General features: G+C 69.2%; 56 protein-coding genes and 2 pseudogenes (2 of these 58 running past the window's edge). 25 read left to right on the top strand and 33 right to left on the bottom strand.

Annotated elements, in window-relative coordinates:
* Positions 1-235, bottom strand: partial view of a TetR/AcrR family transcriptional regulator gene (locus ASD43_RS03295; RefSeq protein ID WP_056413528.1) — the 5' end (the start) only. The gene continues 416 nt to the left of window position 1, outside the view; 235 of the gene's 651 nt are visible here — the first part of the coding sequence; the start codon lies at positions 233-235; its stop codon lies off the left edge, out of view.
* Positions 236-387: 152 nt separating this feature from the next.
* Here ASD43_RS03295 and ASD43_RS03300 point away from each other — a divergent pair, with 152 nt between their 5' ends.
* The gene (locus ASD43_RS03300; RefSeq protein ID WP_162247483.1) at positions 388-1,152 is read left to right on the top strand and encodes a DUF1266 domain-containing protein; all 765 of its coding nucleotides are present in this window, start codon (positions 388-390) and stop codon (positions 1,150-1,152) included.
* A gap of 93 nt (positions 1,153-1,245) precedes the next feature.
* Here ASD43_RS03300 and ASD43_RS03305 read toward each other — a convergent pair whose 3' ends face one another.
* The 5 genes from ASD43_RS03305 to ASD43_RS03325 all read right to left on the bottom strand — a co-directional run bounded on the left by ASD43_RS03305 (position 1,246) and on the right by ASD43_RS03325 (position 7,078).
* Positions 1,246-2,241, bottom strand: coding sequence for a LacI family DNA-binding transcriptional regulator (locus ASD43_RS03305; protein ID WP_056413533.1), 996 nt, complete (start codon positions 2,239-2,241; stop codon positions 1,246-1,248).
* Positions 2,242-2,297: 56 nt separating this feature from the next.
* Positions 2,298-3,737 carry a GH1 family beta-glucosidase gene (locus ASD43_RS03310; protein ID WP_056413535.1) on the bottom strand — a complete coding sequence of 480 codons (1,440 nt, stop codon included), beginning with the start codon at positions 3,735-3,737 and terminating at the stop codon, positions 2,298-2,300.
* Positions 3,734-4,624, bottom strand: coding sequence for a carbohydrate ABC transporter permease (locus ASD43_RS03315; protein WP_056413537.1), 891 nt, complete (start codon positions 4,622-4,624; stop codon positions 3,734-3,736). Before ASD43_RS03315 ends, ASD43_RS03310 begins: the two co-directional genes overlap by 4 nt.
* Entirely contained in the window at positions 4,621-5,661 is a 1,041-nt protein-coding gene (locus ASD43_RS03320; RefSeq protein ID WP_056413540.1) for a carbohydrate ABC transporter permease, read from the bottom strand. Before ASD43_RS03320 ends, ASD43_RS03315 begins: the two co-directional genes overlap by 4 nt.
* A 100-nt stretch (positions 5,662-5,761) precedes the next feature.
* A complete protein-coding gene (locus ASD43_RS03325; protein ID WP_056413543.1) occupies positions 5,762-7,078 on the bottom strand; it encodes an ABC transporter substrate-binding protein in 1,317 nt (438 codons plus the stop codon).
* Between the two features lie 243 nt (positions 7,079-7,321).
* On the opposite strand from ASD43_RS03325, the gene ASD43_RS03330 reads away from it, so the two are divergent.
* The 3 genes from ASD43_RS03330 to purQ all read left to right on the top strand — a co-directional run bounded on the left by ASD43_RS03330 (position 7,322) and on the right by purQ (position 8,885).
* Complete coding sequence (locus tag ASD43_RS03330; protein WP_056413546.1) at positions 7,322-7,852, top strand: adenine phosphoribosyltransferase; 531 nt, start codon at positions 7,322-7,324, stop codon at positions 7,850-7,852.
* A gap of 80 nt (positions 7,853-7,932) precedes the next feature.
* Positions 7,933-8,181 (top strand): phosphoribosylformylglycinamidine synthase subunit PurS, encoded by a 249-nt coding sequence (gene purS, locus ASD43_RS03335; protein WP_056413548.1) that lies wholly within the window; start codon positions 7,933-7,935, stop codon positions 8,179-8,181.
* Entirely contained in the window at positions 8,178-8,885 is a 708-nt protein-coding gene (purQ, locus tag ASD43_RS03340; RefSeq protein ID WP_056413551.1) for a phosphoribosylformylglycinamidine synthase subunit PurQ, read from the top strand. Before purS ends, purQ begins: the two co-directional genes overlap by 4 nt.
* A 416-nt stretch (positions 8,886-9,301) precedes the next feature.
* Here the strand turns inward: purQ and ASD43_RS03345 are convergent, their stop codons facing one another.
* On the bottom strand, positions 9,302-10,567 hold the full coding sequence (locus tag ASD43_RS03345; RefSeq protein WP_056413554.1) for a hypothetical protein: 1,266 nt from the start codon (positions 10,565-10,567) through the stop codon (positions 9,302-9,304).
* Between the two features lie 368 nt (positions 10,568-10,935).
* Here ASD43_RS03345 and ASD43_RS03350 point away from each other — a divergent pair, with 368 nt between their 5' ends.
* On the top strand, positions 10,936-12,597 hold the full coding sequence (locus ASD43_RS03350; protein WP_056413557.1) for a glycoside hydrolase family 13 protein: 1,662 nt from the start codon (positions 10,936-10,938) through the stop codon (positions 12,595-12,597).
* A gap of 89 nt (positions 12,598-12,686) precedes the next feature.
* A complete protein-coding gene (locus tag ASD43_RS03355; RefSeq protein ID WP_056413560.1) occupies positions 12,687-13,694 on the top strand; it encodes a LacI family DNA-binding transcriptional regulator in 1,008 nt (335 codons plus the stop codon).
* Between the two features lie 15 nt (positions 13,695-13,709).
* Here ASD43_RS03355 and nhaA read toward each other — a convergent pair whose 3' ends face one another.
* Together nhaA and ASD43_RS17375 are read right to left on the bottom strand one after the other, a co-directional pair.
* A complete protein-coding gene (gene nhaA / locus ASD43_RS03360) occupies positions 13,710-15,002 on the bottom strand; it encodes a Na+/H+ antiporter NhaA (protein WP_200946557.1) in 1,293 nt (430 codons plus the stop codon).
* A 66-nt stretch (positions 15,003-15,068) separates the two neighbouring features.
* Positions 15,069-15,242, bottom strand: a complete 174-nt coding sequence (locus ASD43_RS17375; RefSeq protein WP_188042437.1) for a hypothetical protein — start codon at positions 15,240-15,242, stop codon at positions 15,069-15,071.
* Positions 15,243-15,328: 86 nt separating this feature from the next.
* On the opposite strand from ASD43_RS17375, the gene ASD43_RS03365 reads away from it, so the two are divergent.
* Positions 15,329-15,736 carry an arsenate reductase ArsC gene (locus tag ASD43_RS03365; protein ID WP_056413563.1) on the top strand — a complete coding sequence of 136 codons (408 nt, stop codon included), beginning with the start codon at positions 15,329-15,331 and terminating at the stop codon, positions 15,734-15,736.
* A gap of 139 nt (positions 15,737-15,875) precedes the next feature.
* On the opposite strand, the gene ASD43_RS03370 is transcribed toward ASD43_RS03365, so the two are convergent.
* The 3 genes from ASD43_RS03370 to fdxA are packed head-to-tail and all read right to left on the bottom strand — an operon-like array spanning position 15,876 to position 17,404.
* Positions 15,876-16,505 carry a superoxide dismutase gene (locus ASD43_RS03370; RefSeq protein ID WP_056413565.1) on the bottom strand — a complete coding sequence of 210 codons (630 nt, stop codon included), beginning with the start codon at positions 16,503-16,505 and terminating at the stop codon, positions 15,876-15,878.
* A gap of 38 nt (positions 16,506-16,543) precedes the next feature.
* Positions 16,544-17,065, bottom strand: a complete 522-nt coding sequence (locus ASD43_RS03375; RefSeq protein ID WP_056413568.1) for a flavin reductase family protein — start codon at positions 17,063-17,065, stop codon at positions 16,544-16,546.
* Between the two features lie 12 nt (positions 17,066-17,077).
* Positions 17,078-17,404, bottom strand: a complete 327-nt coding sequence (gene fdxA / locus ASD43_RS03380; RefSeq protein WP_056413574.1) for a ferredoxin — start codon at positions 17,402-17,404, stop codon at positions 17,078-17,080.
* Positions 17,405-17,480: 76 nt separating this feature from the next.
* Between fdxA and soxR the strand changes: the two genes are divergently transcribed.
* Entirely contained in the window at positions 17,481-17,963 is a 483-nt protein-coding gene (soxR, locus tag ASD43_RS03385; protein WP_056413577.1) for a redox-sensitive transcriptional activator SoxR, read from the top strand.
* Positions 17,964-17,979: 16 nt separating this feature from the next.
* Here soxR and ASD43_RS03390 read toward each other — a convergent pair whose 3' ends face one another.
* The 6 genes from ASD43_RS03390 to ASD43_RS03415 all read right to left on the bottom strand — a co-directional run bounded on the left by ASD43_RS03390 (position 17,980) and on the right by ASD43_RS03415 (position 26,018).
* Complete coding sequence (locus ASD43_RS03390) at positions 17,980-20,226, bottom strand: glycoside hydrolase family 3 N-terminal domain-containing protein (protein ID WP_056413580.1); 2,247 nt, start codon at positions 20,224-20,226, stop codon at positions 17,980-17,982.
* Positions 20,226-21,329, bottom strand: a complete 1,104-nt coding sequence (locus ASD43_RS03395; RefSeq protein WP_056413588.1) for an ABC transporter permease — start codon at positions 21,327-21,329, stop codon at positions 20,226-20,228. Before ASD43_RS03395 ends, ASD43_RS03390 begins: the two co-directional genes overlap by 1 nt.
* Position 21,330: 1 nt before the next feature.
* Complete coding sequence (locus ASD43_RS03400) at positions 21,331-22,419, bottom strand: ABC transporter permease (RefSeq protein WP_056413591.1); 1,089 nt, start codon at positions 22,417-22,419, stop codon at positions 21,331-21,333.
* Complete coding sequence (locus ASD43_RS03405; RefSeq protein ID WP_056413593.1) at positions 22,416-23,222, bottom strand: ABC transporter ATP-binding protein; 807 nt, start codon at positions 23,220-23,222, stop codon at positions 22,416-22,418. Before ASD43_RS03405 ends, ASD43_RS03400 begins: the two co-directional genes overlap by 4 nt.
* On the bottom strand, positions 23,219-24,043 hold the full coding sequence (locus ASD43_RS03410; protein ID WP_056413595.1) for an ABC transporter ATP-binding protein: 825 nt from the start codon (positions 24,041-24,043) through the stop codon (positions 23,219-23,221). Before ASD43_RS03410 ends, ASD43_RS03405 begins: the two co-directional genes overlap by 4 nt.
* A gap of 310 nt (positions 24,044-24,353) precedes the next feature.
* Positions 24,354-26,018: an ABC transporter substrate-binding protein gene (locus ASD43_RS03415; protein ID WP_056413600.1), complete on the bottom strand. Its 1,665-nt coding sequence runs from the start codon at positions 26,016-26,018 to the stop codon at positions 24,354-24,356.
* Between the two features lie 166 nt (positions 26,019-26,184).
* Here ASD43_RS03415 and ASD43_RS03420 point away from each other — a divergent pair, with 166 nt between their 5' ends.
* Positions 26,185-26,832, top strand: a complete 648-nt coding sequence (locus ASD43_RS03420; RefSeq protein ID WP_056413603.1) for a TetR/AcrR family transcriptional regulator — start codon at positions 26,185-26,187, stop codon at positions 26,830-26,832.
* A gap of 10 nt (positions 26,833-26,842) precedes the next feature.
* Positions 26,843-28,057 (top strand): amidohydrolase, encoded by a 1,215-nt coding sequence (locus ASD43_RS03425; protein WP_056413606.1) that lies wholly within the window; start codon positions 26,843-26,845, stop codon positions 28,055-28,057.
* A gap of 152 nt (positions 28,058-28,209) precedes the next feature.
* Here ASD43_RS03425 and moaA read toward each other — a convergent pair whose 3' ends face one another.
* The 5 genes from moaA to ASD43_RS03450 all read right to left on the bottom strand — a co-directional run bounded on the left by moaA (position 28,210) and on the right by ASD43_RS03450 (position 32,521).
* Positions 28,210-29,295, bottom strand: a complete 1,086-nt coding sequence (gene moaA / locus ASD43_RS03430; RefSeq protein WP_056413608.1) for a GTP 3',8-cyclase MoaA — start codon at positions 29,293-29,295, stop codon at positions 28,210-28,212.
* A gap of 204 nt (positions 29,296-29,499) precedes the next feature.
* Positions 29,500-30,561 carry an ABC transporter ATP-binding protein gene (locus tag ASD43_RS03435; RefSeq protein WP_056413611.1) on the bottom strand — a complete coding sequence of 354 codons (1,062 nt, stop codon included), beginning with the start codon at positions 30,559-30,561 and terminating at the stop codon, positions 29,500-29,502.
* The gene (gene modB / locus ASD43_RS03440; protein ID WP_056413617.1) at positions 30,558-31,346 is read right to left on the bottom strand and encodes a molybdate ABC transporter permease subunit; all 789 of its coding nucleotides are present in this window, start codon (positions 31,344-31,346) and stop codon (positions 30,558-30,560) included. The genes ASD43_RS03435 and modB overlap by 4 nt, the downstream gene beginning before the upstream one ends.
* Positions 31,343-32,125 (bottom strand): molybdate ABC transporter substrate-binding protein, encoded by a 783-nt coding sequence (gene modA / locus ASD43_RS03445; protein ID WP_056413619.1) that lies wholly within the window; start codon positions 32,123-32,125, stop codon positions 31,343-31,345. The genes modB and modA overlap by 4 nt, the downstream gene beginning before the upstream one ends.
* A gap of 3 nt (positions 32,126-32,128) precedes the next feature.
* Positions 32,129-32,521 carry a TOBE domain-containing protein gene (locus ASD43_RS03450; RefSeq protein WP_056418998.1) on the bottom strand — a complete coding sequence of 131 codons (393 nt, stop codon included), beginning with the start codon at positions 32,519-32,521 and terminating at the stop codon, positions 32,129-32,131.
* A gap of 220 nt (positions 32,522-32,741) precedes the next feature.
* Between ASD43_RS03450 and ASD43_RS03455 the strand changes: the two genes are divergently transcribed.
* Genes ASD43_RS03455 through ASD43_RS03470 form a run of 4 tightly spaced genes read left to right on the top strand, consistent with a single transcriptional unit; the run spans position 32,742 to position 35,465 of the window.
* Entirely contained in the window at positions 32,742-33,509 is a 768-nt protein-coding gene (locus ASD43_RS03455; protein ID WP_056413622.1) for a HesA/MoeB/ThiF family protein, read from the top strand.
* Positions 33,506-34,753 (top strand): molybdopterin molybdotransferase MoeA, encoded by a 1,248-nt coding sequence (locus ASD43_RS03460; RefSeq protein WP_056413626.1) that lies wholly within the window; start codon positions 33,506-33,508, stop codon positions 34,751-34,753. The genes ASD43_RS03455 and ASD43_RS03460 overlap by 4 nt, the downstream gene beginning before the upstream one ends.
* A complete protein-coding gene (gene moaC, locus ASD43_RS03465; RefSeq protein WP_056413629.1) occupies positions 34,750-35,229 on the top strand; it encodes a cyclic pyranopterin monophosphate synthase MoaC in 480 nt (159 codons plus the stop codon). Before ASD43_RS03460 ends, moaC begins: the two co-directional genes overlap by 4 nt.
* Positions 35,226-35,465 (top strand): MoaD/ThiS family protein, encoded by a 240-nt coding sequence (locus ASD43_RS03470; protein ID WP_056413631.1) that lies wholly within the window; start codon positions 35,226-35,228, stop codon positions 35,463-35,465. The genes moaC and ASD43_RS03470 overlap by 4 nt, the downstream gene beginning before the upstream one ends.
* Before the next feature lie 55 nt (positions 35,466-35,520).
* On the opposite strand, the gene ASD43_RS03475 is transcribed toward ASD43_RS03470, so the two are convergent.
* From ASD43_RS03475 to ASD43_RS03495, 5 genes are all read right to left on the bottom strand, one after another.
* Complete coding sequence (locus tag ASD43_RS03475; RefSeq protein WP_056413634.1) at positions 35,521-35,961, bottom strand: molybdenum cofactor biosynthesis protein MoaE; 441 nt, start codon at positions 35,959-35,961, stop codon at positions 35,521-35,523.
* Positions 35,958-36,446: a MogA/MoaB family molybdenum cofactor biosynthesis protein gene (locus ASD43_RS03480; protein WP_056413637.1), complete on the bottom strand. Its 489-nt coding sequence runs from the start codon at positions 36,444-36,446 to the stop codon at positions 35,958-35,960. The genes ASD43_RS03475 and ASD43_RS03480 overlap by 4 nt, the downstream gene beginning before the upstream one ends.
* A 40-nt stretch (positions 36,447-36,486) precedes the next feature.
* Positions 36,487-38,127, bottom strand: coding sequence for a molybdopterin-dependent oxidoreductase (locus tag ASD43_RS03485; protein ID WP_056413640.1), 1,641 nt, complete (start codon positions 38,125-38,127; stop codon positions 36,487-36,489).
* A 69-nt stretch (positions 38,128-38,196) separates the two neighbouring features.
* Positions 38,197-38,535 (bottom strand): hypothetical protein, encoded by a 339-nt coding sequence (locus tag ASD43_RS03490; protein WP_157550759.1) that lies wholly within the window; start codon positions 38,533-38,535, stop codon positions 38,197-38,199.
* Positions 38,536-38,685: 150 nt separating this feature from the next.
* On the bottom strand, positions 38,686-39,384 hold the full coding sequence (locus ASD43_RS03495) for a GTP pyrophosphokinase (RefSeq protein WP_056413646.1): 699 nt from the start codon (positions 39,382-39,384) through the stop codon (positions 38,686-38,688).
* Positions 39,385-39,490: 106 nt separating this feature from the next.
* On the opposite strand from ASD43_RS03495, the gene ASD43_RS03500 reads away from it, so the two are divergent.
* The 3 genes from ASD43_RS03500 (at position 39,491) to ASD43_RS03510 (ending at position 42,669) form a co-directional block, all read left to right on the top strand.
* Positions 39,491-39,850, top strand: a complete 360-nt coding sequence (locus tag ASD43_RS03500) for a nuclear transport factor 2 family protein (protein WP_056413649.1) — start codon at positions 39,491-39,493, stop codon at positions 39,848-39,850.
* Between the two features lie 103 nt (positions 39,851-39,953).
* Entirely contained in the window at positions 39,954-42,041 is a 2,088-nt protein-coding gene (locus tag ASD43_RS03505; protein WP_056413652.1) for an APC family permease, read from the top strand.
* Positions 42,042-42,075: 34 nt separating this feature from the next.
* Positions 42,076-42,669, top strand: a complete 594-nt coding sequence (locus ASD43_RS03510) for a GNAT family N-acetyltransferase (protein ID WP_056413658.1) — start codon at positions 42,076-42,078, stop codon at positions 42,667-42,669.
* A 42-nt stretch (positions 42,670-42,711) separates the two neighbouring features.
* Here ASD43_RS03510 and ASD43_RS03515 read toward each other — a convergent pair whose 3' ends face one another.
* Entirely contained in the window at positions 42,712-43,890 is a 1,179-nt protein-coding gene (locus ASD43_RS03515; protein ID WP_056413662.1) for an SLC13 family permease, read from the bottom strand.
* A gap of 233 nt (positions 43,891-44,123) precedes the next feature.
* Between ASD43_RS03515 and ASD43_RS03520 the strand changes: the two genes are divergently transcribed.
* The 6 genes from ASD43_RS03520 (at position 44,124) to ASD43_RS03545 (ending at position 52,181) form a co-directional block, all read left to right on the top strand.
* Positions 44,124-44,213: a potassium-transporting ATPase subunit F gene (locus ASD43_RS03520; RefSeq protein ID WP_056276367.1), complete on the top strand. Its 90-nt coding sequence runs from the start codon at positions 44,124-44,126 to the stop codon at positions 44,211-44,213.
* 11 nt (positions 44,214-44,224) lie between these two features.
* Positions 44,225-45,910 (top strand): potassium-transporting ATPase subunit KdpA, encoded by a 1,686-nt coding sequence (gene kdpA, locus ASD43_RS03525; RefSeq protein WP_157550762.1) that lies wholly within the window; start codon positions 44,225-44,227, stop codon positions 45,908-45,910.
* 1 nt (position 45,911) lies between these two features.
* The gene (kdpB, locus tag ASD43_RS03530; RefSeq protein ID WP_056413667.1) at positions 45,912-48,197 is read left to right on the top strand and encodes a potassium-transporting ATPase subunit KdpB; all 2,286 of its coding nucleotides are present in this window, start codon (positions 45,912-45,914) and stop codon (positions 48,195-48,197) included.
* Positions 48,198-48,376: 179 nt separating this feature from the next.
* Positions 48,377-48,976, top strand: coding sequence for a potassium-transporting ATPase subunit KdpC (kdpC, locus tag ASD43_RS03535; protein ID WP_056413671.1), 600 nt, complete (start codon positions 48,377-48,379; stop codon positions 48,974-48,976).
* A 14-nt stretch (positions 48,977-48,990) separates the two neighbouring features.
* The gene (locus tag ASD43_RS03540) at positions 48,991-51,513 is read left to right on the top strand and encodes an ATP-binding protein (protein WP_056419007.1); all 2,523 of its coding nucleotides are present in this window, start codon (positions 48,991-48,993) and stop codon (positions 51,511-51,513) included.
* Positions 51,510-52,181, top strand: a complete 672-nt coding sequence (locus ASD43_RS03545) for a response regulator (protein WP_056413674.1) — start codon at positions 51,510-51,512, stop codon at positions 52,179-52,181. Before ASD43_RS03540 ends, ASD43_RS03545 begins: the two co-directional genes overlap by 4 nt.
* Positions 52,182-52,314: 133 nt before the next feature.
* On the opposite strand, the gene ASD43_RS03550 is transcribed toward ASD43_RS03545, so the two are convergent.
* Both ASD43_RS03550 and ASD43_RS03555 read right to left on the bottom strand, forming a co-directional pair.
* Positions 52,315-53,109, bottom strand: coding sequence for a tryptophan-rich sensory protein (locus ASD43_RS03550; RefSeq protein WP_082539225.1), 795 nt, complete (start codon positions 53,107-53,109; stop codon positions 52,315-52,317).
* A gap of 242 nt (positions 53,110-53,351) precedes the next feature.
* Positions 53,352-53,915, bottom strand: a complete 564-nt coding sequence (locus ASD43_RS03555; protein ID WP_056413680.1) for a TetR/AcrR family transcriptional regulator — start codon at positions 53,913-53,915, stop codon at positions 53,352-53,354.
* Positions 53,916-54,011: 96 nt separating this feature from the next.
* Here ASD43_RS03555 and ASD43_RS03560 point away from each other — a divergent pair, with 96 nt between their 5' ends.
* Complete coding sequence (locus ASD43_RS03560) at positions 54,012-54,854, top strand: alpha/beta fold hydrolase (protein ID WP_056413683.1); 843 nt, start codon at positions 54,012-54,014, stop codon at positions 54,852-54,854.
* A 302-nt stretch (positions 54,855-55,156) separates the two neighbouring features.
* Here the strand turns inward: ASD43_RS03560 and ASD43_RS03565 are convergent.
* Positions 55,157-55,513: pseudogene (locus ASD43_RS03565) on the bottom strand (ABC transporter permease subunit); the annotation flags it as partial.
* Positions 55,514-55,527: 14 nt separating this feature from the next.
* Here ASD43_RS03565 and ASD43_RS16905 point away from each other — a divergent pair.
* Positions 55,528-55,689 (top strand): annotated as a pseudogene (locus ASD43_RS16905) (substrate-binding domain-containing protein); the annotation flags it as partial.
* Positions 55,690-55,717: 28 nt separating this feature from the next.
* Here the strand turns inward: ASD43_RS16905 and ASD43_RS03570 are convergent.
* Positions 55,718-55,912 carry the 3' end of a hypothetical protein gene (locus tag ASD43_RS03570; RefSeq protein WP_056413686.1) on the bottom strand. Its footprint extends 264 nt past the window's final position, so 195 of the gene's 459 nt are visible here — the last part of the coding sequence; its start codon lies off the right edge, out of view; it ends in the stop codon at positions 55,718-55,720.

Raw genomic sequence — 55,912 nt, forward strand, 5'->3', positions numbered from 1 at the left:
CCTGCGGCAACGCGAACAGGGTCTCGTACCAGCGATCGATCACGGCGGAGATCAGCTGCTGCTTGCCGCCGAAATGGTAGTTCATCAGGCCTTGGGCGACACCCGCCCTCTGGGTGATCTCGGCGACGCTCGCGCCGTTCACCCCTCGTTCGGCGAAGAGCTCGATGGCGGCGACCAGCATGGCCTCCCGCGCGCGCGCACTCGCACCGCGATTGTGCTCCTCGGACCGAGCCATGTGGCAATCACTTCCCCAGGATCGGATCACCTTCGGGTTGCGATCCGAACGCTATATATTACAATTTGAACAGACATTCAGGCTATGAGTCCCCCCAGACTCGCACAGTGAGGAGTGTAATGCCCCCGTTGCGGATCGCCCCAGCGATCACCATGAACGCCTCGCCCCGCTACTCCACGACCGGCACCGACGCCGAGGGGATCGCGATGGGTCTGCTGCAGATCTGCACCCTGCCGTCCGGCCCATGGAACGACCCGACCGCTCCCGGCCTCGGAGCGGTGGAGCGGGCGATGATCGTCGAGCAATGGGACGTCGGCTCTCGCGCGGACTGGCTCAGCATGATCGACTTCCTGAGCATCGAGCGGCGCCGCCGACATGCGTGGATGCTCCACCTGTCGGCGCGCAACCAGCGGGCGGCCGCCCTCGGGCGTCCGCCACGGACACAGGAATGGCTGGCCGGAATCGACCACGAGGGCGGTGACGTGAGCGATGCGCGTCCCTTCGTGGCGGGTGTCGAGCTGATCGAGCGCGAACTGCGCAGATCGGTGGGAGAGGACCTGATCGCCCCCGATCTGTTCGTGCGCACCCTCGACGGCTACGCGCTGGGTCAGGCCGTCGCGATGACGACCTGGGGTGTCGCGCTCGGTTACGCCGACGTCTCCGAGGCGCGTCAGATCATCCATCGCATCAGCACGGAGGCCAGACCCTCGTTCGAGTCGTGGGCGGACTTCGGCCTGAGCTACCTCGCCGGACGCGTCATGCACTGGAGCGACGGCACGGTCGACGAGAGTGCGATCGCGAAGTTCGGCGACGGCTGGCGCGACCTCAAGACGGCTCTGAGCAGCCGTCGCGGTCCGTGGGCAGCGCTCCCCTGGGGGACGACCCAGCACCTCTCGACCTCGCGGCGAACCGGCTGACGACACAGACTCACGGATGCGGACCCTGCCGGAGGGGCGTCGGGTCCGCATCCGTGTCGGAGCACGACCGGGCGCACGCCGGGGCGTCGGTCGTCAGGACGAGGCGCGGACGACCAGCTCGGTCGGCAGGATCGTCGTGTGCGCCGGATCGCTGCCGGCGAGTCGGGACAGCAGGACCCCTGCCATCGCCTCGCCCTGTGCGTACATGGGCTGACGCATGGTCGTCAGAGGCGGGTCGGTGCTCACCGCGACCGAGGAGTCGTCGAAGCCGACGAGGGCGACGTCCTCGGGCACGCGGATGCCGGCCGCCCGCAGCGCGGTCAGCGCTCCGCGGGCCATGAGGTCGCTGGCGACGAAGATCGCGTCGGGGCGCCCGACGGCGAGGATGCGGCGCGCTGCATCCGCTCCGCTCGCCTCGCTGTAGTCGCCGGCCTCTTCGGCGAACGGGACGAGTCCCGCATCGGCCAGCGCACTGCGGAAGCCCTGCACGCGGTCGGCGGAGGAGACCATGGTGATCGGACCGGAGATCGTCGCGATCCGGGTGCGCCCGGTGTCGACCAGGTGCCTCGTCGCGACGCGCGCACCGGCGACGTTGTCGACGTCGACCACGTAGTCGCCCTCGCGCAGCCGCACCGGACGGCCGCCCCAGACGACGGGCACGGCGTCGGCGACGCGCTCGATGAACGCGTCGCTCGTGTGATGCGACACGATGAGCGCGCCGTCGACGCCGCCGTTGCGGACGAAGCTGGTCATCTTGTCGCCCGGATCATCGCTCGCGATGAGGAGGTTCAGCAGGTAGTCCGAGCCGCGCAGCGCGCCTGTGATGCCCGCGACGATCGCCGCGAAGAACGGGTCGCCGAAGAAGCGCGTGGTGTCCTCCGGCACGATCAGCGCGATCGCGTGCGTCTGCTTGGACGCCAGGGAGCGCGCCGCGCGGTTGGGTACATAACTGAGCTCCTGGATCGCCCGCTGCACGGCGAGCAGTGCCTCGGGGCTGACCGCCGTCGACCCGTTGACGACACGCGACACGGTCGACCGGGACACCCCGGCGGTCGATGCCACCTCTTCGATGGTCGCTCGTGACGACACGACTCTCCCCTCTGCCGGCGGCGACGCCGGATGCTCCCGAACTCCGCCGACCGGCGTCAGAGAGCGCGAGCGGCGATGATGCGAGCGTACTCCCGCCCGGAGTCCTTCACGCTGCGCTCCTGGGTGTCGTAGTCGACCCGCACGATGCCGAACCGCTTGTCGTATCCCCAGGCCCACTCGAAGTTGTCGAACAGCGACCAGTAGAAGTATCCGCGCACATCGACTCCGGCGTCGACCGCGTCGAGCACCGCCGCGAGGTGCAGTCGCAGGAACTCGGTGCGGTCGTCGTCGTGCACACGGGTCTCGCCGTCGGCGACCACGGCGACATCGTCGTACGCGGCGCCGTTCTCGGTCAGGGAGAGCACGACACCCGCAGGCTCCGCGTACTCGCTCCAGATCCGCTGCAGGAGTCGGGTGAGCCCCTCGGGCTGCACCTCCCAGTTCTGGGCCGTGCGCGGCAGACCGCGCTCGACGGCGTGGATGCGCTCGAACGACGGGTACGGGCTGCGCACAGCGCGCCCGGTGTCGGGCACGCTCTCGACGGCGGCACGTTCAGGAGCCTCTCCTGCGAGAAGGTCGCCGTGATAGTAGTTGACGCCCTGCGTGTCGATGCGCTGCGCGATCGTGGCCAGGTCGCCGTCGCGCACGGCCTCGTGGAACCGCGCCACCGCCTCGGGGTCCACGACCCGGATGTCCTCGACGATGTCCGCCGGGTACTCCCCGCGGTAGATCGGATCGAGGAACCAGCGGTTGAACTGTCCGTCGACGCGCCGGGCGGCGTCGACGTCGGCAGGGTTCGTCGGGTCTGCCGGGTCGGCGACCGTGTGGTTGAGGGTGATCCCGAGGTTCAGGCTCGCGTCGCGACCGCGCAGCTCGCGCACGGTCTCACCGTGGGCGAGCAGCAGGTGGTGGGCCGAGAGCAGCCCCTCGGCGACGCTGGTGTGCCCCGGCGCATGCTCGCCGCCGGTGTAGGAGAGGAACGACGAGCACCACGGCTCGTTGAGCGTCGTCCACACGTTCACCCGGTCCCCCAGCGCGTCGTGCATGGTTCCGGCGTACTCGAGGAAGCGCGAGACCGTGTCGCGGTTCGTCCAGCCGCCGATGTCCTGCAGCGCCTGCGGCATGTCCCAGTGGTACAGGGTCAGCCACGGCAGGATGTCGTTCGCGAGCAGCTCGTCGACGAGGCGCTCGTAGAAGTCGACGCCCTTCGCGTTCACGGCTCCGCCGTCGGGCCTCACCCGAGACCACGAGGTCGAGAACCGATAGGTCTGCAGCCCGAGGTCCTTCATGAGCGCGACGTCCTGCGGATGCCGGTGATAGTGATCGCACGCCACATCGCCGTCGTCGCCGCCGATCACCGCGCCGGGGACACGGCAGAACGCGTCCCAGATGGATGCGGTGCGCCCGTCCTCGAACGCCGCCCCCTCGATCTGATACGCCGCGGTCGCGGCACCGAACAGGAAGTTCTGGGGGAAGGCACGGGTCACAGAGGTCATCCTTTCACCGCGCCCGCCATGATGCCACTGACCAGCTGCCGCCCGGCGACCACGAAGAGCACCAGGAGCGGAAGGGTCGCGAGCACCGCACCGGCGAGCACGATGGAGTAGTCGATGTAGTACCCCGACTGCAGCTGGCTGAGGGCCGTCTGCAGCGTCGGGTTCGAAGGCGACAGCACGATAAGCGGCCACAGGTAGTCGGTCCACGCGGTCATGAAGGTGAAGAGACCGAGGATCGCCATGGCCGGACGCGCGGCCGGGATCGCGACCGTGAGGAACGTGCGGAACTGGTTCGCCCCGTCCATGCGTGCGGCCTCGATCAGCTCGTCGGGGATGACGTCGACCAGATACTGCCTCATGAAGAACACACCGAAGGCGGTGACGAGCGTGGGGACGATGACCGCGCCGATCGACCCGGTCCAGCCCAGCTCGCGCATCAGCATGAACAGCGGGATGATGCCCAGCTGTGTCGGGATCGCCATGGTCGCGATCACGAAGATCATCAGTCCGTCGCGTCCCTTGAACCGCAGCTTCGCGAATGCGTAGCCCGCGAGGGTCGAGAACGTCACGACCGAGAGCGTGATCACACTCGAGATGAGGAACGAGTTGCCGAGCGCGAGCCAGAACGGGATCGCGTCGAACACATTGGCGGCGTTCGCGAGGAAGTTGCCGCCGGGAATCAGCGGCAGGGTCTCGCCGCGGGTCGAGTTCGTGCCGCTCGCGACGACGAGCGACCACCAGAGCGGGTAGACGCTGCCGATGATGAAGGCGGCGAGGAGGCCGTAGGTGAGGAAGCCGGGGCGGCTGCCGATGCCGGCGGTTCCTCCCGCGACGGCGCGGCGGCGGCGGATCTTCTCCGGCACGCTGAGTGCCTGGGTGGCGGTCATCGCGCCCCCTCCTTGTCGGTCGAGCGGACGCGGCGGCGCGCGGCGCGGTTGCGGCGGTCGTCTCCGGTGGAGATCCTGCGGGAGATCGCGAAGTTCAGCAGCCCGAATCCCACGATGAGCAGGAACAGGAGGATCGCGACGGCGGAGGCCTTGCCCAGGTCGAGGCGGAAGAACGCCAGCTCCCAGAGGAAGAGGACCGTCGTCTGGAACTGCCTGTCGCTGCCGCCGATGCCACCTGCGGTGGAGACGTCGAACAGTTTCGGTTCGGCGAAGATCTGCAGACCGCCGATCGTCGAGGTGATGATCACGAAGATCAGGGTCGGACGGATCGTCGGGATCGTGATCGAGAAGAAGCGTCGCGCGGATCCCGCGCCGTCGATGGCGGCGGATTCGTAGAGCTCACGCGGCACCGACTGCATGGCGGCGAGCAGGATCAGCGCGTTGTACCCGGTCCATCGGAAGTTCACCATCACCGCGATCGCGATGTGCGAGAGCGCGGTGTCCTCCTTCCACTGCTGGTCGGCGATCCCGACGAGGTTCAGGAGGTTGTTGGCCAGCCCGTCGGCCTCGTTGAAGATGCTCGAGAAGATGAGCGCGACCGCGACGGGCGTGACCACGAAGGGGATGAGGACGCTCATGCGCCAGAACGTCGGCGTGCGCAGACCTCGGTCCAGCAGGTAGGCGATGAACAGGGCGACCGTGAGCTGCGGGATCGCGGAGAGCAGGAAGATGCTCAGGGTGTTGAAGATCGAGTTCCAGAACATCCCGTCGCCGAGGATCTTGGCGAAGTTGCCCACGCCGACGAAGTCGCCCTGCCCTTTGAGCAGGTTCCAGTCGTGGACGGCGACCCAGATCGTGTAGAGCAGCGGGAAGAGTCCGACCAGCCCGAAGAGCAGGAAGAACGGGGAGATGTAGAAGTACGGGGACGCGCGCTGATCGAACCGTGAGACGCGGTGACGCCAGGGGCGCTTCGACGCGGCATCCGTCTTCTGCTGCGGAGCGGATGCCGTCGACCGGCGCTCTTCAGTGAGGGTCATGAGAGTTTCCTGGTTTCCGGAACCTGGGTCCCTGAGCGTGTGGATGGAGGGGCGTCTCGTGCCGCTCGGCGCCGCCGAACGACACGAGACGCCCCGTGGATCACTGGGTGACCAGGTCGTTCAGCAGCCCCAGCGCCTTGTCCCACGCGCCCTTCGTGTCGACCTCACCGAGATCGAGGCTCTTCAGAGCGGGTCCGAAGACGTTCTCCTGGATGACCGAGTCCTCGGCGCCCTTGAACTGCGCGACCACGCCCTTGGCGCGCTCGGCGAGGATCGCACCGGTCGGAGCGTCGTTGAAGAACGGGTTCGGCGTCGCCTCCGCGGCGAGCGTCTCCTGTGCCTTCAGCGTCGAGGGGAAGTTGCCCGCCGCCGCGGACTGCTTCACCTGCTGCTCGGGCTGCGTCAGCCAGTCGGCGAGCTCCGCGGCCGCCTCCTGGTGCTTCGAGCTCTCCGGGATCGACAGGAACGCGCCACCCCAGTTGGCGGCTCCTCCGGGGAACACGTCGGCGAAGTCCCAGCCGGTCTCGGCGTCGCCGCCACCGGCCTCGACGGAGCCCTTGACGTTGCCCAGCATCCAGCCGGGGCACACGAACACCGCGAAGGTGCCGTCGACGAACGACTTTCCGCCGTTCCAGTCCCAGGCCTTCTGAGCGGCGGACTGGCCGCCCTCGGTGGCCGCACCGAGCAGCGCGAAGCGCTCCTCGAGCTCGTCGTTGCCCTCGACGTTCAGCTTTCCGTCAGCGGTGTAGTACCCCTCGTCGAGCTGGTTGACCATGGCGTTCCAGACGAATCCGGAGTGGTCATACCAGGCCTTCCCGGTCTTTGCCGTGTAGTCGGCGCCGACCGTGAAGAAGTTCTCCCAATCGCCGTCGAGCAGTTCGGCGACGCCCTCGCGGTCGCTGGGGAGTCCCGCCGCCTCGAGAGCGGGGCCGTTGAAGCAGATGCCGCTCGGGCCGATGTCGGTGCCGTAGCCGATCACGCGACCGTCGGCATCCGTGCCCTGCGCGTACTTCCAGTCGACCCAGTCGGCCTTGCGGTCCTCGATGCCGAAGTCGCGCAGGTCGACGAAGGTGTCGGAGACGTCCATGATGGCGCCGAGCCAGCCCTCTTCGATCGCGACGACGTCGCTGAGTCCGGATCCGGCGGCGATCTTGGTGAAGGCGTCGGTGCGGGCGTTTCCGCCGGTGTCGATGTTGTTCGCCTCGATCGTGACGTTCGGGTGCGCCTTCTCGTATTCGTCGTAGAGGTCTTCGTAGCCGAAGGTGCCGAAGGTCGTGACGGTCAGGGTGACGTCCGCGTCGCTCGCGGCACCGTCGCCTCCGTTCCCGTCAGCGGGGGCGCAGCCGGCGAGTGCGAGGGCGGCGACGGATGCTGCGGCTGCCGCCGTCAGGATCCGGGTGCGGGCACGTGTGTTCACAGTTCACTCCTTTGTGGTGGGTCGTGCAGGGGGGGTGCAGGTGGTGCGATGGTGGGGCGCTCACGTTCGTGGGAGCGCTCCCACGCTTGATGAGCGACTCTATGGGAGCGCTCCCACGAAAGTCAAGCCCCGCTCGTCGCGTCCATGATTCAGCACGAATGCTGCAAATGTGCCCGCTCGTCGCCGTCGTCGCCGAGTCCGGCCTGATTCTGCTGAGTTGTGAACGCGGCGTACCCTTGTCCAGTGCCCGACACCGAACTCTCCCCCGCTCTCGTCCGCGCCGCATCGCTGATCCGCAGCATCCCGGACTACCCGGAGGCGGGGATCATCTTCCGCGACATCACGCCGCTGCTCGCCGACGCCGAGGCACTGCAGGCCACGACCGAGGCGATCATCGCCCCGTTCGCCGGGCAGTTCGACGTCGTCGCCGGCATCGAGGCACGGGGGTTCATCCTCGCCGGAGCTGCGGCGATCGCAGCGGGTGTGGGACTCATCCCGATCCGCAAGGCGGGCAAGCTGCCCCGCCCCGCGGCATCCGTCGACTACGCCCTCGAGTACGGCACCGCGACGATCGAGATGCACGACGATCTGCCCGCCGGATCCCGCGTGCTGCTCATCGACGACGTCCTCGCCACGGGAGGCACCCTCGCGGCCGGACGCCAGCTCGTCGAACGCCTGGGCAGCCATGTGGTCGGCATCTCGGTGCTGTTCGAGATCGACGGACTGGGTGGGCGCGCCGCCATCGGCGATCTGCACACCGTGTTCCACGCCTGAGGGCCGACCCCAGGGAATCGGGCGAGTCGCGAGCCGGTAGACTGGACGCGCCCGTCCGCCCGCGACTTCCGGAGCCGTTCATGCCCACCATCGTCGTCGACGTCATGCCCAAGCCCGAACTGCTCGACCCGCAGGGGAAGGCCGTCTCCGGCGCCTTCGCCCGCCTGGGCGTCACGGGGTTCTCCGATGTCCGCATCGGCAAGCGCTTCGAACTCACCGTCGAAGGCGAGGTCACCGACGAGGTGCTCGCCGAGGCCCGCCGCATCGCCGACGAGGTGCTCTCCAACTCCGTGATCGAGGACGTGGTCGGCATCGAGGTCACCGAGTGACCGTCCGCATCGGGGTCGTCACCTTCCCGGGCTCGCTCGACGATCGCGACGCACAGCGCGCGGTCCGCATCGCGGGCGCAGAGCCCGTCGCCCTGTGGCACGGTTCGCACGACCTCGAGGGCGTGGACGCGCTCGTCCTCCCCGGCGGCTTCAGCTACGGCGACTACCTGCGCGCCGGAGCGATCGCGGCCCTGTCGCCGATCATGTCCGAGGTGAAGGACGCCGCCGCCAAGGGCTTGCCCGTGCTCGGCATCTGCAACGGCTTCCAGATGCTCGTCGAGGCGCACCTGCTGCCCGGCGGCCTGATCCGCAACGACCACCAGCACTTCGTGCGTCGCGACCAGAAGCTCACGGTCGAGAACTCCGACACGGCCTGGACCAACCGGTTCCGCACCGGCCAGGAGATCGTCATCCCGCTCAAGAACGCCGACGGCGGATACATCGCCGACGACGAGACACTCGACCGCATCGAGGGCGAGGGGCTCGTGGCCTTCCGCTACGCAGGCGTGAACCCGAACGGCTCGCTGCGCGACATCGCCGGACTCACCAACGAGGCGGGCAACGTCGTCGGACTCATGCCTCACCCCGAGCATGCGACCGAGGCGGGCTTCGGCCCCGACACCTCGGTGGCCATGCGCTCCGGCATCGACGGAGTCGACTTCTTCGCGAGCGCGATCGCCGCGGTCGCCCGCGTCGCCGCCTGAGCCGCAGACGCACGCGCGCCCTGCGCAGGCGGGGTCAGTTTCGGCATCCGGGCCCTGCGCAGGCGGGGCCAGTTCGGCATCCGGGCACTCAGGCGGGGTCAGTTTCGCATCCGGGCACGCAGGCGGGGTCAATTGGGCATCCGAAGTGCCTGAATCCGATGCGATTTCGACCCCGCACCCGGGCACTCAGGCGGGGTCAGTTCGGCATCCGCGCCCGGGCGGGGTCAGTTCGGCATCCGGGTACGCGCGCGGGGTCAATTCCGCATCCGAATCGCCCGAATCCGATGGGAAATCGACCCCGCACCACGTAGGCGGTGCGATTTCGACCCCGCAGCGACCCGAGGGTGCGGAACTGACCCCGCACCGATCGGGACAGGCGCGGGCGATGCCGTGAGGCGCGACGCGACGCGCACGGGTCAGGGCGTGGGCAGCGCGAACGGGTTGTCGCCGGCGGCAGCGAGCAGGTACCAGGCGGTCGCTCCGGTGTGCAGGCTCGCGTAGTAGAGATCCCCGAAGCCCGAGTCGAGGCCGTCGGTGGATGTCGCGACGATGCCCTTGCCGTCGCCGTTCTCGGCGTCTCGCTGCCCGAGGCGGATGCTGTCGAGCAGCGCCTCGGCCCGCGCGGCGTCGCCGTCTGCGCCGCGCAGCTTGAGGGCGAGCGCCAGATGCCCGCTGCCCTCGAACCACACCTTCGACACGTCGCTGTCGCTGATCGAGGGGCCCTGGTATTGGCCGTCGGTGGCGACGAGGTTCGCGAGGGCCCAGTCCACGGCCGTGTCGTAGCGGGCATCACCGGTCGCGAGCGAGGTCCACGTCTGCGAGTCGAGTGGCACAGGCCGCGTGTTCACGGTGCTCCCATCGAGCAGCGTCCCGGTGTCGACATGACCGTCGGCGCTCTGCATGGCCGCCACGAAGTCGGCCGCGACCGCCGCACGGTCCGCCCAGATCCGGTCGCCCGAGAGGTCCGCGAGCTGGGTGAAGAATCCCGCGATGTCGCTGTTGTGCTCGGTGGACTTCCACTCGAGCGAGGTGCCGTCCTCGAGCTGGCCGCCGGTGTACCCGTAGGGTGCGCGCACCATGTCGGCGGTGTTCGTCTGGATCCACTGCGCGGTGCGCAGCGCCCCGTCGAGATACCTCTGCTCGCCGGTCGCGTGGAACAGTCGGGTCAGGGCCATGCCCACCCACGCCTGGTTGCCGGTGAAGGAGCCGGGGCCGGTGATCTCGACCCGCCCCTGCCGGATGCCGTGGGGCTCGTACGAGGCCCTGGTACGCCCGTCGCCGATGGGGTCGTTCTCCTGCACGAACAGCAGCGCGTCGCCGACCGCCTGTGCGCGGCGGATGTCGTCGGGCAGGCCGCGAGCGGTGTACGCGATCACCACGAGTGCGTCGTCGTAGACGAACGAGGGGGTGAAGTCCCAGGTCGGCAGGTCGGTGAAGAATCCGCCCTCGTAGCTCCGTGGAAGACAGCGGCCCTCGCCGTCGCAGAACTGGTCGACGCGTGCGTCGAGGAACTCGTAGGCGAGCGAGACCGAGAGAGTGGGGTCGGGTGTTCCCGCGTCGGTCGACGGTTCCGCCTCGGCGGAAGAGCCGATGGCCGCGGACACGGCACCCGCCAGCACGACGGCGGCGACGAGAACGGTCGAGACCGTGCGTCTCGCCGGCCGGCGCAACGACCCGTGCATCGTGACTCCCTCGGTCGGAACAGCGGTCCGAATGCGGGCCCCGCAGGCGACCAGGAGGTCACACTGAAAATGCTCGCATATCAGTGAGACGCAAGAAAGTGGACGAAAGGCCAAATTCTCGCCTCATCGGCGTGTCGCGTCACTTTTCCGAGCCATGTCGTCGCGACCTCGGCCGGGACCGTCCGCGTGCAGGATCGGGGCACGGATGCAGGGGCGAAAACCGTCACTCGTCCCTGCATCCGTGCCCGGGTCCTGCAGACGGTACGGGGCACGGATGCCGAGCGCCCAGACCCCCTCCCGACCCCCGTACCGAATCGATTCGATCTCAGTCCTGGCATAGCTGTAAGCGTTTGCACTACTCTGAGGACATGGCACAGCTTGAGCAGATCGCAGCCCCCGGTTCCGAGTGGTGGCGCAGCGCGGTCATCTACCAGATCTACCCCCGTTCGTTCGCCGACGCCTCGGGCGACGGCATCGGCGACCTGCCCGGCATCACCAGCCGACTCGACTCCCTGAAGGAGCTCGGCGTCGACGCGATCTGGCTGAGCCCGTTCATGACGAGCCCGCAGCGCGACGCCGGCTACGACGTCGCCGACTACCGCGACGTCGACCCCCTGTTCGGCACGCTCGACGACTTCGACACGATGCTGAACGAGGCGCACACCCGCGGCATCCGCGTCGTCGTCGACCTGGTCCCGAACCACTCGTCGGCCCAGCACGCATGGTTCCAGGAGGCGCTGAGGGCGGCCCCGGGCAGCCCCGAGCGCGCGCGCTACATCTTCCGTGACGGCAAGGGCGAGAACGGCGAACTCCCCCCGAACAACTGGGAGTCCGTGTTCGGCGGCGGCATGTGGGAGCGCGTGACCGAGGCCGACGGCACCCCCGGCCAGTGGTACCTGCACATCTTCGACCCCACGCAGCCCGACTTCGACTGGAACAACGAAGAGGTGCGCGAGGAGTTCCGTTCGATCCTGCGCTTCTGGCTCGACCGCGGCGTCGACGGCTTCCGCGTCGACGTGGCCCACGGCATGATCAAGGCCGACGGCCTCCCCGACTACACCCCGCCGGCCGACGCCGACTCGATGGGCGGCGGCGACGCCGACGTCCCCTACTGGGGCCAGGACGGCGTGCACGAGATCTACCGCGACTGGCACCGGGTGCTCGCGGAGTACGACGGCGACCGCGCCCTCTGCGGCGAAGCGTGGATGCCCACGCTGACGCAGACCGCGCTGTGGGTGCGCCCCGACGAGATGCACCAGACGTTCAACTTCCCGTACCTGATGACGGAGTGGGACGCGAAGGCGCTCGGCGACGTCATCCGCGAATCGCTCGACGCCTTCGGCGCGGTCGGCGCCCCCAGCACCTGGGTGCTGTCGAACCACGACGTGGTGCGTCACGCCTCACGCCTCGCGCTCACCGACGACAACCCGCAGGGCGAGGGCATCGGCCCGAACACCCCGCACAAGCCCGACACCGCCATCGGGCTCGCCCGCGCCAGGGCGGCGACGACCGTGATGCTCGCGCTGCCGGGCTCTGCCTACCTCTACCAGGGTGAAGAGCTGGGCCTGCCGGAGGCGATGGAGATCCCCGACGCGTTCCGTCAGGACCCGACCTGGTTCCGGACGAACGGCGAACGGTACGGACGCGACGGATGCCGCGTGCCGCTGCCGTGGGAGGCGCAGGCCCCGGCCTTCGGCTTCAACGAGACCGGCGCCTCGTGGCTGCCGCAGCCGGCCGACTGGGCCACGTATTCGCGCGACGTGGAAGAGGTCGATCCCGCCTCCACGCTCGCGCTCTACAAGCGCCTGCTCGCCGGACGCCGCGAGTACGGCTTCGGCAGCGGATCCCTCGTCTGGGAAGACGCAGGAGCGGATGCCGTGGCCTTCCGCCGCGGCACCGTGCACGTGCTCGCGAACCTGGGCACCGAGCCGATCCCGCTGCCGGCCGATGCCTTCGTGCTCCTGCAGAGCCAGCCGTTCGACGGTGGATCCGTGCCGGTCGACACGGCCGTCTGGTACACCACGGCGTAACACGGCATCCCGCCCTGTCGCCGTTTCGCACGGCCCCGGCATCGCCCAGCTGCGCGAGCGGCGACAGGAACGGCTCGGAGAGGAACCCCATGACGAGCATCGATGAGGTCGCCCGGCTCGCCGGTGTCTCGACGGCCACGGTCTCGCGCGCCCTGAGCGGCCGCGGGCACGTGTCGGAGTCGGCACGCCTGCGCGTGCAGGAGGCCGCCTCGGCGCTCGGCTACGTCGTCTCGTCGCGCGCCTCGAGTCTGGCATCCGGGCGCACGCGCAACATCGGGGTCATCGTGCCCTTCCTCGACCGCTGGTTCTTCAGCACCGTGCTCTCGGGGGTCTCGGCCGCGCTGATGCGCGAGGGCTACGACATCACGCTCTACAACATCACCGCCGACGAGGATGTGCGCCGGCACGTGTTCGACACGTTCCTGCGCCGCCAGCGGGTGGATGCGGTGATCGCCGTGTCGATCGAGCTCGACGACGACGAGACGCAGCACCTGCTCGATCTGGGGCTGCCGGTGATCGTCATCGGCGGTCCGAACTCCCAGCTCGACACCCTGACCGTCGACGATGTGGCCGTCGCACAGCTCGCGACCGAGCACCTGATCGCTCTCGGTCACCGCGACATCGCGCACATCGGCGCGAACCCCGAGTTCGACCTCGACTTCCACATCCCCACGAACCGTCGACTGGGTTTCGAGAAGGCGTTGGCGAAGGCCGGCATCCCGCTGAATCCGGCCTTCCTCGAACCTGCCGACTTCACCGTCGAGGGCGGCTACCGCGCCGCGAAGCAGCTGCTCGGTCGCCCGGGTCCGCGCCCCACCGCGGTGTTCGCCGCATCCGACGAGATGGCGGTCGGCGCGATCCTCGCGGCACGCGACCTGGGCTTCGCCGTGCCCGAAGACCTCTCGGTGGTCGGGATCGACGGGCACGAGCTCGGCGAGTTCTTCCGCCTGACGACCGTCGACCAGTTCCCCCTGGGCCAGGGCGAGCGGGCGGCGGACGCCGTGCTCGCCAAGCTCACCGAGGGCGAGGCCGCCGGCATCCCCGCGGCGCTCCCCTTCGAGTTGAACGTGCGAGGCACGACAGCGCGACTCGTGTGAGCCGAGCCGAGCCGGTCAGAGGTCGTGACCGCCCGGGTCGAGCTGCCGGCGACGCGCACGGGAACTGCGCGTCGCGAGGATGCTGCCACCGATCACCGCCGCGATCAGCGACCCGAGAAGCACGCCGATCTTGACGTGCTCGTCGGCGACCGAGCTGGCGCCGTACGCGAGTTCGCCGACCAGCAGCGAGACGGTGAACCCGATTCCGGCGATGAAGGCCATGCCCGTCAGATCCGGCCACCGCAGCGTCTCGTCGAGGCGCAGGGCGGGAATGCGGCTCAACAGGAACGTGGTCACGAGGATGCCGATCGGCTTTCCCGCCACGAGTCCGACGATGATGCCGATCGCGATCGGATCGGTCAGCGCCGACCGCAGCCCGTCGAGGCCGCCGATCGTCACACCCGCGGCGAAGAAGGCGAACACGGGGACCGCGAACAGCGTCGCGACGACACCCCACCGATCGGCGAAGTGCGGTGCGAGGCCGTCGTACAGCGGCTCSCCGTCGGCATCCTCTCCCGCCTGCACACGTGCACGCTCCGTGGGCACGACGGGGACCACGAAACCGAGCAGAACACCGGCCACGGTGGCGTGGATCCCTGCGGCATGGATGCACACCCACACCGCGACGGCGAGCGGCAGCAGAATCCACCACGCGCGCACGCCCTTCTGCACGAGGAACGCGAACCCGGCGAGAGGCAGCAGCGCGAGGGTGAGCCAGGGCAGGCTGATCGTGTCGGTGTAGAACGTCGCGATGATGGTGATGGCGATCAGATCGTCGATGATCGCGAGAGTCAGCAGGAAGACCCGGAGCGCGGGAGGAAGGAACCTGCCGACGACGGCGATCACCGCGACGGCGAAGGCGATGTCCGTCGCGGTCGGGATCGCCCACCCGCGCAGTGCGTCTGCACCGTTGCCGGCGTTGATCACCGCGAAGATGACCGCGGGCACGATGACACCCCCGACCGCTGCGGCGATCGGCAGCGCCGCCTGACGAGGATCACGCAGGCGCCCCGTGACGAACTCCTCTTTCAGCTCGAGGCCCACGACGAAGAAGAAGATCGCCAGCAGACCGTCGGCCGCCCAGGCGCCGACGCTGAGGTCGAGGTGCAGTTCGGGGATGCCGAAGGTGACGTCGCGCACGGACTCGTACCACGACACCGCCGGGGTGTTGGCGAGGATCAGGGCCGCGACGGTGGCGGCGAGCAGGAACGATCCGCCGAGCACGTCGCTGCGGGCGTTGGAGCGGATACCCCGCCACAGCTCGTGCGGAGCCAGACGCAGGCGGGGACGGGTGGGAGAAGTGGACACGGAAAGACCTCACGCGGAAGAAGGGGTGGATGGCGCAGGAGACCACCGCCCCGGATGAGGCGTGGTCTAGCCGCGTGGCGGCGGGCAGCCCGCGATCTCGCCGTGCGAGAGAGTGCCCCACACACTGGTCCAGCCGTTCGTGCCCGGGTGCATCACGACGCGCATCCATTCCTTCATCGGCGTCGCCGAGCGCAGCTCATGCGGAGCGCGCGCCGAACCGGCGATCGAGAGGAGGGCCACACCGCAAGCCTATCCGGGGTCGGCTGGATGCCGTCAGCATCGGCACGCGTCCTCGACCCCGCTCGCTCGCTTACCCTGGAGACATCATGACGACCACAGCCAAACCCTCCGTCCTCTTCGTCTGCGTGCACAATGCCGGGCGCTCGCAGATGGCCGCCGGGTTCCTGCGCGAGATCGCCGGCGACCGCATCGAGGTGCGCTCAGCGGGATCCATGCCCGCCGACCAGATCAATCCGGTCGCCGTCGCCGCGATGGGCGAGCTCGGCATCGACATCACCGCCGAGGCGCCCAAGGTGCTGACGACCGAGGCGGTGCAGGCATCCGACGTGGTGATCACGATGGGATGCGGCGACGCCTGCCCGTTCTTCCCCGGCACACGGTATGAGGACTGGGAGCTCGACGACCCGGCCGGTCAGGGCATCGAGTCGGTGCGGCCGATCCGCGACGACATCCGACGCCGCATCGAGGCGCTCGCTGGCGAGCTGCTCGCCTGACGCACCCGGCACCCGTCTCCGGCAACCCGGCACGGATGGCTGAACATTCCCCGCCGGGCTGGCGGATGCCGCGGCATCCGCCAGCCCCGCGGGATTCCGTCAGCCGAATGAACGGCTGACCGGATCTCCCGCGACCAGGTCAGCGGGCGACGATGAGCCCTGCGGTCTTCTCCTGCACGGACTGGAAGCGGCGCTGCACATCGGACCAGTTGACGAGTTCCCAGAACGCCTTGACGTAGTCGGCACGCACGTTGAGGTAGTCGAGGTAGTACGCGTGCTCCCAGACGTCGAGCTGCAGCAGCGGGGTGACGCCGAGCGGCGCGTTGCCCTGCTGGTCGAACAGCTGGAAGATGACGGGTCGCGCACCGACGCTGTCCCAGGCGAGAACCGCCCAGCCCGAGCCCTGCACGCCGAGCGCGGTCGCGGTGAAGTGCGCGCGGAACGCGTCGATCGACCCGAAGGCATCGGTCAGCGCGGCCTCCAGCTCGCCCTCGGGGTTGCCGCCGCCGTCGGGCGACAGGTTCTCCCAGAACACGGAGTGGTTGATGTGTCCGCCGAGGTTGAACGCGAGGTCCTTCTCGAGCTTGTTCACGGCGGCGAAGTCTTCCGACTCGCGCGCGCCGGCCAGCTGCTCGAGGGCCGTGCTGGCACCGGTCACATAGGCCTGATGATGCTTGGAGTGGTGCAACTCCATGATCTTGCCCGAGATGTGCGGGGCGAGGGCCGAGTAGTCGTAGGGCAGCTCGGGGAGGGTGTAGGGAGTGGTCATGCGTGTTCCTTTCGTTCTGACTTCAGTTCTGGGTGCGTTCAGTTCTGGTCGCTCGGCAGCGTGTGGAATCGGCGGTCGAGGTAGACGAGCGGTCGACCCGGCCGCCCGAGCAGCACCTCGTCGATCTCGGCGACCACGACGGTCGATGAGCCGACCGCGACCGTCGACATCGTGTGACCGCGCATCGCGGCGCGCGCCTCGGCGAGGTACGGCTCACCGGTCGGAAGGGTGCTCCACCCCTGTTCGGGGGTGAAGCGGTCGGCCCCGCTCACCGCGAAGCTCTGCGCCAGAGCCGAATGCTCGTCGTCGATGAGGTGCACGACGAACGACTCCGCGTTGAGGATCGAGCCCGCGCTGCCGGTGGCCCTGGTCACCGAGAACACGATCGCGGCGGGGTCGACCGCGACGGATGCGACGCTCGACGCCGTGAGTCCGACCGGGCCCGCAGGGGTCATCGCGGTGATGATCGCGACTCCTGCCGGATGCGCACGGAAGGCGGCCTTGAGTCCCTCACCGACCGGGGAGGGGACCGGGGCCGCGGGATGCTGGTCAGTGCTCATTCGGGTTCCTGCTCATTCTGGTTCGCCCTGGGGCGGAAGGACTGTGATGATCGGATGATCCCGCTCGATGACACCGAGCTTCGCGGCGCCGCCCGGGGATCCCAGCTCGTCGAAGAACTCGACGTTGGCCTTGTAGTAGTCCTGCCACTCGTCGGGCAGGTCATCCTCGTAGTAGATCGCCTCGACCGGGCAGACCGGCTCGCACGCGCCGCAGTCGACGCATTCGTCCGGGTGGATGTACAGCGAGCGCTCGCCCTCATAGATGCAGTCCACCGGACATTCGTCGATGCATGCACGATCCTTGACATCGACGCAGGGCAGCGCGATCACGTAGGTCATCGGTCACTTCCTGTCGCGGTCACATGTGCAACCGTAAGACCTCAAGTACGCTTGAGGTCAAATCGAGGAGGTCGAGATGACCGCAGAGACAGACTCCGATCGTGCCATCCACGGCCCTGACGAGCCGCTGACGATCGGCGAGATGAGCCGGCGCACCGGCGTCGCCCCCTCCGCCCTGCACTTCTATGAGGGCCTCGGGCTCATCGCGTCGACGCGCACGGCCGGCAATCAGCGCCGCTACGCGCGCCACATGCTGCGCCGGGTGTCACTCATCACGGTCGCGAAACGCCTCGGCATCCCTCTCTCCGACGTGCAGGACGCGTTCGCCGACGTCCCCCTCACGCAGACGCCCAGTCACGAGGACTGGCAGCGCGCATCGCGCAGGTGGAAGCGCGAGCTCGAGAAGCGCCGTGAGGGCATCGAAAGACTCGAACGCGAGCTGACCGGATGCATCGGCTGCGGCTGCCTGTCGATGAAGGCGTGCGGGCTGCTCAATCCCGACGACGCGCTCGGCAGCCAGGGCGCAGGGCCCCGGCGCCTGAGCGACGAGGACGCCTGAGCGCCCCCGTCACCACTCAGGCCACCGAGAACGCGGCGCTCAGCAGCACGTCGTCGCGGGAGCTCGGTCCGACCAGGAGGGCGAACTCTCCGGGCTCGACGAGGCGCGTTCCCGCGGCATCGACGATCGAGCAGTCGGCCACGGGCACCTCGACCCGCACGGCGCGACTCTCCCCCGGCGCCAGATCCACCTGTCGGTAGGTCTTGAGCTCCTTGTCGGTCCAGCTCACGCTCGTCACGACATCGCGCACGTACACCTGCACGGTCTCGCGCACCGGACGCGCGCCGGTGTTCGTCACCGTCACGTCTGCCACGACGGTGTCGCCGAGCGCGAGAGCATCCGCCGCGAGCACGAGCTGCGAATAGTCGACCGTCGAGTACGACAGCCCCTCGCCGAACGCCCAGGCCGGGGACTGGGCGAGATCGGCGTAGCGGTCGCCGTGCTGCCCGCGGATCTGGTTGTAATAGGTCGGCTGCTGTCCGACATGACGCGCGAACGAGATCGGCAGGCGCCCAGACGGCTCGACCGCGCCCGTGATGACCTCGGCGAGCGCGCGACCGCCCTGCATGCCCGGATTCGCGGCCCAGATCACGGCGGCAGCGCGCGAGACGGATGCCGGGAGCACGAGCGGCTTCGATGCGAGCAGCACGACGACGACCGGCGTTCCGGTGGCGATCAGCGCATCGAGCATCGCGTTCTGTCCGCCGATCAGCTCGAGGGTCGCGGTGGAGCGTCCCTCGCCGACGAGCTCGATGCGGTCGCCCACGACCGCGACCACGATGTCGGATGCCTCGGCGGCCGCCACCGCCTCCGCGATCAGCGCCTCGTTCGCCTCGGCCGGCACGACCACAGGCGGTCGGGGCTGCCCGTCGGGGAAGGTCGCGCCGAGCGGATCCTCCTCGAGGGTGAGGATGTCGGCGCCACGGGCGTGGCTGACGGCCCATCCGTCGACTCCCGCGAGTCCGTCGAGCACGGTCGTGATCATCTCGCGCGGCTGACCGTCGAGCCAGCCGGCCTGGCCCGATCCACCGGCCCAGTCGCCGAGCTGCGTCTGCGCGTCGTCGGCGAGCGGCCCCACCACCGCCACTTTCAGCGCCGCTGCGGCGTCGAGCGGCAGCGTTCCGTCGTTCTCGAGGAGCACCAGCGAGCGGCGGGCCGTCTCCAGGTTGAGCGCGGCGTGCGCGGCGCTGCCGACGACCGCATCCAGACCGTCCTGCGGCAGACGGGGGTCTTCGAAGAGGCCGAGCTCGAACTTCAGGGTCAGGATGCGGGCGACGGCGTCGTCGAACGCGTCTTCCGCCAGCATCCCGTTCGCCACCGCGTCGAGGGCTCCCTGGAAGAAACCGGGCGTGTTCATGATCATGTCGTTGCCGGCGCGCACCGCCGCGGCGGACGCGTGCACGTAGTCGGGCTGCACCTGCTGCTCCCACACCATGCGTCCGACGTTGTCCCAGTCGGTGATGAGCGTGCCGGTGTAGCCCCATTCGCCGCGCAGCACGTCGCTGAGCAGCCAGTCGTTGACCGTGATCGGCACGCCGTCGGTGGTCTGGTAGCCGAGCATGAACGTACGGCACCCCTCGCGGGCGACCCGCTCGAACGGAGGCAGGAACCACGACCGCAGCTTGCGTCGCGAGATGTCGGCCTCACTGGCGTCGCGCCCGCCCTGGGTCTCGGAGTACCCGGCGAAGTGCTTGGCCGTGGCGAGGATCGCGGTCGGGTCGTCCAGCCCCCGCCCCTGATAGCCGCGCACCATGGCCGAGGCGAGCTCCCCGATCAGGAAGGGGTCTTCGCCGAAGGTCTCGTCGATGCGCCCCCAGCGCAGGTCTCGCGCGATGCACAGCACCGGAGAGAACGTCCAATGCACGCCGGTCGCCGCGACCTCGACCGCGGTGGCCCTGGCGACCTGCTCGACGAGGTCGGCATCCCACGTCGCCGCCATGCCGAGCTGCGTGGGATAGATCGTCGCCCCGGGCCAGAACGAGTGGCCGTGGATGCAGTCCTCCCCGACCAGCAGCGGGATGCGCAGCCGTGTCTGCGACGTCAGGTCGTTCGCCCGGACGATGCGCTCGGGCGAGGTGTGCAGGATCGAGCCGACGTGGCGACCGAGGACGTGGTCGTCGAGGTCGTCGCGCGCGTCGAGCTGCAGCATCTGCCCGACCTTCTCCTCGACCGTCATGCGGTCGAGGAGGTCGGCGACGCGGGCGGCGATCGGCAGTTCGGGATCGAGGTAGGGCAGGGATTCGGTCAGTGTCTGGGAGGTCATCACTTCTGAGTATTCGGGTTCTGGATCTGGGTCGTCTGAGAGGTCGCCGGGTCGGCGCCCGCGACGGGCACCTCGCGCACCGCCGTCACCGGGGCGTTCACGTCGAGCCCCTTCTTCTTCATGGCGCGGGCGCGCTCACCCGCCGACCGCAGCCTCGGGTTCACGTACTCGTCGATGCCGAAGTTGATCAGCGACAGTGCGACGCCGATGATCGCGATGCAGAGACCTGCCGGCACGTACCACCACCACAGGCGCGGGAACGCGCCGTTCTGCTGCGCCCAGAACAGGATCGTGCCCCAGTTGAGATTGCTCACCGGGATCACGCCGATGAAGGCGAGGGTGGTGAGACCGAGGATCGCCGCGGTGACCGTGCCGACGAAGCTCGACGCGATCAGTGCCATCAGGTTCGGCAGCATCTCGACGGTGATGATGCGGTGCAGCGGCTCGCCGTTGGCGCGGGCCGCCTGGATGAAGTCGCGGTTGCGCAGCGACATCGTCTGCGCCCGCAGCACGCGCGCACCCCAGGCCCATCCGGTGAGGCCCAGCACCGCGGCGATCACGATGAGCGGCGGGTTCTCGAACTGCGAGGCGACGATGATGATCAGCGGGATGCCGGGGATCACCAGGAACACGTTCGTGAGCGCCGAGAGGGACTCGCTCTTCCATCCGCGCACGTACCCGGCGATGACGCCGATCGTGATCGCGATGACGGTCGCGATGATCGCCGAGAGGAATCCGACGACCACCACGCCGCGCGTGCCGAAGATGAGCTGGCTGAGCACGTCCTCACCCATGTGCGTGGTGCCGAGCCAGTGGTCGAAGGAGGGCGCCTGGCGCAGCGCTGTGCGGTCCTTCTGCGTGGGGCCGTAGGGGGCGAGCAGCGGGGCGAAGATCGCGACCAGCACGAAGACCCCGAGGATGATGAGCCCGGCGATCGACTTCGGATTGCGGAACATCGCGAACGCCTGCACCAGCTGCGTCCAGAAGGTCTTGCGCGGCGGCGCCGTGTCGCCGGGCGTGCGGAACGTCGCCGTCTCCGGCATCCCCGTCGGGATCATGCGTCCGTCTGGGGCGGTGTTCTCGGTCGAGGTGGGAACGCTCATGTCAGGCCTCCGTCTGGCGCGTGCGCGGGTCGAGGTATGCGTAGACGATGTCGGCGAGGATGTTGGCGACCAGCACCGACAGCGTGATCACCAGGAACACCCCCTGCATCAGGGCGAAGTCCTTCGCATTGGTGGCGTCGAGCAGGAGCTTGCCGACACCGGGGTAGCTGAACACCATCTCCATCACGATCGTGCCGCCGACGATGAAGCCGATCGAGAGCGCGAAGCTCTGCACCTGAGGAAGCACCGCGTTGCGGGCGGCGTACGCCCAGAGCACGCGACGGTTGGGCATGCCCTTGGCCTGGGCGACGGTGATGTAGTCCTCATCGAGCACCGTGAGCATCATGTTGCGCATGCCCAGCATCCAGCCGCCGAGCGACGCGATGATGATCGTCACCGCGGGCAGGGTGCCGTGCGCGATCACCTGGCCGATGAAGTCGAGGCTCCACTCCGGCGACTGCCCCTTGCCGTACGCGTGCGACGAGGGGAACCACTTGAGGGTCGACGAGAAGATCGCGATCGCGATCAGCCCCAGCCAGAAGTACGGGATCGTGTTGAAGAACGTCGTGATCGGGATGAGCGCGTCGAGCCTGCTGCCGCGCTTCCAGCCGACGATCGCCCCGCCGACGGTGCCGAGCGCGAACGAGATGATCGTCGCGAGTCCGACCAGGCCGAGCGTCCAGGGAAGGGCCGAGCTGAGCACCTCTGCGACGGGTCGCAGCCCGTGCAGGGTCGAGATGCCGAGGTCGCCGCGGAACAGCATCGCCCAGTAGTCGACGTACTGCTGCCACATCGACTTGTCGGTGTCGATGCCGAGCAGGATGCGCAGCGAGTCGGCCGCCTCCGGACTGATGTTGCGGTTGCGGGCGAGGTAGGAGCTGACCGCATCGCCCTTCATGAACCGGGGCAGGAAGAAGTTGATCGTGATGGCGGCCCAGAGCGTGAACAGGTAGAAGCCCGCCCGCCCGGCGAAGAACCGCCAGGGCACGAGTACGCGTCCTTTCTCGGCGGTGGTCGCGGTCGTGCCGACCTCGAGGGCGTCGCGGTCCTGCTGCTCGAACTGCCCGAGCTCGGGCGATGCGGTGGTCACTGTGCACCTCCGTGCGGTCCGGCGGTCGCGAAGTGCGTGTCGGGATCGGGCGACGCCGCCCGCAGCTCTCGCGTGTAGGGGTCCTGAGGGTTGAGGATGACGTCGTCGGCGTCGCCGTACTCGACGACCCGACCCTGGTTGAGCACCATGATCTTGTCGCTGAAGTGCCGCGCGGTGGCGAGGTCATGAGTGATGTAGAGCACGCCGAGGCCCTCCTCGCGCTGCAGATCGGCGAGCAGGTTCAGCACCCCGAGGCGGATCGACACGTCGAGCATCGACACCGGCTCGTCGGCGACGAGCAGCGACGGGCGGGAGGCGAGCGCGCGGGCGATCGCCACGCGCTGCCTCTGTCCGCCGGACAGCTCGTGCGGACGGCGGTCGATCACGGCATCCGCGTCGAGCCTGACCCGCTCCAGGAGTCTGCGCACCTCCGCCTCGGTCTGATCCTTGGGCACGACATCGTCGAGGCGGATCGGACGCTCCAGGTGGTACCGGATCGAATGGTACGGGTTGAGCGAGGCGAACGGGTCCTGGAACACCATGCGCAGCTGCTGCCGGTAACGGCGCAGGCCCTTGCCACGCCGCGGGATCGGCGCGCCGTCGAGGCGGACCTCACCGCTGGTCGGCGTCTCGAGCTGCGTGAGGATCTTCGCGATCGTCGACTTGCCGCTGCCGGACTGGCCGACGAGGCCGATCGTCTGCCCCGAGGTCAGGGTGAAGCTGACGTCGTCGAGCGCCTTCAGGCGACCGGCGCCGCGGACGTTGTACGTCTTGGTGACATGGGTGAACTCGAGGGTCGTCATCGTGTCAGCACTCCTCGCGCGCCGGTGAGACGGGGGAACGACGACAGCAGCGTCTTCGTGTAGTCATTCTGCGGATCGGTCCAGATCTTCTCGGCCGAGGCCAACTCGACGATCTCGCCCTCGCGCATGATGGCGATGCGATCGCTGATCTCGAGCAGCAGCGGAAGGTCGTGCGTGATGAAGATGACCGAGAAGCCGAACTCGTGACGCAGCTGCGAGATCTGGCTGAGGATCTCACGCTGGACCAGCACGTCGAGTGCGGTGGTCGGCTCATCCATGACCATGAGCTGCGGGCGGAGGGCCAGCGCCATCGCGATCATCACGCGCTGGCGCATGCCGCCGGAGAGCTCATGCGGGAAGGAGCGGATGCGCTGGCGCCCCACCTTGACGATCTCGAGCAGCTCCTCGGCCTCCGCTCGACGCTGTCTGCGGGTCATGTCCGGTCGATGGATCTCGAACACGTCCTCCAATTGCGAGCCGATCGTCGCGACCGGGTTGAGCGCGTTCATCGCGCCCTGGAAGACCATCGACACCTTGTCCCAGCGGAAGCGCTGCATGGCATCCACGTCGAGGTCGTTGATGTCGACGTCGACGCCGGAGGCGTCGTGGAAGATGACGCTGCCGCCGGAGATGACGGCCGGTGCGCGGAGCAGGCGCTGCACCCCGTAGGCGAGGGTGGTCTTGCCGCATCCGCTCTCACCGGCGAGACCGAGGATCTCGCCCCGCCGCAGTTCGAGGGTCACGTTCTTCACCGCCTCGACGGGCGGATCGACGTCGTACACGACCGAGAGGCCGCGCACGCTGAGGAGTGGTTCTGACATGGGGTCTTCCTTCGTCTGGGTCCTTCGTCTCGTCGCTCCGCTCCTCGCTCAGGAACCGGTACCGACGACCGGTCCCGCCAGGGACCGGAGCCGCAGTCCCGGTCCCTGAGCGAGCGGAGCGAGACGAAGGGCCACTGGCCAGACGTCCCACTCCCGAACCGGAGCCGCAGTCCCGGTCCCGCGCAGGAACCGGAGCCTAAGCACCGGTCCCTGAGCGAGCGGAGCGAGACGAAGGGCCACTGGCCAGACGTCCCAGTCCCGAACCGGAGCGGCAGTCCCGGTCCCTGAGCGAGCGGAGCGAGACGAAGGGCTACTCGGCCGGCTTCAGCTTGGTGAGGATCATCACGACGTTCTGCTGCGTCGGGTCGCCCGAGGCGTACGGGTCGTCCTCCGACGGCCACCCCACGTAGTTGCGCGTGTTGTACTCACCCAGAAGCGGGTGGGCACCGAGCGGGATCGCCGGGACCTGGTCGACGAAGATCTGCTCCAGCGTCGTGATCGACGACGTGCGTACGTCGTCGGACGAGGCGTTCGCGTAGGCGTTCAGCGCCTCGGTCGCGACCGGGTCGTCGAAGCGTCCGAAGTTGAATCCGGCGATGCCCTCGGGCGAGATCCATCGCGGGTCCATGGTCGACGTGTAGAGGCCGTAGGCCGTGCCGCTGTCCTCCAGCCAGTGGATGATGGCCGAGAAGGTGCCTTCGTCGCGGGGTCCGGCCCAGCCGCCCCAGTCGGGCATGTCGATCTTGACCTCGGCGCCGATCGCCTCGGTCACATCCTCGGCGATGAGCTCCTGCGCGGTGTTCCAGTCGCTCCACCCCGAGGGGACCGAGAGCGTGAACGAGACGGGCGTGCCGTCGGGGTCGATCAGTGCGTCGTCCTTCCAGGTGTATCCGGCGTCTTCGAGCAGACCGCGGGCCTTCTCGGCGTCGACGGAGTAGTCCTCACCCTGGAACTCCGGCTGGATCTCGTCTTCGAGGATCGACGAGAGCCCGGTCACGGACCACACCGGCTCGCTGGCGCCCTCGCGGGCGATGTCGACGTACGCGTCGCGGTCGATGACCCAGGCGAGCGCCTGGCGGAACACGACGTCGTCGAACGGCTTCTGCTGGAGGTTCATGAACAGGGTCGCCGACCCGGTCGTCGGCGCGACGAAGAACTTGTTGTGCTCGGGGTCGGCGTCGAGGAACTGCTCCTTGATCTGCGGGATGAACGCCTGCGCCCAGTCGGCCTCGCCCTGCGCGAGCGCCGTGGTCAGCGCGGTGTTGTCGCCGTACGAGACGTAGTGCAGCTCGGGGACCGCCAGGTCTCCGCCCCAGTAGTCGTCGCGGGCTTCGAGGGTGACCGACTCGGTCGACCAGTTCGACATCGCGTAGGGACCGGTGCCGACGAGGTCGTCACCCTTCACCGGATCGGTCGCCGGCTCGTCGAACTTCTCCCAGATGTGCTTCGGGACGATCGGCACGTGCAGTACGCGGGCCTGGTTCACGAACTTCGACTCCCCGAAGGTGAGGGTCACGGCGTCGCCCTCGACGGTCGCGCCCTCGAACTTGAGGCCCGCGGTGTCGAGTGCGGGCGTGGAGACGAGCTCGTACGTGAACACGATGTCATCGGCGGTGAAGGGCTCGCCGTCGCTCCAGGTGACGTCCTTGCGCGGCACGACCGTGACAGCGGTGAAGTCGTCGTTCCACTCGATGCTCTCGGCCAGCCACGGGGTGACCTCGCGGTCGCCGGTCTGGTTCACGAGGCCGAGCGTCTCGAAGATCACCTTGCCGTAGCCGTATTTCGAGGCGGAGGAGTCGCCGACGTACGGGTTGTTGGACTCGGTGGTGATCGCCCCGTCGGGCTTCGCGATGGTCAGCGCGGCCGAGCCGTCGCCACCGCTGTCGTTCGTTCCTCCGGCAGCGCAGCCGGCGAGGGCCGAGACTCCCAGGGCGGAGATCGCCGCGGCAGCGATCAGGGACTTTCTGAGCTTCATTGCTTCTCCTTGGGCACGGGTCATTGTGCTGTGTGACCGTCGGCTGCACAGACATCCGACGAATTAGCTTACTGACGAGAAAGTAAACTGGTGCGAGGTTACTCGTTGGTAAGTAGAGTTGGCAAGTACGATCCAGATCAGGCACCGGTGCAGGAGAGGAGTGACCATGGCGAAGGACTCTGCCGCACCCGCGAACGTGCGTCCGGCGACGCGCGAGAAGCGCGAACTCATCCTGAAGGCCGCCGTCGAGATCTTCGGCAACAAGGGGTCGACCAACGGCACCCTCGCCGACGTCGCCGAGCAGGTGGGGATCACCCACGCGGGCGTGCTGCACCACTTCGGCTCGAAGCAGAACCTGCTGCTCGAGGTGCTCGCCTACCGAGATCAGGCCGACGTCGCCGAGCTCGCCGAGAAGCGCATCCCGAGAGGCCCCGAGCTCTTCCTGCACCTCGTTCGCACCGCTATCTCCAATGAGCTTCGCCCCGGGATCGTGCAGGCGTACACCGTGCTCTCGTCGGAGTCGGTCACCGACAACCACCCCGGCCGCGAGTACTTCGAGGAGCGCTACACGACGCTCCGCCGCGAGGTGACCGAGGCGTTCCACCTGCTCTGCACGCAGGAGGGCGTCGACGAGCCCGACACGATCGCGACCGGCGCGGCGAGCATCCTCGCGGTGATGGACGGCCTGCAGCTGCAGTGGCTGCTGCACCGCGACGTCGTCGACCTGGGCGGGGCGAGCGAGTTCGCGATCAGGGCGATCGTCAACGGCGTCCTTCACCCCGGACCCACGCTGGAGTCGTACGTGCGCGAGTAGGCTCGGGGCCATGACGATCGACCTCGAAGCGCTCTACACCGACCTGCACCAGCATCCCGAGCTCTCGTTCCAGGAGACGCGCACCGCCGGCATCGCCGCCGGCCACCTGCGTGATCTCGGGCTCGACGTGCATGAGGGCATCGGGGTCACCGGGGTGGTCGGCATCCTGCGCAACGGCGACGGCCCCGTGGTCTGGGTGCGCGCCGACATGGACGCGCTGCCCGTCGGTGAGGAGACCGGCCTCGCCTATGCCAGCACCGCGACCGGCATCGACCCCGCCGGGAACACCGTTCCCGTGATGCACGCGTGCGGGCACGACATGCACGTCACCGCCATGATCGGCGCCGTCGAGAAGCTCGTCGCCGAACGCGGCGAGTGGGCGGGCACCCTCGTCGTGCTGATCCAGCCTGCAGAGGAGTACGGAGCGGGCTCGCGCGCGATGCTCGACGGCGGACTCCTCGACATCGCCCCCACTCCCGACATCGTGCTCGGTCAGCACGTCACCCCGCTGCCCGCGGGCACGATCGGCGTGCGCCCCGGTACGCAGATGGCGGCGTCCGACGGCCTCACCGTGACGCTGCACGGCCGGGGCGGACACGGATCCCGACCGCACTCCACGATCGATCCGATCGTGATGGCCGCGGCGACCGTCATGCGGCTGCAGACCGTCGCCTCTCGCGAGGTCGACCCGCGCGACGTCGCGGTCGTGACGGTCGGCTCGATCCACGCCGGACTCAAGAACAACATCATCCCCGCCGAGGCCAAGCTCGAACTCAGCCTGCGCTACCCGAACGACGAGATGCGCGACAAGGTGCTCGCGAGCGTCGAGCGCATCGTGCGGGCCGAGGCCGCGGCATCCGGAGCCGAGCGCGAGCCCGAGATCCGCACCGACCACACGCTGCCGCCCACGATCAACGACGCGGAGGCCACCGCTCGCGTGACCACCGCGCTGCAGCGCGCGCTCGGCGAGGCGGCCGTCGTCGACCCCGGCATGTTCACGGGCAGCGAGGACGTCTCGTGGTTCGCCCGCGACACGGGCGCACCACTGGTGTTCTGGTTCTGGGGAGGCGTCGACCCCGTGAAGTTCGCGGCATCGGCGGCCGCGGGAACGCTCGACAAGGACATCCCCACCAACCACTCGCCGTTCTTCGCGCCGGAGATCCACCCGACGATCGAGGTCGGCGTGACCGCGCTGTCATCGGCCGCGCGGGAGTTCCTCGGCTGAGGCTTCTCAATTCGCCGTTCGCAATTCAGCAAGAACGGCCAGGAACGAGCCGATTTCATCCGCCGAGTACGCGGAACGCTCGCTCTCTGCTGAATTGTGAACGCCGAGTCGCGCTGAGTCTTGAGAGCGCTGAGTCTTGAGAGCGCTGAGACTCAGCCGCCGATGGCGTTCATGCCGCGGGCCGGCTGCAGGAACGACGGATCGTTGATCGCGTGCCCCGGCAGCTTGCCGTGCACGCACGAGCGCAGCATGGCTCCGATCGCCGCGGCGCGCTGGGCGGGATCGGATGCCGCCGGTCCGCGGAGCGAGTCGATCAGGTCGTACTCGGCGTTGGAGAACAGGCAGTTGCGCAGCTGCCCGTCGGCGGTGAGCCTAAGTCGGTCGCAGGCGCCGCAGAACGGAGCGGTGACCGAGGCGATGACGCCGACCTCGTGCGGTCCGCCGTCGATGCGCCACTTCTCGGCGGGCGCGCCACCGCGGCCGGGAACGGGTTCGAGGCTCCACCGTGCGCTGAGCTTCTCGAGGATCTCCTCGCGCGTGACCATCGACGCGCGGTCCCACGTATGCCCGGCGTCGAGCGGCATCTGCTCGATGAAACGCAGCTGCGCGCCGACCTCCATCGCGAACGCGACCAGGTCTGGCAGCTCGTCGTCGTTCACACCGCGCATCGCGACCGTGTTGAGCTTGAGGGGGCGGAGGTCGGATGCCGCCGCTGCCGCGATGCCTTCGAACACGTCGTCGATGCGATCCCGGCGGGTGAGGTCGGCGAAGCGCTGCCGGTCGACCGTGTCGATGCTGATGTTGAGTCGAGTGAGGCCCGCATCGATCAGATCGGGGAGCTTCTTCGCGAGCGTGATGCCGTTCGTCGTCATCGCGACCTCGACGGGGCCTTCGGGGCCCTCGATCGCCGAGACACGTCGCACCACGTCGATGATGTCGGCGCGCAGCAGCGGCTCGCCGCCCGTGAGGCGGAACGTGCGGATGCCGAGCGATGCGGCGACCTGCGCCACCTCGACGATCTCGTCGGTCGACAGGATGCTGGTGCGCGCGAGCCACTCGTTGCCCTGTTCGGGCATGCAGTAGGTGCAGCGCAGCGAGCAGCGGTCGGTCAGCGAGATGCGCAGATCGCGGTGCACGCGCCCGTGGGTGTCGACGAGTCCCTGCGACGCGGGCGCGACGTCGTCGAGGACCGCGGCGCTCGGCGCCCGCATCCCGATGACGACCGGCACAGCCGTCATCGCCGTCTCCCTCTCCCCGACATGTTCCGAGACTACCCGCGCCGCCGACACCGCGGCCCGTGCGGGCACGACGACCGGCATATTGCCAGGTCGGGGGTCTCGGAAGGGCCGCTTGGCTGACGATTCCCCGCGTGGCGGGCGCCGAGGCCGTATCCGATCAGCCGTCCGGGATGCCGTCAGCCATCCGGCGCAGCGGCGCCGGACTCAGCCGACGGAGACGGAGACGAACCGCACGAGCCCCGGATCGACCCGCAACCGAATCCTGTCGCCGATCGCCACCCCTGCGGCGGCATCCAGCGACAGGTCGACCGCCCCGGCGTCGGTGTGCACGCGCACACCTCCCAGCGTGGGCTCGATGCGCGTCACCTCGGCTGGCCATGACTCCGGGCCCGCTCCGCCGACGCGCACGTGCCCCGGACGGAAGACCGCGGCGAGCGCTGAACCGTCGGTCGCCGCGAGCGCACGCGACGCAGGATCCGTGCTGGTCAGCAGCACCTCACGGCGACGCCACGCACCCCCGCTCGCGACGCCCACGAGACGGTTGACCCCGGCGATCGACGCGACGAATCCGGATGCCGGTGCGGCGAGCACCTCGCGCACCGACCCCGACTGGGTGACGCGACCCGCCTCGACCACGATCAGCCGATCGGCGAGGGCTACGGCATCCGCGGCATCGTGCGTGACCGCGACGGTCGTGGTCGACACGAGCTGATCGCGCAGCATCCGCCTGATGTCGCCGGCCGTCTCGGGATCGAGGGCGACGAGCGGCTCGTCGAGCAGCACGACCCGAGGGGATGCGGCGAGCGCCCGAGCGACGGCGACGCGCTGCTGCTCCCCTCCGGACAGCTCGTGCGGCATCCGCCCTCCCGAGCCGGGGAGTCCGACCCGCGCGAGCCAGTCATCGGCGCCTTCTCGGGCGGCACGAACCTCGACGCCCGCGGCACGCGGCCCGAACGCCACGTTCTCGCCCACCGACAGATGCGGGAACAGTCGGGGCTTCTGCCCGAGCAGCACGACACCGCGGCGCATCGGGTCGGTCCGCACCCGCGGGGCCGCGACGCGGTCGACGACCCGCCCCTCGACGGCGATCTCTCCCCCGCCCAGCGGCTCGAGTCCCGCGAGCGCCTGCAGCAGCGTCGACTTGCCCGCGCCGCTCGGGCCCATCACTGCGACCGTCTCGCCCGGCTCGACGTGCAGCGAGACGTCGACGGAGAAGTGCTCCCGAGGCACGACCACATGAGCGCGCAGGCCATCCACAGAGCTCATCGCGCGGCTCCCGGACGCCAGCCCCGCACCAGCAGCAGCACGAGGATCGCGGTGGCGAGCAGCAGCAGCGCGAGGGCGACCGCCGCACCCTGGGTGACTCCCGCCCCGTTGAAGGCCGTGTAGATCGCCAGCGGCATGGTCTGGGTGACACCCGGGCGGTTGCCCGCGAACAGCGCGGTCGCCCCGAACTCGCCGATGGCCCTGGCGAAGCACAGCACCACGCCGGCCACTATCCCCGGCGCGGCGAGCGGCAGGGTGATGCGGCGCAGGATCGTCCAGCGGCCGGCACCGAGGGCGGCCGCGGTGCGCTCGTACTCGACACCCGAGGTGCGCACCGCCCCCTCGACCGCGAGCACCAGGAACGGCAGCGCCACGAAGGTCTGCGCGAGGATGACGGCCGTCGTGCTGAACGACAGTCCGAGCCCGCCGAGCCACCCCGCCCGTCCGAAGAGGTAGAGCAGGGCGATGCCGCCGACCATGGGCGGCAGGACGAGGGGGATCGTGACGGCAGCACGCAGCACCGCGGCGAGGCGCGGCCCCGAACGAGCGATCGTCAGCGCCAGGGGGACGCCGATCGCGATGCACAGCAGGGTGGCGACAAGGCCCGTCCCCAGGGAGAGCAGCAGCGCCGAGCGCGCGGCCTCCGACGTGACGTCGGCGATGAAGGTCGACCAGTCGACACGGGCGACCAGGGCCGCGAGCGGGAGGATGAGGAACGCGAGACCGATCAGGGCGGGGATGGCCAGGGCACGCGGCGCGTATCCGCGCGCTCCGGCGGCGCTCACGGTGCTCCGAACCCGAAGTCCGCCAGGATGCGCTGACCCTCGTCGGAGAGCACGAAGGCGACGAACGCCTCGGCGGCCGCGGGGTTCTGCGCCTCGGACAGCGCGGCGATCGGATAGTGGTTGACGACCTCGCCTGCACCGTCGGGCACGATCACCTCGACGTCGTCGCGGTCGATCACGTCGGTCGCGTACACGAGGCCCGCGTCTGCCTCGCCGGCCGCGACCTTGGTGAGCACGGCCGTGACGTTCTGCTCGAGGCTCGCCGCGTCGACCGCGACGCCGGCGTTCGAGAGCAGCGTGGCGGACGCCGCCCCGCACGGCACCTCGGGGGCGCACAGCACGGTGGTGACGTCGGCCAGGTCGGCGAGCGTCTCGACGCCGCCGGGGTTGCCCGTCGGCACGGCGATCACGAGCGTGTTGGACGCGAACAGGGTCGGATCGACCGCGGCATCCTCGAGCTTCTGCATGTTGGCCTCGTCGGCCGAGGCGAACACGTCGGCGGGCGCGCCCTCGCGCAGCTGCGTGACCAGCGTGGACGAGCCGTCGTAGACGCCGCTGACGTCGACGCCGGGGTTCGCCTCGGTGAACGCCGCACCGATCTCGTCGAACGCGCCCGAGAGCGACGCCGCCGCGTAGACCGTGAGCTCGCCGCTCACGGTGCTCCCGGATGCGTCGGCGGTGGCGGTCGGCGTCGGCGACTCCGCACCGGCAGCGCACCCCGTGGTGAGAGCCGCGGCGGTCAGGGCGACCATGACGATGCGGCGGAGACGGCGGTTCATGGGTCAGCCCTTCGGCACTTCGACGACGACGTTCGTCGCCTTCACGGATGCGGTGGCGAGCGAGCCCACCTCGAGCTGCAGTTCGCGGGCGGCCTCGGCCGACATGAGCGAGACGACGCGGTGGGGTCCGGACTGCAGGTCGACCTGTGCCATGACCCCGTCGATCTGCACACGGGTCACGATGCCGACGAAGCGATTGCGAGCGCTCGAGAGCGCATGGTTCGACTCCTGCGCCTCCTCGGCGAGCGCCACGGCGCGTGCGGCGAGCGCGTCTCCGGGGATCTCGGCCGGAACGGCGTCGGTCGTGGGCAGCAGACCCTGATCGATCCAGCGCCGCACCGTGTCGTCGCTCACGCCGAGCAGCTGTGCCGCGCGCGCGATCCGAAAGTTCTGCATGAGGCAGAGCGTACCGCAGATGCGGATGAGAGGGCCGAAAAAAGACGTATTCGCGGGAGCCGCCGAGTCGCCACCGACGGGGCACTCGACGACCCCGTGCGCCATTCAGCACGAATACTCGAGACCGCCCGTGTTTCCGCGCGCCGACAGCGGTTCCAGGGCTTCGGTGCTGAATAGTGAACGTAGCCCCGCCCCGCACGTCCGGGCATAGCCTGGGGGCATGCAGCCGCTCGTCGCCCCCGCGCCCGCTCTCGACCCGGCCGAACTGGTCCGCACCGCCCGGCACGCGGTGCTCGCCGGCATCGGAGAGGAGGGGCAGCGCCGCCTCGCAGCCGCCCACGTGACCGTCGTCGGCGCGGGCGGCATCGGCTCGCCCGTGCTCCTCGCACTGGCCGCCGCAGGAGTGGGCAGCATCACGGTGATTGACGACGACATCGTGGAACTGACGAATCTGCAGCGCCAGCTCGCCCACCGCGTCGAAGACATCGGCAGACCCAAGACCACCTCGGCGGCGCGCGCGATCACCGCGCTGTCGCCCGGGGCAGAGGTCGTCACCGCAGCCGAGCGGCTCGACGCCGAGAACGCCGAGCGCCTGTTCGCGGGGGCAGACATCGTGGTCGACACGAGCGACTCCTTCGCGACCCGACGCGACGTCGCCGCCGCGACCGAAGCCCTCGGCATCCCCCTCGTCTGGGGCGCCGTGCAGGAGTGGCACGCACAGGCGACCGTGTTCTGGTCGGATCCGCCGACAGCGGCGCCGGTGGTCCTGACCGACCTCTTCCCCCTCGGCACCGAGGGCGAGCCGCCGAGCTGCGCACAGGTCGGCGTGCTCGGGGCCCTGTGCGTGCAGGTGGGCGGGATGCTGGCGGGCGAGGTCGTGAAGCTCATCACCGGCGCCGGGGAGCCGCTGCTCGGTCGCCTCGCGGTGATCGACGCCCTCACGGCGCGACAGCACGAGATCGCGATCCGTTCGGCGGTGGCGGCATGAGCGCCGCGAACGGCAGCCGCCGGACGGTCGAGGAGCAGCTCGCCCTGGTGCTCGATGCCGTACGCGTCCTCCCGACCGAGACCCGCGCCGTGCGGGAGGCCGCACGGCGCACCCTCGCGAAACCCGCGACGGCGGCCCACGACATCCCGCTCTTCGACAACTCGGCGATGGACGGCTTCGCGGTGCGAGTAGCCGACGTCGCCGCGGCATCCGCCGAGAACCCGGTGGTGCTGCGCGTGGTCGCCGATCTGCCCGCCGGGGTCTCCGACGATCCGTCTCTGGATGCCGGTGACGCGGCGCGGATCATGACGGGCTCCCCGACGCCGAGCGCCGCCGATGCGATCGTGCCGTTCGAGGACACCGCCGGAGGACTCGCCGACTCGCTCGGCGAGGTGCGGGTGCTGCGCGCACCGGCGACGCCGGGAGCCTTCGTGCGCCGTCGCGGCGCCGACCTGCACGCGGGGGACGCCGTCGTTCTCGCGGGCGAGCGCCTCGGAGCGTTCCAGCTCGCGGCCGCCGTCGCCGCCGGCGTCGACACCGTCTCGGTGACACGGGCACCGCGCGTGGCCGTGGTCTCGACGGGCAGTGAACTGCTGTCACCGGGTGAGCCCGCCGCGCGTGGCCGCATCCCCGACTCGAACGGCCCCCTGCTCGAACTGCTCGTCGCGGATGCCGATTCCGAGGTCGTCCTCGTGACGCGTGTCGCCGACGACGCCGACGCCGTGCGCGCCGTCACTGCGACCGCCGTCGAACGCGGCGCCGATGTGATCGTCTTCACGGGCGGCGTCAGCGCCGGGGCCTACGAGCCGGTGCGCGGCGCCTTCGACGGACGGGGGGCCGTCGAGTTCGCGAGCGTCGCGATGCAGCCGGGCAAACCGCAGGCGTTCGGGGCGCTCGACTCCGGAACGCTCGTGTTCGGGCTGCCCGGCAATCCGGTCAGCGTCGCCGTCTCCTTCGAGGTGTTCGTGCGGCCCGCTCTGCTCGCGCTGCAGGGGCGCACCGAGATCCATCGCGCCCGCGCATCCTTCACGGCGGATGCGGCGTGGACGACCCCGCCCGGACGCCGCCAGTACCTTCCCGCCGTCGTCGACCTCTCGACCCGCACGGTGCGTCCTGCCACCGCCGGCGGCTCGGGATCGCACCTCGCCGGCGGTCTCGCCAGGGCGCACGCGTTCGCGATCGTGCCGGCCGAGGTCGAGGCCGTCGCCGTGGGCGACGTGATCGATGTCATGCTGGTCGAATGAGCTTCACGCACCTCGACTCGTCCGGCCACGCGCACATGGTCGACGTGACCGGCAAGCAGCCGACCGTGCGCACCGCGACCGCGCGAGGATTCGTGCGCTGCAGTCCCGAGGTCATCGCAGCCCTGCGTGACGGCACCGCCCCTAAGGGCGACGTGCTCGCGGTCGCCCGCATCGCCGGCATCCAGGCGGCGAAGTCGACCGCGGCTCTGCTGCCGCTCGCCCACGTGATCGGGGTGCACCGGGCCGGCGTCGAGCTCGACATCGTCGACGACGGCGTGCACGTCGAGGCGACGGTCGGCACCGCCGACCGCACCGGCGTCGAGATGGAGGCCCTCACGGCCGTGTCGGTGAGCGCGCTGGCGATCGTCGACATGATCAAGGGGATGGACCGCTCGGTGGTCATCGAGGATGTGCGCATCGTCGCCAAGTCGGGCGGGCGCACCGGCGACTGGCTGCGCGAGGGAGAGACCCGATGACCGCGACCCGGGTACGCTACTTCGCCGCCGCCGCCGAGGCCGCGGGTGTCGACTCCGAGGAACGCGGCGAGCGCTCGCTGGCCGAGCTCCGCGCGGCGGTCATGGCCGAGCATCCGGATCTCGCCGACATCCTGCCGCGCTGCGCGGTCATGGTCGACGGCGTGCGTCGCGACGATGACCACGCCCTCGACGACGCCCAGCTGATCGACGTGCTCCCGCCCTTCGCCGGCGGCTGATCGTCGCGCGAAGCTCGCGCAGCGCCGCGCCACACGGCGTGCGCACGGCTCCGGCTCAGCCGCCGATGCCCTTCCACGACGTGGTGCCGTCGGATTCGACCTGACGCTTCCACACCGGCAACGACGTCTTGATGTCCTCGATGACCGCGCGGCAGACGGCGAACGCCTCGGCCCGGTGCTCGGCGGCGACGGCGATCACGACGGCCGCGTCGCCCACGTCGAGACGGCCGATGCGGTGACTCACGGCGACGACGACCCTCGCGTCGCCGACGGCATCCGCTGCGGCATTCTGCGCGATCGTCTGCAGCGCCGTCTCGGCGTCGGGGTGCGAGCTGTACTCGAGCCCCACGACCGGGGTCTGCGCATCCGGGTCGTTGTCGCGCACCCGGCCGATGAACGTCGTGACTCCGCCGAGCGCGGGGTCGTCCACCGCCGCCAGGTGCGTCTCGACATCGAGCGGCTCGGTGGAGATGGCGGCGATCCGTACCTCGTTCACGAGTGGTCACCGCCCTCGACCTGGTCGACGACGTGTCTCGCGACGGTCAGCACCACGGGTACACCGGATGCCACGGCCCGCGTGGATCCGGGGAGGTTCACGACCAGCGTCCCGGCCGGATCGACGACACCGGCCAGCCCTCGGGACAGCACGGACAGCGGGGTGTCGGCGAGGCCGCTGCGTCGCAGCTCCTCGGCGATGCCGGGGACCTCGCGCGTGATCACGCGTCGGGTGCCCTCGGGCGTCTCGTCGCGGGGTCCGACCCCGGTTCCGCCGGTGGTCACGATCAGTCGCACCCCCCGCGCGACCGCACGCCGCAGCGCATCGGCCACGGATGTCTCGCCGTCGGCGATGACCTCGGCGTCGGGACAGTGCCAGCCCGCCTCGCGGAGCAGCCCGACGGCGATCGGTCCGCCGCGGTCCTCGCGCTCTCCGGAGAACGAGCGGTCCGAGACGGTGATCACACACGCGGGTAGCGACGTCATGGCTCCACGATAGGGGCTGGCCGAACCGGCCGCACCGGCATCAGTTCACCCGGACCAGAGAACGCTGCCATCCCGATGAGCCGTTCGGCGCGATCGGCGCCCGCTCCTCGATCTGCGTGTCGCCGTTCTTGTTGATCGCGCGCACGGCCACGTAGTGGGTGCCGGGGGTGGCATCCCACTCCATGAACCACTGCACCCAGGTGTTCTCGTTGATCGGCGCCGACAGCGTCGCCGGCATCCAGTCACCCTCGTCGATCTTCACCTCGACGCGCTCGATGCCCACGGTCTGCGCCCACGCGACGCCCGCGATCGGGATGCGCCCGGCATCGACGGCCTGCCCGACCTTCGGGGTGTCGACGCGCGAGGCGAACTTGATCGGCGCCTCGGCGCTGTATCCGCGGGGAGTCCAGTAGGCCTCGTCCTTCTCGAACGTCGTGACCTTGAGCTCGGTGAGCCACTTGGTCGCCGAGACGTAGCCGTAGAGCCCCGGTACCACCATCCGCACCGGGAAGCCGTGCTCGAGCGGCAGCGGCTCTCCGTTCATGCCGACCGCGAGGATCGCGTCGAGGTTGTCGTCGGTGAGAGCCGACAGCGGCGTGCTCGCCGTGTAGCCGTCGACGCTCTTCGAGAGCACCATGTCGGCACCGGACTTCACGCCGGCCTTCTTCAGAACATCGCGCAGCGGCACTCCCAGCCACATCGCGTTGCCGACCAGTCCGCCACCGACCTCGTTCGAGACGCAGGTCATCGTGATCGCGTACTCGTCGAGACCCATGTCGAGGATGTCCTGGAAGCTCAGTTCGACACGCTTGTCGACCATCCCGTCGATGACGAGGCGCCAGGTGCTGGGGTCGATCGTGGGCACGGTCAGTGCGGTGTCGACGCGGTAGAAGTCCTTGTTCGGCGTGATCAGCTTCGTGAGACCCGGGATGTCGAGCTCCGCGCCCTTCGGCACCGTGACCTTCGACTTCGGAGCCGGCAGCTTGAGAGCCTCCCGGATCGTCGCCACAGATCCGACAGTCATGCTGACCGTGCGCGAGGCGATGCCGACGATGACGGCCGAGACGCCGGCGATCCCGGCGAGCAGGAAGAACTGCCGACGGCCGAGGGCCTTCGAGGGCTTCGCATCGTCGGCGTCGGCCTCGGTCTTCTCGCCTTTGCGATCGACCATCTCGGCGGGAACGGCGGATGCCTTCCACGCCGTGAGGCGGCGGATGAGCAGGACGATGATGATCGACCCTGCGATCGTGCCGAGCACCGGCGGCAGGAACGCGAGCGCGGTGACGCCGGCCCTGGTCACGATCGCCGCGGTGGAGAGCGCGCCGGCGACCACCAGGGCGATCACGCCGAGCGGGGGACGCAGCAACTGCAGGATGCCGGCGATCGCCGACGCGATCACCACCGCGAGACCGAGTCCGACCAGCAGCGCGATCTTGTCGTACTCGCCGAAGGTCGCGATCGCGAACTCCTTGAACGGCTGCGGGACGATGTCGATCACGAAGCCGCCGACCGCGAGGATCGGGCTGGCCGAGCGCGCGAAGATCAGCGCGAAGAGTTCGGCGGTGGCCAGGAACACCAGTCCGCTGATCACGCCCGAGAGCGCAGCCCAGAAGAGGAATCTATTGCCGCCGCGGCGCCGGGTCTGTGTGCCGCTCTGTTCCGCGGTGCTGCGCTGTGCCATGGTCTGCTCCTTCGCACCGAGGACGGTGTGGTCCTCGGTTGTTCGGAGCCGAGCCGGGAACGGATGGTGTCAGAGCGGGCGGGCGGTGACCGTATCGCGTCCCTGGGTCTGGCGCAGGGTGCGCAGGCACCGGGAGCAGAGGATCTCGACGGTCCGCGGGTGATTTTCGGGGCAGACGCAGTCGATGGAGACGCGCCACTTCGCTCGGCGTCCGCACGCGGCATACGCCTCGTCGTCACCGTGGTCGCACTCGCAGAGCTGACGTCCGCGGTCGAGGCCGGCGATCTCTTCGACGGTGCGGTCGACGTCGACGACTCGTTCGGTTGCGACGTCGGATGCGTCGTGCGTTTTCACCACCTGCCGATGTTCCCAGGGTCGTGCGGCCGCGCGCAACACCGCCGCGCCCACACCGGTGCGTCCGGTGACGGTTCACAACTCAGCACGAAACGGATGGAACCCGCGAGACGGCGACGGGAACAGACAGTTGTGAGCAGCCCCTGCTGAATTGTGAACGGGCTCGGCGCGTGACTGCGCTCCGGAACGCCCGAAAGACGCGGGTCAGACCTGCACGACGTGCGGCGGAGGCGGCGGCGCGAGCTGACGCTGCGGCACGCCGTGGGCCTCGCGGTGCAGACGCTCCATGCGGCTGTCCAGCTCGGCCGCGGCCTCGGCCGCGTCAGTGAGGCTGTCGACGAGATGCGAGGGCACCTGGTTCGAGAACTTGTAGTAGATCTTGTGCTCGAGGCTGGCCCAGAAGTCCATCGCGATGGTGCGGAACTGCACCTCGACAGGCACCGACAGAGCGCCCGTCGACAGGAAGACCGGCACCTCGATGATCGCGTGCAGGCTCTTGTACCCGTTGCTCTTCGGCGTCGCGATGTAGTCCTTGACCGTGACGACCGTCACGTCGTCCTGCGCCGTGAGCAGATCGAACAGACGGTAGACGTCGGCGACGAAGCTGCAGGTCACGCGGACGCCGGCGATGTCGGTGATCTCCGCGCGGATGCGCGCGAAGTCAGGCTCGGCGATGCCCTTGCGGGCGATCTTCTCGACGATGCTGTCGGGCGTCTTCAACCGGCTCTTGACGTGCTCGATCGGGTTGTACGCGTGGTGGTGGGTGAACTCGTCACGGAGGATGGAGATCTTCGTCTCGACCTCCCGCATCCCGAACTCGTATTCGCGAAGGAAGCGCTGGAACTCATCGCGAAGCTCCCGAGTCTGCTGGATGGCGTCGTCGGTGACCTGGAGGGACGTCATGGATCCGACGTTACGCGCCGGTGATCGGAAGTGGCTGTGCATCGTCGATGAGAAAACGCATCGGTCCTGGTTGCCGATGTCGGAGCCCGGGGATAGAACGGACGACATGACGACAGCAGGAGAGAAGTGGACCGCAGCGTACGTCGAGGCCTGGACGTCGAACGACCCGCAGCAGATCGCGGCCCTCTTCAGTGAAGACGCCAGGTATCTGACGAGCCCCGATTCCGAACCTCGCGTGGGCCGAGCCGACATCGTCGCCGGCTGGCTCGAGGATCTCGACGACCCCGACACGTGGTCGTTCGAGTGGTGGATCGTCCGAGAGGATGCCGGTTTCGTGGTGATCGAGGGCCGCACGAAGTACCCCGCCGAACGCGACTACCTCAACCTCTGGATCGTGCGCCTGGATGACGAGGGCCGGGCGACCGAGTTCACCGAGTGGTACATGCCGCGTCCGCACGAGGACTGATCGATCGAGCGCCGCACTCCGGCCCGTAAGGATTCCGTGAGGGACGCTCGACACACCGTAGGGATTCCGTGAGGAACGCGTGAGGAAGGTGTTGGTGGGCGTAATGTCGCCGGACGTGTCAGATGAAACCAGGGACAACACCGACGCTCCCCCTCGCGTGAAGCGCATCCTCATCGGCGACCCGCTCACGAGCGAGCAGGTCGACGATCAGTTGCTGCCGAAGAAGATGGCCCTGCCGATCTTCGCGTCCGACGCGCTGAGCTCGGTCGCCTACGCCCCGCAGGAGCTCGTGATGATCCTGCTGATCGGCGGATTGACGTTCCTGTCGTTCACTCCGCTGGTCGCCATCGCGGTCGTGGTGCTGCTGATCGTGGTGGTGCTGAGCTACCGCCAGCTGATCAAGGCGTACCCGTCGGGCGGCGGCGACTACGAGGTCGCGTCGAAGAACCTCGGCGAGATCCCCGGCGTCATCGTCGCGGCCGCTCTGCTCGTCGACTACGTCCTCACGGTCGCCGTGTCGGTGGCCTCCGGTGTCGACAACATCATCTCCGCCGTTCCCGGTCTCGACCCGCTGCGGGTCGAACTCGCGGTCGGCTTCGTGATCCTGATCATCATCGTGAACCTGCGCGGGGTGCGCGAGGCCTCGCTCGTCTTCGCGATCCCGACGTACGTGTTCATCGCCTCGGTCGGCTTCATGATCGTCACGGGACTCATCCGCACGTTCCTCGGCGACGCGCCGGTCGCATCCAGCGCCGAGTTCGCGGTGCACTCCGAGAACCTCGGCCAGGCCGCGGTGATCCTGCTGATCCTGCGTGCCTTCTCGAGCGGATGCTCCGCCCTCACCGGCGTCGAAGCGGTCTCGAACGGCGTTCCCGCGTTCCGCACGCCGAAGGTCCGCAATGCGCAGTCGACCCTCGTGCTGATGGGATCGATCGCCGCCTGCCTGTTCGCCGGCCTCACCGCTCTCGCCCTGATCACCGGCGTGCACTACGCCGAGAACCCCTGCGACCTGATCGGCTTCGACTGCTCGACCCCGCAGCCCAGCCTCATGGCGCAGATCGCGGCCGCGACGTTCGGCGGCGGCAGCATCCTCTTCTTCATCGTGCAGGCCGCGACCGCCTGCGTGCTGCTACTGGCGGCCAACACCGCGTTCAACGGGTTCCCGCTGCTCGGATCGGTCCTGGCCCGCGACGGCTACGCACCCAAGTCGCTGAACACCCGCGGAGACCGCCTCGTGTTCTCGAACGGCATGATCGTGCTCGGCATCGCCGCGATCGCCGTGCTCGTGGTGTTCCAGGCGCGGCTGACCACGCTGATCCAGCTGTACATCATCGGCGTGTTCGTGTCGTTCTCACTGGGGCAGATCGGCATGGTGCGGCACTGGCGGCGCGTGCTGCGAGGCCCCGCCGAGACCACGCCGGGAGCCGGGATCGACGGCGCATCGGCATCCGATCGCCGTTCGGCCAAGGTGGGTCTGGTCATCAACTCGGTGGGTGCCGCGATGACGGTCGCCGTGCTGCTGATCGTGACCATCACGAAGTTCACGCACGGCGCGTACCTGGTGTTCCTCGCGATCCCGGTGCTGGCCTTCCTGATGATGGGCGTCAAGAGGTACTACCGCGACGTGGAGCACGAGATCGCGATCGACGACACCACCAAGTTCGGGGCGACGGGCGACCTGGCGATCGTGCTCGTCAACCGCCTGCAGAAACCCGTCGTGAAGGCGATCGACTACGCCGTCGCCGCCAAGCACGGCAAGACGCTCGCGGTGCACGTGGCGGTGGCGACCGACGATGCGGCCCAGCTGCAGAAGGACTGGGCGGATCACCTCGTGCCGATCCCGCTCGTCATCGTCGAGTCGCCGTATCGGTCGTTCGCGCAGCCGGTGGCACAGTTCATCCGGCAGTACCGCGAGAAGCACGGCTCGTCGGTCGTGACCGTCTACCTGCCGCAGTACATCGTGGGGCACTGGTGGGAGACGTTCCTGCACAACCGGCGCTCCCGCCGTCTCGCCAACCAGCTGATGCTGGTGCACGGGGTGTCGGTGACGCTCGTGCCGTGGCTGCTCGACTCGTCCGAGCTCATCTACGGCCGACGCTCGCGGCCGCTGCCGGGCCAGGAGCGCGCCGGACGTCCGGTCGTCGTGGCCGGGCGCCGCGCGCACCGCCCCGAGGGACCGCCCGAGAACTGAGGCACGGCGCGCAGCCGCTCAATAGGCTGGAGCGATGACCGCTACGCCGCACGCCGAAGTCTGGCCCGTCAGCACCGAGCGCCTGCAGATCCGTCAGATGACCGCATCCGACATCGATGCGATGTGGAAGTGGCGCCAGCTGCCCGAGGTGAACCGGTGGCTCGGGCTCGCGCCCGACACGATCGAGGCGTTCCGTGAGCGGTACCTCGACCCCGATCGCCTCGCCTCGATGCACATCGTCGAACTGGTCGAGGAGAACGGTGAGGCGACCCCGATCGGCGACATCATGATCAGGATCGGCGACGGCTGGGGTCAGCTCGAGGTCGCCGACCGGGTGAAGAGCGTCGAGGCGGAGCTCGGCTGGGTGCTCGATCCCGGCTACACCGGACGAGGCTATGCGACCGAGGCGATCCGCGCGGTGATCGATGTGTGCTTCGGCCCCCTCGGGCTGCGCCGCGTGCACGCCGGGTGCTTCGCCTACAACGAGCCGTCGTGGCGCCTGATGGAGCGCCTCGGCATGCGGCGCGAGGAGTTCAGCCGCAAGACCGCGCTGCACCGGTCGGGCGAGTGGCTCGACGGCATGAACTACGGCATCCTCGCGGAAGAGTGGCCGGTCACGGATTCCTGAACACGTCGTGATCTCCGACCCGACGCCAGCGGATGGGACCTGTCAGCCCGAGACGAGCGCGAGCACGAGCGTCGCCACCACCACGGTCGGCACGGCCACGATCGCGCCCCAGAGCATGAGGCTCCCCCAACGGATCTCGACACCGAGCGACACCACCCTGTGGTGCCACAGCAGGGTGGCGAGCGACGCCCATGGCGTGATGAGCGGGCCGAGGTTCACTCCGATCAGCAATGCCATCAGGGCGACCGGATCACCCGCCGTCGGCTCGAGGATCAGATAGGCGGGCAGGTTGTTGACCCCGTTCGCCGCGAGCGCGCCGGCCGCCGAGAGCCGCAGCAGCTCGCCGGGGGCATGGCCGCTCGTGGCCAGCACCGACAGGAAGTCGAGGAGCCCGTTCGCGTGCGCCGCTTCGACCACCACGAACAGCGCCGCCGCGAGGCCGATCGCCTGCCAGGGCACGAGCGACAGGCGCAGCACGTGACGGCGGCGAATGCCGAACAGGATGACGAGGATGACGGCGGCGACCGTGGCGGGGATCCACACCTCGTGAGTGAGGGCGAGCAGCGGCATGAGCAGCAGCAGCGTCGCGGCAGCGCCCCAGAACAGCACGCGGTCGGAGGGCTGTCCACCCGAGGGCACCCGGTAGTCGCCGAACAGGGTGCGTCGGTGGCGCAGGGTGAGGATCAGCACGGGCACGAGCACACCGACGAGCGTCGGCGCCCAGCTCAGCGCGAGGAACGACAAAGGGTCATCGCCGATCGCGCGCGCCGCCAGCAGGTTGGTGAGGTTCGAGACGGGCAGGGCCAGCGATGCCGTGTTCGCCAGCCACACCGTGACGAGGGCGAAGGGCAGGGGCGGGATGCCGACGCTCTGCGCGAGCACGACGACCACCGGCGTCACGATCACCGCCGTCGTGTCGAGCGAGAGGAACACGGTGCTGATGACCGCGAGCACCACCACCGACACCCACAGCAGGATGACCCGGCCATGCCCCCAGCGCGCGAGGCGCTGCGCCACGACATCGAAGACCGCCGCGTCCCGTGCGAGTTCGGCGACGATCGTGATCGCGATGACGAACCCGAGCACCGGAGCGATGCGGGCGCCGAGTGCCTCGGCATCCGTGGGAGGAAGGATGCCGGAGACGATGCACACCGCCGCCACGGCGATGAGCGCCAGAACGATGATCGTCCCCGTGCCGAGTCGGCGTCGCGTTGCACTCACTCGCTGAGTGTAGATCCGTCAGGGGGTGAGGCGCGGCATCCGCCACCTCGGCATGCGAAGGCCGTGAGCATCTCGCATGCATCGCGCTCACTGCCGTAGGGGAAGCGTGAGGATCGCACGATGTCCCCCTGCACGGGAGTTGTATCGACTCTCGTGCTCGACATCATCTACATCGCGCTGACTCTCGCGCTGTTCGCCCTCGTCTCCTCGATCGCTGCGGGGGTGGAACGCCTGTGATCGTCTTCGAGATCATCGCCGCCGCCCTCGCCGTGGCCGCCGTCGTCTATCTCGTGGTGGCTCTCGTCGCCCCGGAGAAGTTCTGATGGGCGCCGGTATGTCGACAGGCGCCGAACTCTGGTTCGGCGCCCTGCAGGCCGCGGTCCTCCTCGTGGCGCTCGTGCTGCTGTACCGCCCGGTCGGCGACTACATGGCCCGCGTCTTCCGCACACCCCGTGACCTCAAGCTCGAGCGCGGCGTGTACCGCCTGATCGGCGTGAACCCGGAATCCGAGCAGACCTGGCGGGCCTACGCCCGCGGTGTCCTCGCCTTCTCGGTCGTCGGTCTGCTGCTCGTCTACGGCCTGCAGCGGCTGCAGGCGTTCCTGCCCCAGTCGCTCGGACTGCCGGCCGTGCCCGAAGGCCTCGCCTTCAACACCGCGGCGTCCTTCGTCGCGAACACCAACTGGCAGTCGTACTCGCCCGAGCAGACGATGGGCTACACAGTGCAGCTCGCCGGTCTCACGGTGCAGAACTTCGTCTCGGCGGCCGTGGGCCTCGCCGTCGCCGTCGCCCTCATCCGTGGATTCGCCCGCCGCGGGTCGACGACGATCGGCAACTTCTGGGTCGACGTGATCCGTGGACTCGGCCGCATCCTGCTGCCGATCGCGCTGCTCGCCGCGATCGCCCTGATCGCGGGCGGTGTCGTGCAGAACTTCGCCGGCTTCACCGATGTGACGACCGTCTCTGGCGGCACGCAGACCATCCCCGGCGGGCCTGTCGCCTCGCAGGAGGCCATCAAGCTCCTCGGCACGAACGGCGGCGGCTTCTTCAACGCCAACTCCGCGCATCCGTTCGAGAACCCGACCGGGTGGACCAACCTGCTGCAGATCCTGCTGATCCTGGTGATCCCGTTCTCCCTCCCCCGCACGTTCGGACGCATGATCGGCGACCACCGTCAGGGCTATGCGATCGCCGCGGTGATGGGCACGATCTTCCTCGTCTCGACCTTCGCGCTCTCGGCGCTCGAGCTCGCCGGCCGCGGTTCGGCACCCGAGCTCGCCGGCGCCGCGATGGAGGGCAAGGAGGTGCGCTTCGGCATCCTCGGATCGACGCTGTTCGGCAGCGCCAGCACGCTGACCTCGACCGGTGCGGTCAACTCGATGCACGACTCGTACACGGCACTCGGCGGCATGATGCCGATGCTCAACATGATGCTCGGCGAGGTCGCCCCCGGCGGCGTCGGCACGGGCCTCTACGGCATGCTCGTGCTCGCGATCATCGCGGTGTTCGTCGGCGGACTGCTGGTCGGCCGCACGCCCGAGTACCTCGGCAAGCGCATCGGCCCGAAGGAGATCAAGCTCGCGAGCCTGTACATCCTCGTGACGCCCACCCTCGTGCTGGCCGGCACGGCGCTGAGCTTCGCGATACCCGGCATCCGGGCGGATGTCGAGGCGACCAGCATCCTGAACCCCGGCGTGCACGGCATGAGCGAGGTGCTCTACGCCTTCACATCGGCGGCGAACAACAACGGCTCCGCCTTCGCCGGCCTCACGGCGAACACCCCGTGGTTCAACACCGCGCTCGGCGTCGCGATGCTGCTCGGACGATTCATCCCGATCGTGCTCGTGCTGGCTCTCGCCGGATCATTCGCCGCACAGCAGCGCGTGCCGGAGAACACCGGAACGCTGCCCACGCACCGACCGCAGTTCGTCGGCCTCCTCACCGCCGTCGCGGTCATCATCACCGCACTCACGTACTTCCCCGTGCTCGCACTGGGACCCCTCGCTGAAGGACTCGTCTGACATGACACTCATCACCACGCCCCCAGAACAGCAGGATGCTGCGGCATCCGCCCCCGCAGAACCGCCGCGCTCGTTCGGCTGGGCACAGCTGACGCAGGCACTGCCTGGTGCGCTGCGCAAGCTCAACCCCGCCTCTCTCGTGCGCAACCCCGTGATGCTGCTCGTCTGGGTCGGCGCCGCGTTCACCACCGTGCTCGCGATCGCCGAGCCGTTCCTCGGCGGCCCCGCCGACTCGGGCGGAACTCCGGTGCCCGCGCCCTTCACCTGGGGCATCGCGATCTGGCTGTGGCTGACCGTGCTGTTCGCGAACGTCGCCGAATCGGTGGCCGAGGGTCGCGGCAAGGCCCAGGCCGCGAGCCTGCGCAAGACCCGCACCAGCACCATGGCCCGACGCGTCGTGCGGTATGACGCGACAGCGGATGCGACGGCCGAGCGCACCGAGACTGCGGACGTCTCGTCGGCCGAGCTGCAGCGCGACGACGTCGTGATCGTCACGGCCGGCGACCTGATCCCGGGCGACGGCGACATCATCGCGGGCATCGCCACCGTCGACGAGTCCGCCATCACCGGAGAGAGCGCCCCCGTCATCCGCGAATCCGGTGGCGACCGCAGCGCCGTCACCGGCGGCACCCGCGTGCTGTCGGATCGCATCGTCGTGCGCATCACCTCGAAGCCCGGCGAGACGTTCGTCGACCGCATGATCGCCCTCGTCGAGGGCGCCAGCCGTCAGCGCACGCCGAACGAGATCGCGCTGAACATCCTGCTCGCGAGCCTGTCGATCGTGTTCGTCGTCGTGGTGCTCGCGCTCAACCCGATCGCCTCGTACGCGGCGTCGCCCGTCAGCATCCCGGTGCTGATCGCCCTGCTCGTCTGCCTGATCCCGACGACGATCGGCGCCCTGCTCTCGGCCATCGGCATCGCCGGCATGGACCGTCTCGTGCAGCGCAACGTGCTCGCGATGTCGGGCCGCGCGGTCGAGGCCGCGGGAGACGTGACGACCCTGCTGCTCGACAAGACCGGCACCATCACCTACGGCAACCGCCGCGCCCACGAGGTGCTGCGACTCGGAGGCGTCGAGACCGACGAGCTGCTCCGCATCGCGGCCCTGTCGTCGCTCGCAGATCCGACCCCCGAGGGGGCATCGATCGTCGAGCTGGCGAAGAGCCGCGGCATCCACGTCGAAGAGCCGGCGGATGCCGTCGTCGTGCCGTTCACCGCGCAGACCCGCATGTCGGGTCTCGATCTCGCCGACGGCACCCAAATTCGCAAGGGTGCTGGATCGGCCATCACCACCTGGCTCGGACTCGACACGGATGCCGAGCTGACCGGCCTCGTCGACGGCGTGGCCTCGAGCGGCGGAACTCCGCTTGTGGTCGCCGTGAAGCACGGTCCCACTGCCGCCACGGCCACCGCCACCGCAGCCCCTTCTGCCGCTTCATCGAACCGGATGGCTGAAGGAATCGCGGATGGCGGGTCGGATGCCGTCACCCCGTCCGCCGACCGGGGAACCGTCAGCCACCCAGCGACAGCGACAGCGACGGGCGCCGGCGAGGTCCTCGGCGTCGTGCACCTCAAGGACATCGTGAAGGACGGCCTGCGCGAGCGGTTCGAGGAACTGCGCAGCATGGGCATCCGCACGGTCATGATCACGGGCGACAACCCGCTGACCGCCGCCGCGATCGCCAAGGAGGCGGGCGTCGACGACTTTCTCGCCGAGGCCACACCCGAGCAGAAGCTCGAGCTGATCAAACGCGAGCAGCAGGGCGGCCGGCTCGTCGCCATGACCGGCGACGGCACGAACGATGCCCCCGCTCTCGCCCAGGCCGACGTCGGCGTCGCGATGAACACCGGCACGTCGGCCGCGAAGGAGGCCGGCAACATGGTCGACCTCGACTCGGACCCGACCAAGCTCATCGACATCGTGCGCATCGGCAAGCAGCTGCTCATCACCCGAGGGGCGCTCACGACGTTCTCGCTCGCGAACGACATCGCCAAGTACTTCGCCATCATCCCGGCGATGTTCATGGGCGTCTTCCCCGGACTCGCGGCGCTGAACATCATGCAGCTGCATTCGCCGGCATCCGCGGTCACCAGCGCCATCATCTTCAACGCGATCGTGATCGTCTTCCTCATTCCGCTGGCGCTGCGGGGCGTGAAGTACCGACCGGCGAGCGCGTCGCAGATCCTGCAGCGCAACCTGCTCGTCTACGGCCTCGGCGGGGTGATCGCGCCGTTCCTCGGCATCAAGCTGATCGACCTCGTCATCACCCTCATCCCCGGTTTCTGACCGTGTCCACGCCCTTCGTCTCGCCCGTCCGTCCCCCTTATTTCGGGGGCCGACACGCCAGATACCGGCCGTTACGCCCCCTCCGGTCCGAGAAGTGGCGTGTCGGCCCCCGAAGTGACAGACCGCCACACACACACACACACACACACACACACACACACACACACTGAAAGGTCATCATGTCCTCCTCCCGCACCACGGCACGCACCGTCGGGGTCGCCGTCCGCACGATGCTCGTGCTCACCCTCGTGCTCGGCGTCGGCTACACGCTCGTCGTCACCGGCATCGGCCAGCTACTGCTGCCGTTCCAGGCCAACGGCTCGCCACTGGCCGACGGAAAGGGCAGTTCGCTGATCGGACAGTCCTTCACGGATGCCGACGGCGAGGCCCTGCCGCAGTACTTCCAGTCGCGCCCCTCCGCCGCCGGCGACGGCTATGACGGCGCCGGATCGAGCGGCAGCAACCTCGGCCCCGAGAACCCCGACCTCGTCGCATCGATCGGCGAGCGCAGGGCGGCCATCGCCGCGCGCGACGGCGTGGCGGAGGCCGATGTGCCCGCCGATGCCGTGACCGCATCCGGCTCGGGCCTCGACCCGCACATCAGCGTCGCCTACGCCCTGCTGCAGGTGCCGCGGGTCGCAGCCGAACGCGGCCTCGACGAGCAGAGGGTGCGCGACCTCGTGGAGTCTAGGATTCAAGGGCGGGATCTGGGATTCCTCGGCGAAGAGCACATCAACGTCGCCGAACTCAATCTCGCGCTCGACGAGCAGGAGGGCTGATGACGGCAGAGCGGATGCCGCGACGCGGCCGACTCCGCGTGCTGCTCGGCGCCGCCCCCGGTGTCGGCAAGACCTTCGAGATGCTCGTCGAGGGCCGACGGCTGATCGACGAGGGGCGCGACGTGGTGATCGCGATCGTCGAGACGCACGACCGTGCCGCGACGGCCGCGCAGACGATCGGCATCCCCGAGGTCCCTCGACGCACCGATCTGCACCGTGGGGTGCCGCTCAGCGAGATGGATCTGGAGGCGGTGCTCGCGCGTCGCCCCGAGATCGCCCTCGTCGACGAGCTCGCACACACCAACACCCCAGGATCCGCGCATCCGAAGCGGTGGCAGGACGTCGACGCGCTGCTCGACGCCGGCATCGACGTCGTCACGACCGTGAACGTGCAGCACATCGAATCGCTGAACGCGGTGGTCGAGAAGATCACCGGCATCGCGCAGCAGGAGACGATCCCGGATGCCGTGGTGCGGGCGGCCGACGAGATCGAGGTCGTCGACCTCGCGCCCCAGTCGCTGCGCGACCGCCTCTCGGCCGGTCTCGTCTATCCCGCCGAACGTATCGACGCCGCCCTGTCGAACTACTTCCGGCTCGGGAACCTCACCGCGCTCCGTGAGCTCGCCCTGCTGTGGCTCGCCGACGAGGTCGACAGCGCCCTGCGCAGCTACCGCGCCGATCACGGGATCGAGGGCACGTGGCAGGCGCGCGAGCGGGTGGTCGTCGCCCTCACCGGAGGCACCGAAGGCGAGACGCTGCTGCGCCGCGGCGCCCGCATCGCCGCGCGGTCGGCCGGTGGAGAGCTGCTCGCCGTGCACGTCGCCACCCAGGACGGACTCCGCGACCAGACGCCGGGAGCCCTCTCCGCCCAGCGCGCCCTGGTCGAGTCGCTCGGCGGCAGCTTCCACCAGATCGTCGGCGACGACATCCCCGGCACGCTCGTCTCGTTCGCACAGGGAGCGGATGCCACGCAGCTCGTCATCGGCGTCAGCCGCCGCGGACGTGTCGCGGCCGCCCTCACCGGTCCGGGCATCGGCTCAGAGGTCATCCGCCGCTCGGGCGACATCGACGTGCACATCGTCACGCACGCCGCCGCGGGCGGTCGCGTCGCCCTGCCCCGCATCACCGGCGGTGCGCTCGGCTGGCGGCGTCAGGTGCTCGGGCTGGCGGTGGCCCTCGTCTTCGGTCCCCTGTTGTCGTGGCTGATGTTCACGTTCCGCAGCCCGGAATCGATCACCTCCGAGGTGCTCGCCTACCAGCTGCTCGTCGTCGTGGTCGCGCTGATCGGCGGCATCCGCCCCGCGGTCTTCGCAGCCGTGCTCTCGGGCATCACCCTCGATCTGCTGTTCGTCGCGCCGCTGTTCACCATCACGATCGCGCATCCGCTGCACGTGCTCGCCCTCATCCTGTACGTCGTGATCGCGATCCTCGTCAGCATCATCGTCGACCAGGCGGCGCGGCGAGCCCGCACCGCCCAGCGCGCCGTCGCCGAGGCGGAGCTGCTCGCTGCGGTCGCCGGCAACGTGCTCCGAGGAGACAACGCCGTGCTCGCCCTGGTCAGTCGCACCCGCGAGGCGTTCGGTCTCAGCGGCGTCCGCCTGCTCGCTCCCGACGGCGAGGTGCTCGCGAGCGACGGCGAACCCGTTCCCGACGGTCGCGCGACGACCGTTCCCGTCGGCTCGGGCGGCTCGGCCCCCGCGCTGCTCGAACTGCACGGGGAGCCGCTCGACACCCCCGCACGGCGACTGCTCGACGCGATCGTCGCGCAGCTCGCCGCCGCGATCGAGCACACGGATCTTCGCGCCACCGCCCGAGAGGTCGCCGCCCTCGCCGAGACCGACCAGGTACGAAGCGCCCTGCTCTCGGCGGTCAGCCACGATCTGCGCCGCCCGCTCGCCTCGGCTGTCGCGGCGATCGGCGGGCTGCGCGGGGCGCACGGCCTGTCGGCATCCGATCGCGACGAGCTGCTCGCGACGGCCGACGAGAGTCTCGCCACCCTGTCGTCGCTCGTCACCGATCTGCTCGACGTCAGCCGCGTGCAGGCCGGGGTGCTCGCGGTGTCGAGCATGCCGCTCGACGTGGCCGGCCCCGTGCTCGCCGCGGTCGACGAGCTCGGCCTCGGCCCCGCAGATGTCGAGCTCGTGCTCGACGGCGAGCTGCCGCCGGTGTCGGCCGACCCGGTGCTGCTGCAGCGCGTGCTCGTGAACGTGATCGCGAACGCGCACCGTCACGCTCCCGCCGACAGCCGCGTGATCGTGTCGACGAGCTCGCTCGCCGAGCGCGTGGAGATCCGCATCATCGACCGGGGTCGAGGCGTGCCCGCCGAACAGCGCGACCGCATCTTCCAACCGTTCCAGCGGCTGGGCGACACCGACAACACCACCGGTCTCGGGCTCGGCCTCGCCCTGTCGCGCGGATTCGCCGAGGGCATGGGCGGTACTCTGACACCCGAGGACACCCCCGGCGGTGGACTCACCATGGTCGTCTCACTGCCGCGGGCAGAAGACCCCGATCCCCTGCAGGAGGAGACGGAGTGAAGCTCCTCATCGCCGACGACGATCCGCAGATGGTGCGCGCCCTGCGCATCACCCTCGCCGCGCACGGGTACGAGGTGGTCGTCGCGTCCGACGGCGCCGCGGCCGTCGCGGTCGCCGCGCAGACACACCCCGACCTCATCATGCTCGACCTGGGGATGCCGCGACTCGACGGCATCGAGGTGATCCAGGCGCTGCGCGGATGGACGAACGTGCCCATCATCGTGGTGTCGGGCCGCACCGGATCCGCAGACAAGGTCGATGCCCTGGATGCCGGCGCCGACGACTTCGTCACCAAGCCCTTCCAGGTCGACGAGCTGCTGGCGCGTCTGCGCGCCCTGTCACGACGGGCTGTTCCGGTGGGCGGCGAGTCGACCGTCGGGTTCGGCGACGTCGTCGTCGACCTCGTGACGAAGACCGTGACGCGGGCCGGCGCCCGGGTGCACCTCACGCCGACCGAGTGGCGGATGCTCGAGCACCTCGCCCGGCATCCCGGCGCCCTCGTCACCCGACAGGACCTGCTGAAGGAGATCTGGGGCAGCGAGCAGGTCTCGGACTCCGGCTACCTGCGCCTGTACATGTCGCAGCTGCGCAAGAAGCTCGAGGCGTCGCCGAGCAACCCGGTGCATCTGCTCACCGAGTCGGGCATGGGGTACCGGCTGGTGCTCTGACCTCGATCTCGGCCGGGGAGCGTTCCCGTCTCAGCATGGATCCTTCATGCGGCAGGAATCAGCGGGTTGCGGCCGTGCTCCTCTGGGGTCTGTGCTGAATCGTGAACGGGTCGTGGTCGGAACCGCGGAGTGACTAGACCGCGACGTCGGCGCGAGGACGCCGCAGGACTCCCCAGGCACCGGCGGCGACGAGCGCGACGGCGACGATGATCGCCGCGATTCCGGTGATCATGCTCTCGGGCTCTCCGGTGAAGCGGCCGACGGCGAGCCAGCCGAGACCCCACGCCGTCGCAAGGGCAGGGGCGATGCGCTTGGTGACGATCGCTGCGGTGACGCCGATCACGAGCACGACCACGAGCACGGCGACGGCCCAGATGTCCGCCTGATCGGCCCAGGCCGCAGGAGCGATCTGCGTGAACCACGCGCTGGCGTTGGCGACGGTCGCGATCGTCACCCATCCGAAGTGCAGGCCGTTGGCTCCGTCGACGACGATGCGCTCGGGCCAGGTGCGGGCGCGGCTGCGTCCGAGGATCACGATCACCCTGGCGAGCGTCGCGAGCAGCAGGGCGATCACGAGCACGGTGAGGGGCAGCGACAGGAACTGGGCCGTCACGAGCCAGAGCCCGTTCAGGATCATCGACGCGGCGATCCATCCGCCGACCGCACGCTGACGCTCATCCGCCCGCTGCGCGGGAAGCGCCTGCCACACCGTGTACGCGATGAGACCGACGTAGATCAGCGACCAGATCGAGAAGGCGGGACCGGCCGGGGCGAGGTACGACCCCTGCGCCGAGAGAGCTCCATCCTGCAGCTCACTGACCGAGGTGCCGCCGAACGCACCGGATCCGACGGCCGCGGCTATCAGCATGAAGGTGGCCGAGGCGATGATGACCGACTGGCGCGCGATGTCCTGCATCCGGGATTCCATAATCGAAACCTACGCGCGTGCGGGCCGATGCGCACGAGCCTTGACACTGCTCGCCTGAAACGCTAGCCAAGCTAGCAAAAACGCATCCCCACCCCTGCAGTCACCCGCCACGCGTCGGGCCGAGAACACCCCGTAGGGCGGAGCTTTGCGCAGCATCCGTCCGCCCAACGCCGAGAGTTCCGCCCACCGGGGCGCTCAGGTCGGGGCACCCAGGTCAAGGCACCCAGGTCAGGCCGCTCGGGTCAGGCCGCGACGGCGACGTCGATCAGCACCTCGGCGGCGTTGCGCGCCTGCACGGCGACCTGCGGATCGGCGGCGATCGCCGCGGTGCTCTGCGCGCCCTCGGCGAGGATCGACAGCTGGGCGGCGAGAGCGGCCGGAGCTCCGGCATCCACCACGAGCCCGGCCATGTACGCCTGGAACGAGGCCTTGTGGTCGCGCACGATCTGGGCGACCTCGGGATTCGTGCCGCCGAGCTCACCGAACGCGTTGATGAACGCACAGCCCCGGAAGTCGTCGGTGCAGAACCAGTCCTCGAGATAGCCGTAGACGGCGAGCAGGCGATCGCGGGGGTCGGCGCCGGCATCCGCCACCGCCCCGGTCAGCCCCGACTCCCACTCCGCACGCTTGCGCGCGAGAACCGCCGCGACGATGTCGGTCTTCGACGGGAAGAGCGCGTAGAGGCGGCGCAGCGACACACCGGCCGCCGTGCGCAGCTCGTCCATGCCCACGGCCGCGTATCCCTTGCGGTAGTAGAGCTCATCCGCCGCCGCAAGGATCTGTTCACGTACTGTTCCGTCGGTCATGATCCCAGTGTACTTGACATGAGAACGAGCGTTCTCTAGTGTGGGACACATCAACCGAGAACGATCGTTCTCGTCGGAACCGGAAGGATCAGGATCATGGGCTACATCACCGTCGGAAACGAAAACAGCACCCCGATCGAGCTCTACTACGAAGACCAGGGTTCGGGCCAGCCCGTCGTCCTGATCCACGGCTACCCGCTCGACGGACACAGCTGGGAGCGCCAGACCCGCGAGCTCCTCGCCCAGGGCTACCGCGTCATCACCTACGACCGCCGTGGCTTCGGCCAGTCGTCGAAGGTGAACGAGGGCTACGACTACGACACCTTCGCGGCCGACCTCCACACCGTGCTCGAGACCCTCGACCTGAGCGATGTCGTGCTCGTCGGCTTCTCGATGGGCACCGGCGAACTCGCCCGGTACGTCGCGAAGTACGGCCACGAGCGCGTCGCCAAGCTCGCCTTCCTCGCCTCGCTCGAGCCCTTCCTCGTGCAGCGCGACGACAACCCCGAGGGTGTGCCGCAGGATGTCTTCGACGGCATCGCGGCCGCGGCCAAGGGCGACCGGTTCGCCTGGTTCACGCAGTTCTACAACGACTTCTACAACCTCGACGAGAACCTCGGGTCGCGCATCAGCCAGGAGGCCGTCACCGGCAGCTGGAACGTCGCGATCACGAGCGCCCCCGTCGCCGCCTACGCCGTCGTCCCGAGTTGGATCGAGGACTTCCGCGATGACGTCGAGGCCGTCGCCGCCGCCGGCAAGCCCACCCTGATCCTGCACGGCACGAAGGACAACATCCTGCCGATCGACGCCACCGCCCGTCGCTTCCACCAGGCCGTGCCCGCGGCGACCTACGTCGAGGTCGAAGGCGCCCCGCACGGTCTGCTCTGGACGCACGCCGACGAGGTCAACGCCGCGCTGAAGGACTTCCTCAACAAGTAGTCCTCCGTTCGCCGAGCGAGGAGACGCGGCACTGCGACCCTCCGCCCGTTGAGCGAGGAGCGCAGCGACGAGACGAAACGCGGTGCGGATGCCGGAGTTCACCACTCTGCAATCCGCGGACGCGTTTCGTCTCGCTCCGCTCGCTCAACGGGCGGGACCAACAGACGCGCCGCGTTTCGTCTCGCTCCGCTCGCTCAACAGGCGGGGCGCGTTTCGTCTCACTGACGACACACCACGCCTCGCCCGTTGAGCGAGGAGCGCAGCGACGAGACGAAACGCGGCGCCGACCGAGATCGGGAGGATCAGCCCTTGACGGACCCCTGGGTGAGGCCGCCCATGATGTACTTCTGCAGCGAGAAGAACAGCGCGAGCACGGGAACGGCGGCGACGACGACACCGGCGGCGAACAGCCCCCAGCGAGAGGTCAGCTGGTTGGATACCCACTGGTACATGCCGACGGCGAGGGTCCAGTTGTCCTCGGAGGTGAGGATGATCTTCGACAGGATGAAGTCGCCGAAGGCCGCGAGGAACGCCAGCAACGCGACGACCGCGAGGATCGGCACGACCAGCGGCATGATGAGCCGCCAGAAGATCTGCGCGTGGCTCGCGCCGTCGATCTTCGCCGACTCGTCGATCTCGACGGGGATCGTGTTGAAGAAGCGGCTTCGACGACTCGGGCCTCGCCGCCACTCACGAGCCGCCGATCACCACCATGCGTCAGCCCTGGGATCAGATCAGCGCGCAGATGGTCGCCGTACTGCTCGAGGTCATCGCCGGAGCTCCCGCTCGCTCCGTCATCCTCGACACCGAGCTCGTGGTGCGCGCGAGCGCGTAGATCTCCCCACGCGCCGCTCGCCTTCTGCTCAGCCCAGCAGCGGGAACCAGTGCCGGTCGCGCAGGACGGACCCACCGCCGACCGCGACCCAGGATCCCTCGATGACGGGATCACCCTCCGACATCCACACTCCGAAGTGGGCGCGCGGCGTCGGCCAGGAATAGTCGCTCCGGGGCGAGTCGACGACGTTCCGCACCGCGCCCGCGAACGTCAGCGACTCCCG

Origin of the sequence: Microbacterium sp. Root553, assembly GCF_001426995.1 — a bacterium.
Taxonomy (GTDB): domain Bacteria; phylum Actinomycetota; class Actinomycetes; order Actinomycetales; family Microbacteriaceae; genus Microbacterium.

Coding starts and splice junctions, on each gene's coding strand:
- ASD43_RS03300 (WP_162247483.1), top strand. CDS start 388: ATGAACGCCTCGCCCCGCTACTCCACGACCGGCACCGACGCCGAGGGG.
- ASD43_RS03310 (WP_056413535.1), bottom strand. CDS start 3,737: ATGACCTCTGTGACCCGTGCCTTCCCCCAGAACTTCCTGTTCGGTGCC.
- ASD43_RS03315 (WP_056413537.1), bottom strand. CDS start 4,624: ATGACCGCCACCCAGGCACTCAGCGTGCCGGAGAAGATCCGCCGCCGC.
- ASD43_RS03320 (WP_056413540.1), bottom strand. CDS start 5,661: ATGACCCTCACTGAAGAGCGCCGGTCGACGGCATCCGCTCCGCAGCAG.
- purS (WP_056413548.1), top strand. CDS start 7,933: ATGCCCACCATCGTCGTCGACGTCATGCCCAAGCCCGAACTGCTCGAC.
- ASD43_RS03345 (WP_056413554.1), bottom strand. CDS start 10,567: ATGCACGGGTCGTTGCGCCGGCCGGCGAGACGCACGGTCTCGACCGTT.
- ASD43_RS03350 (WP_056413557.1), top strand. CDS start 10,936: ATGGCACAGCTTGAGCAGATCGCAGCCCCCGGTTCCGAGTGGTGGCGC.
- ASD43_RS03355 (WP_056413560.1), top strand. CDS start 12,687: ATGACGAGCATCGATGAGGTCGCCCGGCTCGCCGGTGTCTCGACGGCC.
- ASD43_RS03365 (WP_056413563.1), top strand. CDS start 15,329: ATGACGACCACAGCCAAACCCTCCGTCCTCTTCGTCTGCGTGCACAAT.
- ASD43_RS03370 (WP_056413565.1), bottom strand. CDS start 16,505: ATGACCACTCCCTACACCCTCCCCGAGCTGCCCTACGACTACTCGGCC.
- ASD43_RS03375 (WP_056413568.1), bottom strand. CDS start 17,065: ATGAGCACTGACCAGCATCCCGCGGCCCCGGTCCCCTCCCCGGTCGGT.
- fdxA (WP_056413574.1), bottom strand. CDS start 17,404: ATGACCTACGTGATCGCGCTGCCCTGCGTCGATGTCAAGGATCGTGCA.
- soxR (WP_056413577.1), top strand. CDS start 17,481: ATGACCGCAGAGACAGACTCCGATCGTGCCATCCACGGCCCTGACGAG.
- ASD43_RS03390 (WP_056413580.1), bottom strand. CDS start 20,226: ATGACCTCCCAGACACTGACCGAATCCCTGCCCTACCTCGATCCCGAA.
- ASD43_RS03395 (WP_056413588.1), bottom strand. CDS start 21,329: ATGAGCGTTCCCACCTCGACCGAGAACACCGCCCCAGACGGACGCATG.
- ASD43_RS03405 (WP_056413593.1), bottom strand. CDS start 23,222: ATGACGACCCTCGAGTTCACCCATGTCACCAAGACGTACAACGTCCGC.
- ASD43_RS03410 (WP_056413595.1), bottom strand. CDS start 24,043: ATGTCAGAACCACTCCTCAGCGTGCGCGGCCTCTCGGTCGTGTACGAC.
- ASD43_RS03415 (WP_056413600.1), bottom strand. CDS start 26,018: ATGAAGCTCAGAAAGTCCCTGATCGCTGCCGCGGCGATCTCCGCCCTG.
- ASD43_RS03420 (WP_056413603.1), top strand. CDS start 26,185: ATGGCGAAGGACTCTGCCGCACCCGCGAACGTGCGTCCGGCGACGCGC.
- ASD43_RS03425 (WP_056413606.1), top strand. CDS start 26,843: ATGACGATCGACCTCGAAGCGCTCTACACCGACCTGCACCAGCATCCC.
- moaA (WP_056413608.1), bottom strand. CDS start 29,295: ATGACGGCTGTGCCGGTCGTCATCGGGATGCGGGCGCCGAGCGCCGCG.
- ASD43_RS03435 (WP_056413611.1), bottom strand. CDS start 30,561: ATGAGCTCTGTGGATGGCCTGCGCGCTCATGTGGTCGTGCCTCGGGAG.
- modA (WP_056413619.1), bottom strand. CDS start 32,125: ATGAACCGCCGTCTCCGCCGCATCGTCATGGTCGCCCTGACCGCCGCG.
- ASD43_RS03450 (WP_056418998.1), bottom strand. CDS start 32,521: ATGCAGAACTTTCGGATCGCGCGCGCGGCACAGCTGCTCGGCGTGAGC.
- ASD43_RS03455 (WP_056413622.1), top strand. CDS start 32,742: ATGCAGCCGCTCGTCGCCCCCGCGCCCGCTCTCGACCCGGCCGAACTG.
- ASD43_RS03460 (WP_056413626.1), top strand. CDS start 33,506: ATGAGCGCCGCGAACGGCAGCCGCCGGACGGTCGAGGAGCAGCTCGCC.
- moaC (WP_056413629.1), top strand. CDS start 34,750: ATGAGCTTCACGCACCTCGACTCGTCCGGCCACGCGCACATGGTCGAC.
- ASD43_RS03470 (WP_056413631.1), top strand. CDS start 35,226: ATGACCGCGACCCGGGTACGCTACTTCGCCGCCGCCGCCGAGGCCGCG.
- ASD43_RS03480 (WP_056413637.1), bottom strand. CDS start 36,446: ATGACGTCGCTACCCGCGTGTGTGATCACCGTCTCGGACCGCTCGTTC.
- ASD43_RS03485 (WP_056413640.1), bottom strand. CDS start 38,127: ATGGCACAGCGCAGCACCGCGGAACAGAGCGGCACACAGACCCGGCGC.
- ASD43_RS03495 (WP_056413646.1), bottom strand. CDS start 39,384: ATGACGTCCCTCCAGGTCACCGACGACGCCATCCAGCAGACTCGGGAG.
- ASD43_RS03500 (WP_056413649.1), top strand. CDS start 39,491: ATGACGACAGCAGGAGAGAAGTGGACCGCAGCGTACGTCGAGGCCTGG.
- ASD43_RS03505 (WP_056413652.1), top strand. CDS start 39,954: ATGTCGCCGGACGTGTCAGATGAAACCAGGGACAACACCGACGCTCCC.
- ASD43_RS03510 (WP_056413658.1), top strand. CDS start 42,076: ATGACCGCTACGCCGCACGCCGAAGTCTGGCCCGTCAGCACCGAGCGC.
- kdpA (WP_157550762.1), top strand. CDS start 44,225: ATGTCGACAGGCGCCGAACTCTGGTTCGGCGCCCTGCAGGCCGCGGTC.
- kdpB (WP_056413667.1), top strand. CDS start 45,912: ATGACACTCATCACCACGCCCCCAGAACAGCAGGATGCTGCGGCATCC.
- kdpC (WP_056413671.1), top strand. CDS start 48,377: ATGTCCTCCTCCCGCACCACGGCACGCACCGTCGGGGTCGCCGTCCGC.
- ASD43_RS03540 (WP_056419007.1), top strand. CDS start 48,991: ATGCCGCGACGCGGCCGACTCCGCGTGCTGCTCGGCGCCGCCCCCGGT.
- ASD43_RS03550 (WP_082539225.1), bottom strand. CDS start 53,109: ATGGAATCCCGGATGCAGGACATCGCGCGCCAGTCGGTCATCATCGCC.
- ASD43_RS03555 (WP_056413680.1), bottom strand. CDS start 53,915: ATGACCGACGGAACAGTACGTGAACAGATCCTTGCGGCGGCGGATGAG.
- ASD43_RS03560 (WP_056413683.1), top strand. CDS start 54,012: ATGGGCTACATCACCGTCGGAAACGAAAACAGCACCCCGATCGAGCTC.